Origin of the sequence: Secundilactobacillus paracollinoides (assembly GCF_001702155.1) — a bacterium.
GTDB classification, from domain to species: domain Bacteria; phylum Bacillota; class Bacilli; order Lactobacillales; family Lactobacillaceae; genus Secundilactobacillus; species Secundilactobacillus paracollinoides.
In genome coordinates, this window is sequence record NZ_CP014912.1 from 1,499,458 (window position 1) to 1,557,128 (window position 57,671).

Annotated in this window: 48 protein-coding genes, 1 CRISPR repeat array and 1 riboswitch (2 of these 50 only partly in view); of the genes, 26 read left to right on the forward strand and 22 right to left on the reverse strand. The window is 47.6% G+C overall.

Annotated elements, in window-relative coordinates; all coding sequences use genetic code 11:
* The 3 genes from csn2 to AYR61_RS06285 form a co-directional block, all read left to right on the forward strand.
* Nucleotides 1-385 carry the 3' portion of a type II-A CRISPR-associated protein Csn2 gene (gene csn2, locus AYR61_RS06275; RefSeq protein WP_065902183.1) on the forward strand. The gene continues 281 nt to the left of window position 1, outside the view, so the window shows 385 of its 666 coding nt (coding positions 282-666); its start codon lies beyond the left edge, outside the window; it ends in the stop codon at nucleotides 383-385.
* Nucleotides 386-412: 27 nt separating this feature from the next.
* Nucleotides 413-1,372: direct repeats of the CRISPR family, unit length 36 nt; unit sequence GTTTTAGATGAATATCAAATCAATGAGGTTCAAAGC.
* Between the two features lie 342 nt (nucleotides 1,373-1,714).
* The gene (locus tag AYR61_RS06280) at nucleotides 1,715-1,966 is read left to right on the forward strand and encodes a helix-turn-helix domain-containing protein (RefSeq protein WP_065902185.1); all 252 of its coding nucleotides are present in this window, start codon (nucleotides 1,715-1,717) and stop codon (nucleotides 1,964-1,966) included.
* A gap of 154 nt (nucleotides 1,967-2,120) precedes the next feature.
* The gene (locus AYR61_RS06285) at nucleotides 2,121-2,843 is read left to right on the forward strand and encodes a helix-turn-helix domain-containing protein (RefSeq protein WP_056987200.1); all 723 of its coding nucleotides are present in this window, start codon (nucleotides 2,121-2,123) and stop codon (nucleotides 2,841-2,843) included.
* A gap of 106 nt (nucleotides 2,844-2,949) precedes the next feature.
* Here AYR61_RS06285 and AYR61_RS06290 read toward each other — a convergent pair whose 3' ends face one another.
* Nucleotides 2,950-3,675, reverse strand: coding sequence for a transaldolase (locus tag AYR61_RS06290; protein ID WP_173585422.1), 726 nt, complete (start codon nucleotides 3,673-3,675; stop codon nucleotides 2,950-2,952).
* On the reverse strand, nucleotides 3,675-5,696 hold the full coding sequence (gene tkt, locus AYR61_RS06295) for a transketolase (protein ID WP_065902187.1): 2,022 nt from the start codon (nucleotides 5,694-5,696) through the stop codon (nucleotides 3,675-3,677). Before tkt ends, AYR61_RS06290 begins: the two co-directional genes overlap by 1 nt.
* Nucleotides 5,697-6,790: 1,094 nt before the next feature.
* Between tkt and AYR61_RS06300 the strand changes: the two genes are divergently transcribed.
* The 6 genes from AYR61_RS06300 to AYR61_RS06325 all read left to right on the forward strand — a co-directional run bounded on the left by AYR61_RS06300 (nucleotide 6,791) and on the right by AYR61_RS06325 (nucleotide 13,112).
* Complete coding sequence (locus tag AYR61_RS06300; RefSeq protein ID WP_056987202.1) at nucleotides 6,791-7,498, forward strand: MIP/aquaporin family protein; 708 nt, start codon at nucleotides 6,791-6,793, stop codon at nucleotides 7,496-7,498.
* Nucleotides 7,499-7,581: 83 nt separating this feature from the next.
* The gene (locus AYR61_RS06305) at nucleotides 7,582-8,349 is read left to right on the forward strand and encodes a glucose 1-dehydrogenase (protein ID WP_065902188.1); all 768 of its coding nucleotides are present in this window, start codon (nucleotides 7,582-7,584) and stop codon (nucleotides 8,347-8,349) included.
* A 61-nt stretch (nucleotides 8,350-8,410) separates the two neighbouring features.
* Nucleotides 8,411-8,506: riboswitch (TPP riboswitch) on the forward strand.
* Between the two features lie 81 nt (nucleotides 8,507-8,587).
* Nucleotides 8,588-9,247 (forward strand): thiaminase II, encoded by a 660-nt coding sequence (tenA, locus tag AYR61_RS06310; RefSeq protein WP_054711023.1) that lies wholly within the window; start codon nucleotides 8,588-8,590, stop codon nucleotides 9,245-9,247.
* Between the two features lie 555 nt (nucleotides 9,248-9,802).
* Complete coding sequence (locus AYR61_RS06315) at nucleotides 9,803-10,291, forward strand: GNAT family N-acetyltransferase (RefSeq protein WP_054711026.1); 489 nt, start codon at nucleotides 9,803-9,805, stop codon at nucleotides 10,289-10,291.
* Nucleotides 10,292-10,765: 474 nt separating this feature from the next.
* Nucleotides 10,766-11,896, forward strand: coding sequence for a vitamin B12 independent methionine synthase (locus AYR61_RS06320; RefSeq protein ID WP_056987203.1), 1,131 nt, complete (start codon nucleotides 10,766-10,768; stop codon nucleotides 11,894-11,896).
* A gap of 394 nt (nucleotides 11,897-12,290) precedes the next feature.
* Entirely contained in the window at nucleotides 12,291-13,112 is an 822-nt protein-coding gene (locus AYR61_RS06325) for an HAD-IIB family hydrolase (protein ID WP_162258244.1), read from the forward strand.
* A 51-nt stretch (nucleotides 13,113-13,163) separates the two neighbouring features.
* On the opposite strand, the gene AYR61_RS06330 is transcribed toward AYR61_RS06325, so the two are convergent.
* The 3 genes from AYR61_RS06330 to ltrA (AYR61_RS06340) all read right to left on the reverse strand — a co-directional run bounded on the left by AYR61_RS06330 (nucleotide 13,164) and on the right by ltrA (AYR61_RS06340) (nucleotide 17,996).
* A complete protein-coding gene (locus AYR61_RS06330) occupies nucleotides 13,164-14,783 on the reverse strand; it encodes a malolactic enzyme (RefSeq protein WP_065902190.1) in 1,620 nt (539 codons plus the stop codon).
* Between the two features lie 351 nt (nucleotides 14,784-15,134).
* Entirely contained in the window at nucleotides 15,135-16,439 is a 1,305-nt protein-coding gene (locus tag AYR61_RS06335; RefSeq protein ID WP_065902191.1) for an IS1380 family transposase, read from the reverse strand.
* Nucleotides 16,440-16,613: 174 nt separating this feature from the next.
* Entirely contained in the window at nucleotides 16,614-17,996 is a 1,383-nt protein-coding gene (gene ltrA / locus AYR61_RS06340) for a group II intron reverse transcriptase/maturase (RefSeq protein ID WP_065902193.1), read from the reverse strand.
* A gap of 470 nt (nucleotides 17,997-18,466) precedes the next feature.
* Here ltrA (AYR61_RS06340) and AYR61_RS06345 point away from each other — a divergent pair, with 470 nt between their 5' ends.
* Nucleotides 18,467-19,375 carry a LysR family transcriptional regulator gene (locus tag AYR61_RS06345; protein WP_225356522.1) on the forward strand — a complete coding sequence of 303 codons (909 nt, stop codon included), beginning with the start codon at nucleotides 18,467-18,469 and terminating at the stop codon, nucleotides 19,373-19,375.
* Between the two features lie 378 nt (nucleotides 19,376-19,753).
* On the opposite strand, the gene AYR61_RS06350 is transcribed toward AYR61_RS06345, so the two are convergent.
* Nucleotides 19,754-20,170 (reverse strand): OsmC family protein, encoded by a 417-nt coding sequence (locus tag AYR61_RS06350; protein ID WP_054711034.1) that lies wholly within the window; start codon nucleotides 20,168-20,170, stop codon nucleotides 19,754-19,756.
* Nucleotides 20,171-20,278: 108 nt separating this feature from the next.
* Between AYR61_RS06350 and AYR61_RS06355 the strand changes: the two genes are divergently transcribed.
* Nucleotides 20,279-21,127, forward strand: coding sequence for an aldo/keto reductase (locus AYR61_RS06355; RefSeq protein WP_065902195.1), 849 nt, complete (start codon nucleotides 20,279-20,281; stop codon nucleotides 21,125-21,127).
* 477 nt (nucleotides 21,128-21,604) lie between these two features.
* Here AYR61_RS06355 and AYR61_RS06360 read toward each other — a convergent pair whose 3' ends face one another.
* On the reverse strand, nucleotides 21,605-22,195 hold the full coding sequence (locus tag AYR61_RS06360; protein ID WP_191982292.1) for a LysM peptidoglycan-binding domain-containing protein: 591 nt from the start codon (nucleotides 22,193-22,195) through the stop codon (nucleotides 21,605-21,607).
* 471 nt (nucleotides 22,196-22,666) lie between these two features.
* Nucleotides 22,667-23,050 carry a hypothetical protein gene (locus AYR61_RS06365; RefSeq protein WP_065902198.1) on the reverse strand — a complete coding sequence of 128 codons (384 nt, stop codon included), beginning with the start codon at nucleotides 23,048-23,050 and terminating at the stop codon, nucleotides 22,667-22,669.
* A 341-nt stretch (nucleotides 23,051-23,391) separates the two neighbouring features.
* Here AYR61_RS06365 and AYR61_RS06370 point away from each other — a divergent pair, with 341 nt between their 5' ends.
* Together AYR61_RS06370 and AYR61_RS06375 are read left to right on the forward strand one after the other, a co-directional pair.
* Nucleotides 23,392-24,075, forward strand: coding sequence for a VIT1/CCC1 transporter family protein (locus AYR61_RS06370; RefSeq protein ID WP_225353240.1), 684 nt, complete (start codon nucleotides 23,392-23,394; stop codon nucleotides 24,073-24,075).
* Between the two features lie 16 nt (nucleotides 24,076-24,091).
* On the forward strand, nucleotides 24,092-24,811 hold the full coding sequence (locus AYR61_RS06375; protein ID WP_065902200.1) for a VIT1/CCC1 transporter family protein: 720 nt from the start codon (nucleotides 24,092-24,094) through the stop codon (nucleotides 24,809-24,811).
* Between the two features lie 33 nt (nucleotides 24,812-24,844).
* Here AYR61_RS06375 and AYR61_RS06380 read toward each other — a convergent pair whose 3' ends face one another.
* Complete coding sequence (locus AYR61_RS06380) at nucleotides 24,845-25,525, reverse strand: EAL domain-containing protein (RefSeq protein ID WP_056987206.1); 681 nt, start codon at nucleotides 25,523-25,525, stop codon at nucleotides 24,845-24,847.
* Nucleotides 25,526-25,663: 138 nt separating this feature from the next.
* Here AYR61_RS06380 and AYR61_RS06385 point away from each other — a divergent pair, with 138 nt between their 5' ends.
* Nucleotides 25,664-27,058 carry an FAD-dependent oxidoreductase gene (locus AYR61_RS06385; RefSeq protein WP_056987207.1) on the forward strand — a complete coding sequence of 465 codons (1,395 nt, stop codon included), beginning with the start codon at nucleotides 25,664-25,666 and terminating at the stop codon, nucleotides 27,056-27,058.
* Nucleotides 27,059-27,540: 482 nt separating this feature from the next.
* Here AYR61_RS06385 and AYR61_RS06390 read toward each other — a convergent pair whose 3' ends face one another.
* Entirely contained in the window at nucleotides 27,541-28,899 is a 1,359-nt protein-coding gene (locus AYR61_RS06390; protein ID WP_056987208.1) for an amino acid permease, read from the reverse strand.
* Between the two features lie 198 nt (nucleotides 28,900-29,097).
* On the opposite strand from AYR61_RS06390, the gene AYR61_RS06395 reads away from it, so the two are divergent.
* From AYR61_RS06395 to AYR61_RS06405, 3 genes are all read left to right on the forward strand, one after another.
* A complete protein-coding gene (locus tag AYR61_RS06395; RefSeq protein ID WP_056987209.1) occupies nucleotides 29,098-30,036 on the forward strand; it encodes a magnesium transporter CorA family protein in 939 nt (312 codons plus the stop codon).
* Between the two features lie 459 nt (nucleotides 30,037-30,495).
* Entirely contained in the window at nucleotides 30,496-30,984 is a 489-nt protein-coding gene (locus AYR61_RS06400; RefSeq protein ID WP_054711044.1) for a GNAT family N-acetyltransferase, read from the forward strand.
* 411 nt (nucleotides 30,985-31,395) lie between these two features.
* Nucleotides 31,396-32,394, forward strand: coding sequence for a ketopantoate reductase family protein (locus AYR61_RS06405; RefSeq protein ID WP_054711046.1), 999 nt, complete (start codon nucleotides 31,396-31,398; stop codon nucleotides 32,392-32,394).
* Nucleotides 32,395-32,627: 233 nt separating this feature from the next.
* Here AYR61_RS06405 and AYR61_RS06410 read toward each other — a convergent pair whose 3' ends face one another.
* Nucleotides 32,628-33,467: a prephenate dehydratase gene (locus AYR61_RS06410; RefSeq protein WP_056987210.1), complete on the reverse strand. Its 840-nt coding sequence runs from the start codon at nucleotides 33,465-33,467 to the stop codon at nucleotides 32,628-32,630.
* Nucleotides 33,468-33,651: 184 nt separating this feature from the next.
* On the opposite strand from AYR61_RS06410, the gene AYR61_RS06415 reads away from it, so the two are divergent.
* Entirely contained in the window at nucleotides 33,652-34,020 is a 369-nt protein-coding gene (locus AYR61_RS06415; protein WP_054711048.1) for an iron-sulfur cluster biosynthesis family protein, read from the forward strand.
* 764 nt (nucleotides 34,021-34,784) lie between these two features.
* Here AYR61_RS06415 and AYR61_RS06420 read toward each other — a convergent pair.
* The 3 genes from AYR61_RS06420 to AYR61_RS06430 all read right to left on the reverse strand — a co-directional run bounded on the left by AYR61_RS06420 (nucleotide 34,785) and on the right by AYR61_RS06430 (nucleotide 38,235).
* Entirely contained in the window at nucleotides 34,785-35,522 is a 738-nt protein-coding gene (locus AYR61_RS06420) for an amino acid ABC transporter ATP-binding protein (RefSeq protein WP_065902202.1), read from the reverse strand.
* A complete protein-coding gene (locus AYR61_RS06425; RefSeq protein ID WP_083220038.1) occupies nucleotides 35,519-36,946 on the reverse strand; it encodes an amino acid ABC transporter substrate-binding protein/permease in 1,428 nt (475 codons plus the stop codon). Before AYR61_RS06425 ends, AYR61_RS06420 begins: the two co-directional genes overlap by 4 nt.
* Before the next feature lie 473 nt (nucleotides 36,947-37,419).
* Nucleotides 37,420-38,235, reverse strand: coding sequence for a 2-keto-4-pentenoate hydratase (locus AYR61_RS06430; RefSeq protein ID WP_065902207.1), 816 nt, complete (start codon nucleotides 38,233-38,235; stop codon nucleotides 37,420-37,422).
* A gap of 1,056 nt (nucleotides 38,236-39,291) precedes the next feature.
* On the opposite strand from AYR61_RS06430, the gene AYR61_RS06435 reads away from it, so the two are divergent.
* The 3 genes from AYR61_RS06435 (at nucleotide 39,292) to ltrA (AYR61_RS06445) (ending at nucleotide 43,645) form a co-directional block, all read left to right on the forward strand.
* Nucleotides 39,292-40,800: a C39 family peptidase gene (locus AYR61_RS06435; RefSeq protein ID WP_065902209.1), complete on the forward strand. Its 1,509-nt coding sequence runs from the start codon at nucleotides 39,292-39,294 to the stop codon at nucleotides 40,798-40,800.
* Complete coding sequence (locus AYR61_RS06440; RefSeq protein ID WP_056987212.1) at nucleotides 40,790-41,785, forward strand: N-acetylmuramoyl-L-alanine amidase; 996 nt, start codon at nucleotides 40,790-40,792, stop codon at nucleotides 41,783-41,785. The genes AYR61_RS06435 and AYR61_RS06440 overlap by 11 nt, the downstream gene beginning before the upstream one ends.
* Nucleotides 41,786-42,262: 477 nt before the next feature.
* On the forward strand, nucleotides 42,263-43,645 hold the full coding sequence (gene ltrA / locus AYR61_RS06445; RefSeq protein ID WP_065902211.1) for a group II intron reverse transcriptase/maturase: 1,383 nt from the start codon (nucleotides 42,263-42,265) through the stop codon (nucleotides 43,643-43,645).
* A gap of 87 nt (nucleotides 43,646-43,732) precedes the next feature.
* Here the strand turns inward: ltrA (AYR61_RS06445) and AYR61_RS06450 are convergent, their stop codons facing one another.
* Complete coding sequence (locus tag AYR61_RS06450; RefSeq protein WP_054709614.1) at nucleotides 43,733-44,212, reverse strand: C39 family peptidase; 480 nt, start codon at nucleotides 44,210-44,212, stop codon at nucleotides 43,733-43,735.
* A gap of 223 nt (nucleotides 44,213-44,435) precedes the next feature.
* On the opposite strand from AYR61_RS06450, the gene AYR61_RS06455 reads away from it, so the two are divergent.
* On the forward strand, nucleotides 44,436-46,058 hold the full coding sequence (locus AYR61_RS06455; protein ID WP_056987532.1) for a peptide ABC transporter substrate-binding protein: 1,623 nt from the start codon (nucleotides 44,436-44,438) through the stop codon (nucleotides 46,056-46,058).
* Between the two features lie 515 nt (nucleotides 46,059-46,573).
* On the opposite strand, the gene AYR61_RS06460 is transcribed toward AYR61_RS06455, so the two are convergent.
* Entirely contained in the window at nucleotides 46,574-48,286 is a 1,713-nt protein-coding gene (locus tag AYR61_RS06460) for an MFS transporter (protein ID WP_065902213.1), read from the reverse strand.
* 102 nt (nucleotides 48,287-48,388) lie between these two features.
* Here AYR61_RS06460 and AYR61_RS06465 point away from each other — a divergent pair, with 102 nt between their 5' ends.
* On the forward strand, nucleotides 48,389-48,940 hold the full coding sequence (locus AYR61_RS06465) for a TetR/AcrR family transcriptional regulator (protein WP_065902215.1): 552 nt from the start codon (nucleotides 48,389-48,391) through the stop codon (nucleotides 48,938-48,940).
* 210 nt (nucleotides 48,941-49,150) lie between these two features.
* On the opposite strand, the gene AYR61_RS06470 is transcribed toward AYR61_RS06465, so the two are convergent.
* The 4 genes from AYR61_RS06470 to AYR61_RS06485 all read right to left on the reverse strand — a co-directional run bounded on the left by AYR61_RS06470 (nucleotide 49,151) and on the right by AYR61_RS06485 (nucleotide 53,582).
* Nucleotides 49,151-50,107 (reverse strand): alpha/beta hydrolase, encoded by a 957-nt coding sequence (locus AYR61_RS06470; RefSeq protein WP_083215509.1) that lies wholly within the window; start codon nucleotides 50,105-50,107, stop codon nucleotides 49,151-49,153.
* A gap of 186 nt (nucleotides 50,108-50,293) precedes the next feature.
* Nucleotides 50,294-51,496, reverse strand: coding sequence for an acetate/propionate family kinase (locus AYR61_RS06475; protein ID WP_065902216.1), 1,203 nt, complete (start codon nucleotides 51,494-51,496; stop codon nucleotides 50,294-50,296).
* A 399-nt stretch (nucleotides 51,497-51,895) separates the two neighbouring features.
* Entirely contained in the window at nucleotides 51,896-52,303 is a 408-nt protein-coding gene (locus AYR61_RS06480) for a hypothetical protein (protein WP_054709634.1), read from the reverse strand.
* Between the two features lie 634 nt (nucleotides 52,304-52,937).
* Nucleotides 52,938-53,582, reverse strand: a complete 645-nt coding sequence (locus AYR61_RS06485; RefSeq protein WP_054711210.1) for a histidine phosphatase family protein — start codon at nucleotides 53,580-53,582, stop codon at nucleotides 52,938-52,940.
* A gap of 132 nt (nucleotides 53,583-53,714) precedes the next feature.
* Here AYR61_RS06485 and AYR61_RS06490 point away from each other — a divergent pair, with 132 nt between their 5' ends.
* Together AYR61_RS06490 and AYR61_RS06495 are read left to right on the forward strand one after the other, a co-directional pair.
* Entirely contained in the window at nucleotides 53,715-54,500 is a 786-nt protein-coding gene (locus tag AYR61_RS06490) for a carbon-nitrogen family hydrolase (protein ID WP_054711212.1), read from the forward strand.
* 154 nt (nucleotides 54,501-54,654) lie between these two features.
* Nucleotides 54,655-55,131 (forward strand): S-ribosylhomocysteine lyase, encoded by a 477-nt coding sequence (locus AYR61_RS06495; protein ID WP_054711214.1) that lies wholly within the window; start codon nucleotides 54,655-54,657, stop codon nucleotides 55,129-55,131.
* 92 nt (nucleotides 55,132-55,223) lie between these two features.
* Here the strand turns inward: AYR61_RS06495 and AYR61_RS06500 are convergent, their stop codons facing one another.
* Both AYR61_RS06500 and AYR61_RS06505 read right to left on the reverse strand, forming a co-directional pair.
* Nucleotides 55,224-55,766: a PadR family transcriptional regulator gene (locus tag AYR61_RS06500; RefSeq protein ID WP_056987534.1), complete on the reverse strand. Its 543-nt coding sequence runs from the start codon at nucleotides 55,764-55,766 to the stop codon at nucleotides 55,224-55,226.
* Nucleotides 55,767-55,825: 59 nt separating this feature from the next.
* Entirely contained in the window at nucleotides 55,826-56,362 is a 537-nt protein-coding gene (locus tag AYR61_RS06505) for a phenolic acid decarboxylase (RefSeq protein WP_056987535.1), read from the reverse strand.
* A 599-nt stretch (nucleotides 56,363-56,961) separates the two neighbouring features.
* Here AYR61_RS06505 and ltrA (AYR61_RS06510) point away from each other — a divergent pair.
* A protein-coding gene (gene ltrA / locus AYR61_RS06510; protein WP_065902218.1) for a group II intron reverse transcriptase/maturase crosses the window boundary here: on the forward strand, nucleotides 56,962-57,671 show its 5' portion. The gene runs 673 nt beyond the window's last position; the window shows 710 of its 1,383 coding nt (coding positions 1-710); it begins with the start codon at nucleotides 56,962-56,964; the stop codon falls past the right edge of the window.

Consider the following 57,671-nt stretch of genomic DNA (forward strand, 5'->3'; position numbering starts at 1 on the left):
AATCGACATGGTTCAGGGATTAAACTCGCAGTTACTAAACGATCTTTTTGTGTTTGATTTACCTTTAATGGTTGAGATACCGTCAATTACAGATATAATTAAACTATTAGGTTTGAGGCTTGATTCTGAGGTGATTAAGTCGCCGTTTGAAAAGACAGAGACATTGATTAAGGTACTAGTGGAGTTGGGTATTGATCGTACCCCGATTATTTTAAATGCTAGCCACTATTTAACTAAGAAAGATATTAATCAATTTTGTCAGGTAATATCCTATACTGACTTGAGTTGCATATTCATTGAATTCTCAGAAAACCAACGAAAGAGTTTGTTTGAGAATGCTGACTATTACTATATAGACCCGGATTTTATGCTATGGCATAAATAAAAGATTAATAATTTATGTGTAAATAATGTTTTAGATGAATATCAAATCAATGAGGTTCAAAGCAAGTCGGCGAGTTGTTGATCCACTTAGCTGGTTTTAGATGAATATCAAATCAATGAGGTTCAAAGCACTAAAATGCGGCACAAAATGCCCCACAACGTTTTAGATGAATATCAAATCAATGAGGTTCAAAGCTTCTGCTTCCCCATTCCTTTCAACGAATCAGTTTTAGATGAATATCAAATCAATGAGGTTCAAAGCCAGTTGCTGATGATTCAGCAGCCGAATTAAGTTTTAGATGAATATCAAATCAATGAGGTTCAAAGCAATTTTACAATCGCATGCAGGAACTTGGCTGTTTTAGATGAATATCAAATCAATGAGGTTCAAAGCCACATCATTATTAAATTTATCGCCGTTAATGTTTTAGATGAATATCAAATCAATGAGGTTCAAAGCATCTCGGGGTACAGTTGGATTATCTCGACCGTTTTAGATGAATATCAAATCAATGAGGTTCAAAGCACAGTGGTGCGGTTATCGGCAAGCATAACGGTTTTAGATGAATATCAAATCAATGAGGTTCAAAGCCGTCCACATTGACATAAGCTGCGGTGTCCTGTTTTAGATGAATATCAAATCAATGAGGTTCAAAGCCGCTTGATACCCTGCTCCGTCTCCTGCTCGGTTTTAGATGAATATCAAATCAATGAGGTTCAAAGCGGTGCCCGCCGGCTCTTCTTGCAAGTGCTAGTTTTAGATGAATATCAAATCAATGAGGTTCAAAGCCAGCGCCAGTTGAACCTTGTGGTTGAGTTTGTTTTAGATGAATATCAAATCAATGAGGTTCAAAGCACAAACACCGTGAAGTGAGTACCGTTCTTTGTTTTAGATGAATATCAAATCAATGAGGTTCAAAGCATTATTTTATTCACAAGGTCAAACACGAACGTTTTAGATGAATATCAAATCAATGAGGTTCAAAGTGAGCTAGATTTGAGATATAGCCGGAGCTGGGTTTTAGAAGGGTTTAACCAAACTATTCACTTTGGTACTAGAGTTATTGGTCCAATTTCAATACCTATTAATAGGAGTGTTGAATCAATTATTAGGTCTTAATCTACCACTTGCATTTTTCTACTTTTTCGATAAAGTGAATTATAAGTAGTGCATCTGCAACTAGATTTTAGATGAATATCAAACTACTTATTTAAAACACGGCCGCTGTTTGATCAACAACGGCCGTGTTATTTGTGTATAATGTCAAAAAACATTTGCTAGGGTAATTCTTCTTTTTGGGATAAACTTATCTCGAAAGGAGATGATAATATGCAACTAGATGAACTGATAAAAATTAATAGAATGAAAAAAAGGTTAACACAAAAGCAACTAGCATCGATAATGATATTTTCGCGCCAAACTATTTCTCGCTGGGAAAATAGAGACGTAAACTTTAAGATTGCAACAATATTAGCATTGAGTGGTGCTCTGTCCGTAGACTCGTGGACATTTGACGTGTCAGAAAAAGAAAGTGTTTATATTGAAATTCATCGAATGAATCATACTGATTCGGATAAATAACTTTAAATGAAGCTTTCGTAGGAACCTAGAAAATGTGTAGTATTTTGTTGACCTTTGCTTCAGTACAAACATGTCACAGCCCCTGTAACACCCCAGTTGCTTGGCAAACAATCCGACATCCTGTACCGTAGTTACTGCAGAGGAGGAAGAAATCATGCAATTAGGGGAACAGCTAAAAACACAACGCGAGAAGCTCCAAATGACGCAACAAGACTTGGCAGAAAGACTCCACGTTACCCGCCAAACAGTTTCACGCTGGGAAAACAACGCAACGTATCCTAATTTGGATACGCTGGTCGACATCAGCGACGTCCTAAACATTTCATTGGACGACCTACTAAAGGGCGACGACGCCAAAGTAGTCACCGAGATCAGCCACGACGTCAAAACAAAGAACCGCTACAAAAAATTCACCATCACCATCGGCGCCATCTTCGGACTGATCATCATCGGCCTCGGCATCCTAAGCTACGGTCGTGGTACCCAAAACGACACGATTGACCGCATTAATCCGTTCCTTTCCACAACTAGAGGGTTCGCAGTATTACCGCAAAAAACGCCCACCAAGATGGAAAAGGTCACCGAGACTAACACTAAGGGACACAACGTTAAGCGCCGCACAGCCGTCCCACAGCCCGTCACAGCCCACGTTGTCGAGAACGGCTTCGGCGGTGGCGAGTGGCTCACCTTTTCCGTTGGCGAGATTCCCTCAAAGGGGATGAACTTTGCCTACGTTCAGCATAAGGGCAGCTTCGTCAGTCAAGCTACCTTAATCCATCGCAACGATGTCCCGAAACTGATCCGCGCCCAACTCGGCGACTACCACGCCTACGACAAAAGATACGACTGGCCCAAATCCTCCTGGAGTCCATTTTAAAACCAACGCAAAAACGGCAGGTCCCTCAAAAGGATCCTGCCGTTTGTCGTAGTTATCTCATCAAAGGTATCGCAATCACTCGAATCCAGCTATAAACCCAAGCAATCTACCCTAAAATATGCAACCCAGTGGCCTTAATATCAGCCTCAAAGCCCTTAACCGTGTTCATAGTCACATCATCGCCAGTTTGGCCGAAGTGTGAAACGAGTTTGGCGATGATTGCCGGCGGAACCGTAATGATGTCCACGCCTGCTTCTTGGGCCTGATAGATGTTGTTGATCTCCCGGGTACTTGCCCACAAGAGTTCAACTTCGTCGCGTTTGGCGGTCAGGGCCACGCTTTCTTCAACGAACGGCCGTGGATCGGCACCGGTGTCCGCAACCCGGCCGACGAAGATCGACACGATACTTGGGGTGCCCGGTTCAATGGCAGCCAGACTTTCGGCCACTTGGTCAGTAGTAGCGATGGCGGTCACGTTGACCTGCACGCCAGCCGCTGTCAGGTTATGGATCAACTCAGCAGTGGACTGACCGTCCGTGGTACGAATCGGCACCTTCACGTAGACGTTTTTGCCCAAGTCGTGTAACAAATGGGCTTCCTTTTCCATGGTTGGAAAATCGTTGCTGAAGACTTCAAATGAGATCGGCTCATCTGGGAAGGTCGCCACCGTCTTCTTTGCGAATTCCAGGTAGTTGGTGACGCCGGCCTTCTTTAACAAGCTTGGGTTCGTGGTGAACCCGGTCACGAAGTCGTTTTTATTGATGGCCTGCATGTCGCTTAAATCAGCGCCATCGGAGTAAATTTTAATTTTGAATGTTGGTGTAGCCACGATTATTGCCCCTCTCTAACGGACTGTTTTTCGGAAATGAGACTCAGGAACGCTGTGGCAGTATTTTCGGGTGTGATACCGAAGCTGTCGATGATGGTTTGAGGATTACCGGACTCGCCAAAGCGGTTGTTGATGCCCAAGGCAATCCCGTTCAAGCCAATGTAGTGTTCCCAACCCATGGTGGTGCCTAACTCGATCGATACCCGTTTTGTCACGGCTGACGGCAGGACAGATTCCTTGTATTCAGCTGACTGGGCGTCGAAGAGTTCAAAGGATGGCATGGAGACCACTGAAACGTCATGGCCTTGTTCACGCAGTTGCGTTTGGGCAGCTACTGCGACGTGGACTTCCGAACCAGTGGCAATCAAGATCCCTTCTGGCACATCACCCTTTGATGGGGAGAGCACGTAACCACCATGTTTTACGCCTTCGTCGGCTAACGTTTCTGTCAGTGGCAATGTTGGCAGGTCTTGCCGTGACAGCACCAAAATGGTTGGGGTATTGGAAGCTGCCAGAGCAACCCGCCATGCCGCTGTTGTTTCATTGGTGTCAGCAGGACGGATGACGTTCACGTTTGGCATTGCCCGGAAACTCATCAGATGTTCGATGGGTTCGTGGGTCGGGCCGTCTTCACCAACGGCAACGGAGTCGTGGGTGAAAATGTAGGTGGCTGGAATCTGTTGAATTGCAGCCAACCGGATGGCTGCGCGCATGTAGTCCGAGAAGACAAAGAACGTGCTGGCAAACGCGTGGATCCCGCCGTGCAGGATCATCCCATTGACAGCCGTCGCTTCACCGAATTCCCGCACGCCAAACCAGATGTTCTGGCCAGCTGGCGCGTTGGCCTCGCAAGCAGTTGCTGTTTTAATGTTCGTTTTGTTTGAAGCGAAGAGGTCAGCTGAACCACCCCAAAAGCTTGGCAGCTGCTGAGAAATGGCGCCGATGATGCGCTGGCTGGTGTTCCGCCCGGATTCCTTTTCGCCGACGTGGCTTACTGGGAGATCCAGGTCGAAGTGAACGGGTTTGAAGCCGTTTAAGAACCGCTCAGCCAGTTCTGGGAACTGCCGGGTGTATTCGTCAAACAGGTTTGTCCAATCAGCTTCAGCGTCGATCCCGCGGTTCTTCACGTTAGACTTGAAGTTATCGGTTACGTCTTCAGGCACTTCAAATGGGGCGTAGTGCCACCCGAGCGCTTCTCGGGTAGCAGCCATGTTGGCTTCACCCAACGGCTTACCGTGCACAGTGTTAGTACCTGCAACCGGTGACCCAAACCCGATGATTGTTTTAACATCGATCAGCGTTGGCTGGTTCGGGTTGGCCTTCGCCGTTTCAATCGCAGCGTTAATTTCCGCCATATTATTGCCGTCAGCCACGTGGAGAACCTGCCAGTCGTAGGCTTCGAAACGTTCGGAGACGTTTTCGGTAAACGCCATACTGGTGGGGCCATCGAGTGAAATATTGTTGTCATCGTAAAGCACGATCAATTTTCCGAGTTTCAAATGGCCCGCCAAACTTGCGGATTCATGTGAGACGCCTTCCATGAGGTCGCCGTCGCCAGAAATGACGTAAGTGTAGTGGTCCATAATATTGAAACCGGGTTGGTTGTACTGGGCAGCCAAATGGTTTTCCGCCATCGCCATCCCAACCGCCATCCCGAGGCTTTGACCAAGGGGACCGGTGGTTGCTTCAACCCCGTCAACGATCCCGTATTCGGGGTGACCAGGGGTTTTTGATTGGAACTGGCGGAACTGCTTCAGGTCTTCAATAGAAAGATTGAAGCCAGAAAGGTGCAGCAGGCTGTAAAGCAATGCAGAACCATGGCCGGCTGAAAGCACAAACCGGTCGCGGTTGACCCACTTTTGGTCAGTGGGGTTAATGTTTAAATGTTTTGTCCATAATGTGTAGGCCATTGGGGCAACGCCTAATGGGAGCCCCGGGTGACCTGAATTGGCCTTTTCAATCATATCAACGCTCAAAAAACGTAAGGCGTTGATTGATCTTTGGTCTAGGCTAGTATTTTGCATGTAATCACGCTCCTATGTCCAGAAAATATACGGTATTATTGACAGACTGTCAACTCAACTGACTGAAATGGTATACCTGAAAATTTTGACATTTTCAAGTGTTCTGATCCAGTTAAACGAGTTATGAAAACAACGCATGAAAGGGAATAAAGCGCTGTCTTCAAAATGTGGTCTGGTATTCTTCTGAAAGGCATAGGTCATGCGACAAAAGTCTGAAACAAATTTCATTTCTGATTTATTTTTAAACCATCAATGACGGGAAAGTTCATTGATATTTTCAAGTAAAAATTGAATGAAAGCTGGCAACACGCGGACAGTGGGAATACTGTCCTGGGAATGCAACGCGTTACTTTCAGTCGCTTTCATAGTTCTTACATGGAATTAAAACAATTTAATGAAATTATTTGTAAAGTTTAATTGTACTATACTCGATTCGGTCCCAAAAAGCGAGGAAGTTAGCTGAATTAATTAGAATATTTTCTTATTTTCTCATTATTGAGCTTGGTAGTTATCAGTGTTAAATGAGCTGATTTGCTTGCTGAATTCGTTGCATTGCGTCATTTGGCACTCCACTTACATAGCGCGCATAGTCTCAATTGCCTAAGTATCGCATTATAATCACCCTCAGTTCGCAGAGAATCCGCCTTTGACTGCCAACAACTTACTGATAGCAATACTTCTAACAGAGTGTTACTTAACATAGAGAGTCCTATTATTAGTAATTACTTTGCACTGAAGGGAGTCTCGACTAACACTGTGAGACTCAATAAGTATCCTAAGGTAAGCAGTATTTCTAACCACTACGTTTTACAATTGGTATAGCTCGACAATCAAGCCGTACCTTTGCAGAATGATTTGCAAATTCAAGCAATAATGTCATTTGAAAATAACCGATAATGTCAGTAAAAGAATATACAAATGGCGATTAAGGAGTCTGAATTTCATAAACACCAGTCATAAATCTTCAAATAAGACCCAACAATAGCATTTTTATATCTCAAACTAGCAGTTTGTTGTCCTGGAACCGTTTTTATTATGATAGAATAGGCTCAGTTAATACCGAGTTAATCATAACTGAAAGATGGGTGTTGTTGATGAACGGGTTTATTGGTGAATTTTTTGGCACGATGGTCTTGATTTTGTTGGGCGCTGGGACCGGTGCCAGTATGAACTTGAACAAAACGTATGCGAAGGGGTCGAATTGGCTGTATGCCAGTCTTTCCTGGGGGATTGCGGTGACCATGGGTGTTTACGTAGCTGGCATGCTGGGCTCTCAGGGGCATCTCAATCCCGCAGTCACGATTCCCTATGCCATTTTTGGGTTGTTTCCCTGGCACGATGTGTTGCCGTATTTACTTGGCCAATTTCTCGGGGCCTTCGTGGGTGCCACGCTGGTCATGATTCAATTCTATCCACACTTTAAAGCCAGTTCAGACGAAGCCGCGGGGAACTCTGTGGGCATTTTTGCGACTCGGCCGGCCATCAAGTCACCGGTGTTTAACCTGTTGTCTGAAATCATTGCCACCTTTGCGTTTGTCTTTATTTTGCTGAACCTTGGTAACTTCACGCAGGGGCTTAAACCGCTGATTGTTGGGCTATTGATCATGGTTGTTGGTACCGGTCTTGGGACCACAACTGGCTTTGCGCTGAACCCCGCCCGTGATTGGGCACCACGGTTTGCGTATACCATTTGGCCCGTGCCACATAAGGGGAATGCCGAATGGGGCTACGCTTGGGTACCGATGTGCGGACCGCTGATCGGTGGTCTGATTGCGACCGGTCTAGAGACGCTGTTGAAGTGACATCATTGTGTGCATTTGACGTTGTATAATGGTCGTGACTTAAATCCAGCTGGCGTACGCGTCAGCAGTTAGGAAGCGATAGGATGTTTGATCAAAATAGTTTCTCACTCGCCGGCAAGGTGGCCCTTATCACAGGTGGCGCCCACGGGCTGGGGCAGTTCTACTCAATTGCGCTATCTGAATACGGCGCGGATATTTTTGTGGTCAGTGCCTCACAGCGTGGTTGGGACGAGACCAAGGAAAAGGTCGAGGCAAACGGCCAACAGGTGGCGTTTCTGCAACAGGATATTACCGATCCAGATGCGGCGGATGCCATTGTGCAGGCAGTGATTGAAAAATTTGGCCACCTCGACATTCTCGTTAATAATGCGGGGATCCAACTGCGCAACGACGTGCTCGAGTTCAAGGATGAGGATTGGCGCAAGGTTATTGATGTCAATCTCAATGGGTTATACTACCTGTCCCATGCGGCTGCCAAGGTAATGTCTGACCAGCAACACGGGAAAATCATCAACATTGGATCGATGCAGTCGTACCGCGCGGGCAAACGGATATTCCCATACGCCGCCAGTAAGCACGCTGTGATGGGGCTGACTAAAGCCTATGCGGATGCGCTCGCACCGTACCATATTCAAGTGAATGGTCTAGCACCGGGCTATATCAGCACCGACATGACCAAACCACTCCAGGAGGATCCCGTTCGCGGGCCGGAGATTGCTGCCCACATTCCATCAGGGGACTGGGGAAAACCTGAACAGCTCATGGGGCCGATGGTCTTTCTTGCCAGCGCCGCCTCCGACTATGTCACCGGCGTGATGCTGCCAGTTGATGGCGGTTACCTCCTGCGCTAGGTTGCATTAATGAATCGCTTTCATTTTACGAAACTGTGCTATACTAAAACTTGTAATTCAATAATCTAACTAGGGGCGCAATTTGCTGAGACGGTTTTTACCGAACCCTTTGAACCTGTGAGCCAACACTCGCGAAGGAAAGTTAACGGATAATCAATGATGATTAAACGACCGACCAGCCTGTTGTCTCCTGGTCGGTATTTTGTTGCCCGCTTTTTTAAAACGAGGAGGACCCACATTGACCACCTTTACAACGCAAATCCACACAGCTGCTGAACCATGCTGGCAAAAGAGCTTTGACCACCCATTTGTGCACGAGATTGGCGACGGTTCACTGCCTAACGACGTGTTCCGTTACTATTTGATTCAGGACCGCTATTATCTCAACGAATTTGGCAAGCTCCATGAAAAAATTGCTGAAAAATTAACGGACAAAGAAGACGTCGACTTTCTAATGGCTGGCGCTCAGGGTCTCAAGGACGGCGAAATCGCTGTCCGAGAAGGCTTCTTTGACCGGTTGGGCATCACGCCGGATGAGATCGCCCACACACCGATGGCTCCAACCGCTTATAACTACGTGAACCATATGTACTCAGAATTAGACCGAGGAACACCGGGCCGTGCCATTGCGGGATTGTTGCCATGCTACTGGCTGTACAACGAAATTGGCCAACGCTTGATAGCGGCCGGCTCACCCGTTGAGCTGTACGAACGTTGGATCGAAACGTATGACAGCGACGACTATACCGATAGTGTGAACACGATGATCCAGTTGACCAACAAGACGGCTGACAATGCGGATGACACGGAGCGCGCGCAGATGCAGGATTCGTTTGTGCGGAGTAGTGCCTATGAATTGGCGTTTTGGCAGATGGCGATGGATAAACAGGCGTGGTGAGCGTGGAGAAAAACGGTTTGAGGGCGGCGCCTAAGCGACTCTGACAGAAATGCCCGAACCTGGCATTTTTGTCAGAGTCGCTTAGGCAGTAGCCCTCAGTTTTTCGGAACGCGTTATGGCACGGCTGCCAAGAAAGAGAAAATGAGCGTGGAACAAGGCGGTTAAGGGGCGGAGTGTAACGAACTCGGGCAGAAAAGTCTGGGCCTGACTTTTTTGCCCGAGTTCGTTACACAGTAGCCCCTTGCCTTGTGGAACGCGTTACGGCACGGCTGCCAAGAAAGAGAAAATGAGCGTGGAACGAACCGGTTAAAGACTGGAGCAGAAGCGGACTCTGTTATAAAATCCCGGGCTTGGATTTTGTAACAGAGTCCGCTTCTGTGCAAGTCTTTGGTTTGTGGAACGCGTTACGGCACTGCTGCCAAGAAAGCCCTAAACACAAGTAAACTAATGACATGTACACCACTAGCAAAAAACTAAAAAGCTAAATCCCACCTTGTAACCCATCACCAACCCATCTATAATCGCCTTTAAACCATAGCAAAGTGAGACGATCCAATGAAAATTCAAAACATAACGGCCAACAACGACGCCGAAATGGCAGCGATTCTCCGCACTGACCTTGAAGATCTTAACCTGAACTTACCCGGAACAGCCTACTTTGACCCGTTCGTTGACCATTTGAGTGCTTGGTACGACAAAACGCCCAATGCGACTTACTACGTTGCTATCAGCGATGACCAGCACGTGATGGGCGGTTGCGGCGTGGGACCGATCGCGCCTGAAGATGGTATCGCAGAGTTGCAAAAGCTGTATGTATCGCCCGATTACCGGCGCCAGGGTGTGGCAAAGTCACTCATTCCAGAGTGTTTTGCGTACGCTAAAGCACACTATGACTATCTGTATCTCGAAACGTTTCACCAGATGATTGCCGCGAATACCCTTTATCAATCATTAGGGTTTGACCAGTTGACGAAGCCATTACCGCAGTCAGAACATGGCGCTTGCGATACTTGGTATTTGATGGCTTTAGGAGAGCACAAATAAGAATTCACTTTGGTATTCATTTTCTGGAGTGGTTCCAGAAAGATGGTTATCGTTCGTTCACCACACAATGTTAGCGCAGTGAAGCGATGTAACAGGATTATTTGAATCTGAAATCTAGTTTTGATCGTCACTCTTGACAAAATTAAAATTATCGCCTATATTTGTCATTAAATTTTAATTCGCTAATAACTTTGAAGAGAAGAGACCAAGTTGCGCAGTCACAGAGAACTCCGGTAGGTGAAAGGGAGGGCCTGCAACGCTTGCGAGAATGAGCTCTGAGTAGTTGATCACCGGTTCAAGCTGGTGGCTCGGTGGCAGCCGTTAAAATGTCGGTAAGCAATTACCGGTAAGGTGTTTATACTCATAAACACGAACTTGGGTGGTACCGCGACCTTCTCGCCCCTTGTCATTTCGATGGCAAGGGGTCTTTTTATTGGCAAATTTATCGAAAACAATTTCTGGAGGAAAACAAACATGACTGAATCGACTTTAACTAAATTTCCATACCGTTTTGACGTAGTGGGCAGCTTATTGCGCCCAGCTGACTTAAAGCAAGCACATAAGGATCTAGCAGAAGGTAAAATTACCGCTGCTGACCTGCAAAAAATCCAACGCGACGAAACCAAACGCGTGGTTGAAGAACAAGCCAACCTTGGTTTGAAGGCCGTTACTGACGGTGAATTCAACCGTTCATGGTGGCACTTGGACTTTCTTTGGAGCCTGACCGGCGTTGACAAGTACGATTACCACCAGAGCTACAAGTTCAAGGGCGACACCACCCGGACAGACAACGTTGAGCTGACTGGCAAAGTGGCCGTTAACCTGGACCACCCATTCTTCGAAAGTTTTAAGTATTTACAATCAATCGTACCAGAAGGCGTCCTGGTCAAGCAGACCATTCCATCACCAACAATGTTATTCCGTGACAACCGGAGTGATAACTGGTCTAAGTTCTACGACAGTTGGGACGAATATTTGACTGATTTGTCAAACGCCTACCGCGACACGATCCTGCACTTCTACGAATTAGGCGACCGATACATCCAATTAGACGACACCACCTGGGCCTTCCTGATCAGCAAGTTGAACGAAACCGCTGACCAGCCTGAAGAACATGCCAAGTACGTGAAATTAGCTGAAGACAGCGTGAAGGTAATCAACGGTGCCATCCGGGACTTGCCAGACGATTTAACTGTTACCACCCACATTTGTCGTGGTAACTTCAAGTCAACCTACCTGTTCTCAGGCAGTTACGATGATGTGGCCGATTACTTAGGCCAATTGAACTACGACGGCCTATTCTTGGAATACGATAGCGAACGTGCCGGCAGCTTTGCCCCACTTGCGCGCATCTGGAACAACGACCCTAACAAGCGATTAGTATTGGGCTTAATCACTTCTAAGTTCCCAGAATTAGAAGATAAGGATGCCGTCATTTCCCGGATCCAAGAAGCCGCTAAGTCAGTCCCATTAGACAACCTTGCGTTATCAACCCAGTGTGGGTTTGCCTCTACTGAAGAGGGGAACGAACTCACTGAAACCCAACAGTGGGCTAAGTTGAACTTGGTTAAGGAAATTGCTGAGACCGTTTGGCCAGAAGATTAATTAAAATGCGCCATTGACTTTTCGTTTGTTGAACACAGTCAAGAGATAATTAGCGTGCATTAAAAAGAGCAGTGCTTGAAGTCAGTATCTAGGCTTTAAGGCACTGCTCTTTTTAATATGAAGCATTGCTAGCAGTAGGACTATTGGCGGTCGAGGGCGGATTCTCTAGAAACTCGGGTTAACAGTATTGCGATATGTAACAAGCGATAAATCAAGCTCAAAGATAGTGGAACGCAGCAATTTGGTACGGAATAATGGTGTCGATGTCACTTAATGGAGTGCCAAATTGCGGAGCGCAACGGACTTAGACCCAGAATAAATCACGCCACCATGTGAAATCTTCCAGCCAATCTGCTATCATATAATGATACAAAAAGAACAGTGAGGTATGGCGATGATCAAACTAGTAGCAGTGGATATGGATGGGACTTTTTTGCGGGATGACCGCACGTATGATAAGGCGCGGTTTCTCGACCTTTTTAAACGGATGCAGCAAAACCACATTCACTTCGTGGCTGCTAGCGGCTCGCAATACCAGCGGTTGCGCCATGAATTCACCGAAGTGGCCGACAACATGGATTTCATTTCCCAAAACGGCGCCATTGTGCATCAGGGCGACCAGTTGAAGGAAATTATGCCACTATCTGATCAGCAAGTGCACGGCGTGATTGCGACCATCAGCCACCTTTTCGCAGAACAGGATGTGAGTCAGGAAGTTGTTTCTGGCCTAAATGGCACCTACGTCAACGCTGATATGGATCCGGAAGCACTCAAAATCGTGAAATACTACTACCGGCCAGTGATCAGCGTTCATAGTTTGGCTCAGTTGGTCGGGCAAAAGGTCAATGACCAGTTCACGAAAATTGCCGTTAACTTCACTGAAGGCGTGGACTTTCAACACGCTCGCACGGTTTTAAAGGCACAACTGCCAGACTTTCTCAGTAGTGAGAACTCGGGCTTTAACACTGAATTGATCGGCCTCAAGGAAGCCACTAAACGCTCAGGGATCCAGGCGTTGCAGACCCTCTACAACATTGCGGATGATGAAGTCATGACCTTTGGTGATAACGAAAATGATTTGAGTATGCTAACCATGACACCGCACAGTTATGCGATGAAGAATGCCGCCGCTGGTATTCAACAGCAGGCTGGGAATGTGACCCAATTTGATAATAACCATGACGGCGTATTAGCAGCGATGGCTGAAGCCTTATAAAACAAAAAAATCACCCGACAACGGTTCGTTGCTTGGGTGATTTTTTAGTGATTAATAGGTTGGCGTCCACCGGGTATCGGCAACCGTCTTTTTCACATCGTTAATTGGCACTTTAGTCAGATGCTGGTCAACGGCACTTTGCGCCACCGCTTCAGCAACTGTCGTCGAGAACTGCGCCAATTTCGTAACTGGCGGTAACACCGCAGCACCGGGCTTACTGGCGTCGACTAACCCACCGAGAGAGTGGGCGGCAGCGGAGATCATTTCCGCGTTCAATGTGGTTGCATTGGCGGCAATCACACCAAGCCCTAGGCCGGGGTAGACCAGCGCGTTGTTCGCCTGGCCAGTTTGGTAAGTGACGCCGTTCAGCGTGACATCAGGTGTCGGAATCCCGGTCGCAACCAGGGCACGGCCGTCGGTCCAATTCAGCAAGTCCTCAGCCTTCGCTTCAGCCAGCTTCGTTGGATTTGAGAGCGGCATGATAATTGGCCGGTCGGTGTGGGCTGCCATGTCCTTAACGATGGCCTCAGTGAACGTGCCGGGCTGGGTCGACGTACCGACCAGAATCGTTGGGTGAATGGCGGCAAAGGCGCTGGCAAGGTCAGTCAACGCTTCCGGATGAGCAAATTCACTGCGGTTTCGAGCAAACGGTTTTTGCTCTGGCGTCAACGTGGGGTCGTCATCGAACAACAGTCCCTGCTTGTCTACGAGGTAGAAGTGGGCCTTGGCTTCGTCCGGGGTCAGACCGGCCTGCAGGTACTCACCGTACACGCGTTTTGCGATGCCGGCACCCGCGCTTCCCGCGCCAAAGCACAGGTAGGTTTGGTCGGTGAGTCGCTGTTTAGAAATAGCAAGGGCGCCTAAAACGGCAGCCAGCACGATGATGCCAGTCCCCTGAATATCGTCATTAAAAATCGTGTAGCGATCCTGGTACTTCTTAAGAATTTTAGCGGCGTGGCTGCGGCCAAAGTCCTCAAAGTGCAGGTACATATTTGGAAATTCGGTTTCCGCAGCGGTGACAAATTGGTCCACAAAGTCATCATATTGGTCGCCAGTGATCCGCGCGTGGTGGTTGCCGAGATATAGCGGGTCGGCGAGCAATTTCTGATTGTTGGTACCAGCGTCTAGCATCACTGGAAGCACCTGTTTTGGATCAATGCCGGCAGCGGCAGTGTAGACCATCAGTTTCCCAACAGCGATTGCCACGCCGTTTGTGCCCCAGTCGCCAATACCAAGGATCCCTTCAGCATCCGTCACAACGATCAACCGGATATCCCGCCCAGCAGCGGCATTTTTCAGGCTGGCAGCGATGTTTTCCGGATGATCGATGGAGAGAAAAGCGGCTTCTTGCGGCGCGTTATAAAGATGACTGTACTGTTCGATCGTGTCGGCAATCGTCGGGTCGTAAACGATGGGCATGAATTCGGCGACGTGTTTGCTAAAGAGGTTATAAAACAGGATACGGTTTTCATTAAAGACGGTCATGAGATATTGCCGTTTGAGTTGATTCGTTGGCTTTGACTGGTACTGGGCGTAAGCTTGCGTAGTTTGCTGGTCCAGGGTTTCGACATACGGTGGGAGCAGCCCTTCCAGACCAAGGTCGTGACGTTCCTGCATTGTAAATGCGATGCCTTTATTTTGAAATGGATCATTTAAGATGGATGCTGTCATGTGAATTGCCTTCTTCGTTTAAGTTGATGCCCGTAGCATACGCCTTGTGAAATTTCATAGTCAAGCTGGACAGCTATAATAAGAAATGATTATAATAGGGCTTAAATGACTGAAATAAAGGGTGGCATTAGACAAGATGAATACACAAGACCTAACCTGAATTATTCATAGTTCATAAAAATCCCGTCAGTTTTCGTATTTTTTCGAAAACTGACGGGTATGTCTTTATCTTTTGCTGAAATACGATGTTTATCAGTTCTAGCTAGTGAGATCTTTCAACTAACTCAGAATTGCTTTGAACTTTTGGATACACTTGTCCCTTGGTTGTACAGATTTTTTTAATTTTGCCGGTTATTCAATAGCCTGGATACGCTGTAGAGCCTGGTAGAACAGCCGATGGTAAACATGATACGAGCTCAGCCGCAACTGAATGCGTCGGCCAGTATGCACAACACGTGCCGCAACTTTGAATAAACGGATCCGCAATGTGCTAACGCACAAGCCGGAATCATGTTTTGTCAGTGCTAGCTGCTTTAAAAAGTTGACAATATTGTAAGCCAGTACACTAACCATCATCCGGGCAGCATTGGCATTAAACGTTGAACTATCAGTCTTATCGAAAAAGAAACCTGTTTTAGCTTCTTTGATGTAATTTTCCATTTGGCCGCGTTTGTGATACAGTTCGAAGGCAGTTTCAGCCGTTAAATTAGTCAGATTAGTGACGATAAATTCATGTGAAAAGATCAGTTCACCAGCTACTCGAGTTGATTTAATATAAATCTGCCGTGGCTTAGGCCACGATGCTGATTGATAGATTTCAGAGTAGTAATGAGTCTCTTCCTCTTGCCACTGGGTTTGATCACTGATCTTGACGAACTTTTCAGCTAGATTCTGTAATTTTCGATTGCATTTGAGTCGAATAATGTAAAACACATCGTTGGCTTCACAGACATCGTAAACTTCTGGCGTGGCGAAGCCACTATCACCACGAACCAGAATGTCAGTCGTGGGCAGCTGAGTTTGATAATGCTTTAATAGTGGTGTTAAAAAAGCTTTTACATCTTTGCTGGTGTAGGCATTTCCAGGACGCAAGACAGCTTTCAATAAGTTACCATCTTGATCAGTTGCCAGTAATGGATGATATCCTTCAGTACCATAATGTGCGTTGTAGTTAGTGGCTTCCTGTTTGCCATAAGTGTCTGAGTGAGTCGAATCGATATCAATAATCGTGGCTGTCTGGTTGGTTAATAGTCGAACACGGTCGATCAAAGCCTCATTTAAAGTCTGTAATGTGCTAACACTATCTTTATCAAAGCGTTGCCAAAAACGTGATATTGTTGCTTGTGAAGCCAAAGACGGTTTATCCAATAATAATTTAAAAAGCGGTTCTTTTTCTAAAGAAGTTGCCGCAGAATCTGCGCTATAACCAGCAATAATCTGAAGAATTAACTGTTTTAAGATACTAGAATTACTGTGTTGACAATATCGTCGCTGGTCATTGAACCTCAATAGTTTGTCGGCCAAGATGGTGAACTGGAATTTTGCCATCAGCTCTACACACAATGTTAGCCCGCCATCGGAAGATAATTGACCACCCGTATGCGATACTAAAATGTTTTTGTTGAAATTTAATGCCATTTCCTGTAAAGTTTTCAATATAGAGTCCTCTTCTCTCATGTGGTTTTGTTTAGCAATTTAACTATACCAGAGCTGGGGCTCTTTTTGTGTACTTAAAAGGTGAAAATAATCGAGTAGGAGGTAATTGATTAATTCAATTACCGACCTCTCACACCACCGTACGTACGGTTCCGTATACGGCGGTTCAATAATTTAAGCACTTTGTATTGACTGGAGTGTCTTGCTCATATTGATGAGTCCAAGGCGTTCCAGTCTTTTGTTTGTCAGAGTATAGGTCAATGTCTTGCTATGCGCAGTTCGCCAATAACCCTTACGGGTATTGGCCATTGTATAAGCACTGGTGCCAGAAAGCCCCAGTTTTACAAGATGATTGACCTTTGTTTTGAGCTTCTTCCACTGTTTCCAAATATACTGGCGAATCCTTGCTCGCAACCATTCGTCTAAGTGACGGATAAAATTGGTCATTTTCCCGACCGAATAGTACTGTAACCACCCACGCATCTTTTGATGAATCTCGTTAAACACCAGGTTTAACGAAACGCCCCGATTGCGCTTGGTCATTTTCCTGAGTGCAGACTTGATGCGTTGCTTGGCCTGCCAAGCAGGTCGCGCATACGCACCTCCTCGACCAACCCCCAAGGAAAATCCCAGGAACTTGGCCCGCAGAGGCGAACTTACTGATGTCTTGTCCTCATTGACGGTGACCTTTAGGTCGCCTTCAAGAAAGCGAGTAACATTAGTCAGAACCCGTTTTCCAGCACGTTTGCTTCGGACATAAATATTACAATCGTCCGCATAGCGGACAAACTTATGACCTCTGGAAGTTAACAGCTTATCCAGTTCGTTGAGATAAATGTTAGCCAAAAGTGGCGATAAGGGGCCACCTTGAGGGGTGCCTTTATCACTTCGTTCAAATAGACCACCATTCATGACACCGCTGGTTAGGAAGCGACGAATGAGATGCAGTATCCATGGATCCGTAATATACTGCTCAATAAATTTAATAAGCAGATCGTGGTTGACCGTATCGAAGTATGCTTTTAAATCGAGATCCACGACATAGTGATAGCCCTGATTGTAGAACTGAACCACTCTATCAATGGCATCTTTAGCACTTCGATTCGGTCGGAACCCAAAACTATTATCTGAGAAGACACGCTCAAATGTTGGCACCATGACTTGCGCCATGGCTTGTTGAACAAGTCGGTCAATCACAGTTGGTATTCCGAGCTTGCGTTTACCACCATTAGGTTTTGGAATTTCAACCCGCTTAACGGGACGAGGCCGATAGGTCTCGTTTTGTAAAGCTTGCAGTAATTCCTGTTTATGTTTCCTCAAGTAGGGCAACAGTTCGTCAACGGTCATTCCGTCTAGTCCTGCTGCACCTTTGTTTCTGCAGACGCGAAGATAAGCCTCGTTCAGGTTATTTCGGTCTAAGACTAACTCTTGAAACTTAGTGCCGTTCATCATCGTATTTTCACCAGAGTCAGTGCTACGCACCCCGACTTGTTCTTGGGCTTCCAGTCCTACTGTCCGCCGGCGGTCAGCTTTTTCTGTATTCTGCGGTTGTTGCACTGTCTCCACCTCCAATATCAATGATGACCTATTATTGTTCAGCCCTTCGTGGCAGATACCACTACTATGGCCTCGGCTGACTCCTGTATCGTTCTGCACCACATCACTGCGATGTTTGTTCCTGTGGCGCTTAGCGCGCCTCTTGTCGGGAACGTACGATACAGGCCTCCCCGGGTAAGAACGCCCACTTTCGTACCATGTCATTGCCAGCTTTACTGCGATGGCCTCGAGTAGTATTGGACTTTGGTTTGTTTGGCAACCTCGTCCGACCAACACAGCCTTATGGCTGATTCTTGTACATCAATGCGGTACTTTGTCGCCGACTTCCTTCAGATTCCACCTCACGATGGACACCCTTGTCATTGACTTGCGGTTCCGACTACTACGGCCCGCAACGGACTTTCACCGTCTAGTTGGCGCCCATGCCGGGCGCACCAAAATACCCATCAAACGCGTGATGCATGTGTTTGATGGGTATTTTGCATATCTTTGTGAATAAATCAGGCCTAAAATACTTTGTTAAATTAACGGAAATAAAAAACTTTTCTCAGGTCGCCGCGCAGTTTAATGTCAGCCAGCCGACGATCACGTTTGCGTTGCAGCGGCTGGAGAAAGAATTGGGCACGACTCTCATCAGTCGGCACCGCGCACGGGGAACACTCACTGTGACGACCACTGGCGCGCAACTTTTGATTCATGCTCGGGCCATGATCGACCACGAGGCGTTGTTGCAAAAAGAAATTGAAGCAGAAAAAGCCGGCCAATTGCGTCTCGGATTGCCACCGATCATTGAAACCCAGTATTTCACAGGCATCGCTAAAGCGCTGAAGGCGCAGGGACTGCTCAGTAAAATTCAAACCTTTGAAGCGGGGTCATCGACAGCGTTGCAAGCACTGAAACGCGGTGACATTGATCTGACGCTGATGGGCTCGATTGCGCCACTGGCCGAGCAACATATTGTGACGCAGGTCTTCAACCAGACACCGTTCGCAATCTATATGGCGGCAGATGATCCGTTGGCTGACCCGAAAGGTATCACGTTTAAACAGGTGAAAGATCGCGATTTTATCATGTTCAAGGACGGTTTCATCCACAACCAGGCGTTCAATCAGCTGGCAAGACGCGCCCGGATTAGGCCCAAGGTCGTGTTTCGGTCAAATGAGATCCAGGGTTTGATGAACTTAATTGCGGGCGGCATCGGCATGGGGTTTATGATGACGGCGGTTGCGCCTGCACGTCAGGATGTGGTGCCGGTACCGTTATTGGATGCTGACATGCCAACGTTTATCTCAAGTTTAGCGTACCGGGATTCACATGTGTTTAGTCCGTTGCAGCGGGAGATCTTGGGTGTGATTGAAGGGTGTTTGTTGGGGAAATAAAAACAACTGGGCGGTTGGTTTATCCACCATTAAGATAGGTGGAAACTGAACGCTCAGTTGTTTTTTATATTGTCTATTAAATTGATTGTTGCCTGCTAATTTGGCGAGCGGTTGGTGGCGACGTGCTTTTTGGCCTCATAGCCGAAACGTGTTCCGCAGGGCTGAAGGGTACTGCGTGAGCAACTCTGGGCAAGAAAGTCAGGCCCAAACTTTTCTGACCCAACTGGGTTTGACGACGTGTTTTTTGGCCTCATAGCTGAAACGTGTTCCGCAGGGCTGAGGGCTACTGCGTAAGCAACTCTGGTCAAAAAAGTCAGACCCAGACTTTTCTGACCAGAGTTGCTTACGCTCCGCCCTCAAAACGCCCTGCTCCACACTCTATATGAATGAAATATCCATCGGAATCGACCCCACCAACGACTCATGTACCGTGCACTTTCGCACGACTTCCTTCAAGAAAAACGCGTGGTCGGATTCTGACAGATTCGTCTCCGCCGCAATCTTAATATCAATGTGGGTGACGCGGGAACTGCCATCCTGATAGGATGTCGTTTCCCCCGACACATCGACCTGGAACTTTTTGATGGTGAGGTTCTTTTCCTTATTATCTAAATCGCGGGCGGTAACGCTCATGCAGCTGCCCACCGCAGCCAACAAGTATTGCACTGGGTTGGGCGCAGCGTCCGTGCCCTTTGCAACGGCTGGTTCATCCGCCAAGAATGTGTGGCCACCTGTGCGGTTCATGACCTGCGTCCCCAGCGGCCGCAAATTTGAATGTACGATATATTTTCCCATAATGTCCTCCTCGTGGATTTCGATGTTCTAATTGTAAGGTGTTTTGCCAGTAAATGCTATAATTATAGTTGCAAGGGGAAACGGTTACATGATTAAAGGAGGTAAACTATGGCTGTACTGACAGATGTTTACGAACTTAATAATGGCATCACCATCCCAAAAATCGGTTTTGGGACCTGGCAGATCCCAGATGGCAAGATTGCTTATGAATCAACTTTAACGGCTTTAAAAGAGGGCTATCGGCACATTGACACCGCAATGGCTTATGGAAACGAGGCAAGTGTTGGCCGGGCGATTCGCGATTTCGGCATTGCCCGTGAAAATGTCTTTGTGACGTCCAAGCTCCCACCAGCAATCAAGGGTCACGATGAGGCGTTAACAGCCTTTAACGAGACGCTATCCGCGCTTAATATTGGGTACGTCGATCTCTATTTGATCCACGCACCGTGGCCCAGCAATGAGATCGGTCAAAACTTTGATACCGAAAATATTGCGACATGGGAAGCCCTAGAAGAAATTTATAAGAGCGGCAAGGCTCGGGCAATCGGCGTCTCTAATTTCACCGTTCACGACCTGAAGAACTTGCTGAAACATACGGATGTGGTACCAGCAGTCAACCAAATTCAGTACTACGTGGGCTTCACGGAACCCAAGATCACAACCTTTACAAAGGCACACAACATCCTGATCGAAGCCTATTCCCCGCTGGCAACGGGTGATGTGCTTCATAGTACGGAACTGACGCAACTGGCAAACAACTATAACGTGACGGTGCCACAGTTGGCGTTGCGCTACTGCATCCAAACGGGTGTGCTGCCACTGCCAAAGGCAACGAGCCAGGCCCATATTGCTGAAAATAAAGCGTTAGATTTTCTGATTTCCACCATTGATATGGAACGACTAAACGTATGCCAGGATACGGCACCGAGTCATTTTCATAACGCTACTCAAGGGTAGCCATATAGCTATAACAGCCTGCAATGCCGAATGGCGCCACTACGCTACAACCTAGGAAAACCAATATAGTGAAATTAAGCGCTTATGGGGGTGTCTCGAAAACTGCTAGTTGGTGTGCACGTTATGCGAAGCATTGCTGGCAAGAACATTGCGCGCAGTCGAGGGCGGATTCTCTAGGAACTTGGTTCAACTAAATGTTGATGTTTAACGGTCGTTCATAGTTGGCTCAATATCAGTGTAATGGAGCAATTTGGCACGGAGCTGTGGTGTCGACATCAGTTAGCGACCGTACTATGGTCGGTTACTGATGTGCGAGACGATGGAGATCCATTCGAGAGCTGCGCAGCAGAAATCGAATTAGCTTCATCGCGAGCCACCACACGGAGTGCCAAATTGCGGAATGCAACTGACTTACCAGTAAAACCAAAAAAACGACCTCCAAATTGGAAGGTCGTTTTTCATTTGCGTCAAATAAATTTAGTCCACAACACGAACTTGGATGTTTTGACGGCCAAATTGCATTGCTTGGGCGTTGGTCATGGAAATGTCCAACTGGTTGGGATTGCTGTAAGCAAAGGTCCCGGTATCGTTGATGACACGTTGTTCAGTGTGGCCGTCTTGGTACTTGATCTCAAGTTGAGTGCCCTTAGGGAAGCGGCTGAGGGCTGCGGCAACGCCGGTACCAGTAGGAATCGAAGTGCCTTGGCCGCCAGCAGCAACTTCTGGGTCGTAAGCAGTGGCAACCATGCTCATCCAACCGGATTGCGAGTTGCTGTCACTAGACTTGGTGGTAGTTGTTGTTTTGCTGCTGCTATCCTCTGATAAAGGCTTAACTTTGGAAGCGGCTGCGTCTGCTTTGGTATCGTTGCTGATCTTTAACGTTTGCTTAGGAAGGATCACCGCGTTAACGGATGAAAGATCATTTGCCTTAACGATACTCTGGGGAGTGGTGTCATATCTTTGAGCGATGGCCCAAAGGCTGTCACCGGACTTTACGGTGTACGTCGTGTCTGCTTTAGCGGTGGTCGATACAAGACCTAAACCGATAAAGGCGCCGAATACGAGCAAGCTACGAGTAAAAGAAGTGTGTTTTAACATAAAAATAGTGTGCCAACCTTTCGTTGTTATACTAGTAATGTAAGGAAACTATTTATATAGTCATAAGAAAAGTGTTATTTCTTCTGGCTACAAGAATTACTATACCATGCAAAAGAGTGGTTTTATTGACAGGTGGGCTACAGTAAATCCCGAGTTTGTCATATAACTGTTACTTTGTTATATTGCTGTCATATTTCGAAATATGTAAGCGCAACATGACAAATATGTTGCGTAAAAATGAGTGAGGCCTTAAAAAATGAGAACTTATCGTGTGAAAAATAGACGTGCGTACGGAAAGGTTGCCATTTTAACCGGCAAATGGGTGCTTATTGCTGAATAACGTTGCAATGTGGGTATTGCGCAGTCAGGGACACGAGAAGGACATAAAAATATCGTCTCCCGCCGAGAAAGGCCGAAGACGACTGATTAAGTGCTGGAAAGTTAGAGGAGTGCCATAGCGGCTGTATCGTCCACTGGCAATCCTTGATAGAGGAACGCCTTTTCCTCAAACAGACGCAAGAGATGCCGGTCATTGACTGACCAGTCATGGACTTGTTGGGGAGAAACGGGTAGTGAGATCGTGGTGTGATCCGTATTGATGTTCATTAGATAAAATAGGCCGTGCGTTGGAAACGATAGGTTATCCATGATCAACGCCTGATAGGCGGTAATCAGCGCGGTTTCCTGTTTTGTTTGGCCAAGCGGGGTTAACAGACTATACTGTTCATGATAAGTTGCGATCTCGGTATCCGTGAGCGGTCGAGTGATCAGTATTTGTTTGGTGGTTTGATATAACGTTCTTAGGACGTCTAATTCATCGTTCATCGTGAACGCCTCCTATATCTTGTTTGCCTTGATTAAACCAAGGACGACCCCTTTTGTCCAGTGATTAGGAGGCGTCAGCGGGGGCTCGTTTTTAGATAAGGGGTGCCGAAAAGGAGAGGGAATCGCTTTCACCACGCGGGTTGACCTACGTAAAATTGTTAATTTAAAAAAATTCCAAAATTGAATAACCAACAAAAAACCACTGAGCGTAAGCCTTTCAGTGGTTTTTAGTCAGAAGTTAAGTTGACCTAACTTTATTTTTGTTTTACTTTTACTGTCGAATAGACTACAATTTACTCTGCAGTTAAGAATAATTCTAATCTAAAAGGTGGGTGAACAACTTGAACAAGAAAAGAACATTAGCGCAACGAATCAACGTCATGCGAGCAGCTGTGATGGGCGCCAATGATGGGATCCTATCCGTTGCCGGGATCGTTATCGGGGTTGCCGGTGCAACAACTAATTCCTTTGCCATCTTCATTTCGGGTATTTCAGGTATGTTGGCCGGTACGGTATCTATGGCGATGGGCGAATATGTGTCCGTGAACACGACAAAAGATACGCAGCGGCGAGCAATTATGCGTCAAAAGGAAGCTTTATCTGATTCCTATAATAACGAATTTAACTTCGTGAAGCAAAAATATGTTGACGACGGCATTGCGCCGGAACTGGCTGAGCAGGCAACGAAGGAAATGATGACGAAGGATCCGCTATTGACCACGGTCCGTGAGCGGTATGGTTTCGATGTTGGGGAATTTACCAGTCCCTACGCAGCGGCCATCGCGTCCATGATCTCGTTTCCCATCGGGTCGATCCTGCCCATGCTGGCAATCACACTGCTGCCAGTCAGTGCCCGAATCTGGGGCACCGCGGTCGCCGTTGTTATCGCGCTGGCGTTGACGGGGTACAGTGCCGCAACGCTGAGCAATGCGAACCGCGGTCACGGTGTGATGCGAAACGTTATTTCCGGTGTCATCACCATGATCGTCACGTTTGCGATCGGAACGTTGATCGGTAGTCATTAAGAAGGGGGAGATCAGGATGGTGAACTCTGTCATCAACGAACTTAAAGCAAGAAAGCCTAAAAAGTCTTCCCAAACGATGGAAGAACGTGCGAACACGCTGCGTGCTGGGGTGCTGGGCTCAAACGATGGGATCTTGACCGTTGTCGGGGTACTATTCAGTGTCGCGGTTGCCACAACGAACCAGTTTACGATCTTTATTGCCGGCCTGTCAGATCTGCTGGCCTGTGCGTTTTCGATGGCTTCCGGCGAATATGCGTCAGTCAGCACCCAAAAGGATACCGAAGAGGCGGTCGTTCGCACTGAAGAACGCCTGTTGAAGACCAATTATGCTGACGAGGTCGAAGCGGTCGTTAACCACTATACGAACCTGGGTGTGTCCCGCGATACGGCGGAAAAGATCGCCAATAATTTAATGGCAAAAAAGCCGCTTGAAACGGTAGTGAGTGTTAAGTACGATTTGAAACTCAATCACTATATGAACCCATGGTCAGCAGCCTTCTCATCGTTGTTCTCCGCGTCAGCTGGGGGAATCTTTCCATTGGCAGCCATGACGTTGTCGCCGGTTGCCTACCAGTGGCCCATTACGATTCTGGCCGTCTGTGCTTCAGTTGCCCTAACTGGGTTTCTGAGTGCCAAGCTGGGTGATGGGTTAACTAAAACTGCAATTATCCGGAATGTCATTGTCGGCATTCTGACCATGATCATTCACTATTCAGTGGGGATCCTGCTGAAATAACGAACGGCATAATAAAAAGGACTGAGCGCACACTCAGTCTTTTTTGTCGCCCTTTAATTCAAAGAGATGCGGTTGGCCGTAGTAGTAGCCCTGCCGATACGCCACGTCCATGTCGTTTAACATGTGATTATCATTATCATCTTCGATACCCTCAACGATGAGGCGCAGTTTTTCCTTCTTCGCAATTTGCTGCCAGAAAGACAGGTCCTCGTGAATTTTATCGGTCATGTGTGCCCGGCGGTAGTTTTGCATCGCAAACTTCACTTCACTGGCGAGTGACAGCAAAGAACTGATGTGGTCGAACGTGTTGATGCCAGTGCCGACGTCATCCAAGCTAAATTGAATCCCGTGGGTGGCAAAATGGCGGATCTGGCGTTTTAACTGTGCGATGGTCACGTTCTTATCGGCGGCCTCTTCAGTGACTTCAACGATTAAATTGACAGGGAAGATGGCTTTTTGCGCCGCAATCAGTGCCGCTGACATTTCCGGGTCAATAAACTGCGTCCGGTTCAGATTAAACGACACGGATTTTATTTTTAACGATAATTCCTTTGCCGTCTGTGCCATGACTGGGACTTGATCTTCAATTGGAATCGATGCGAAATCCTTTGGCAGCTGCCACCGGCCATCCGCGTATTTCCGAATAAGCATCTCATAGCCAATCAGCGAGTTCGTAAACGCATTTAGTTGTGGTTGGATAAAGTACCGGTACACCTGTGGTCCCTCCAGACTCCTCGTAATATTAAGATAATTATATCATATTGATAGGACAAAAGTTTTCAAAGAGTAAGGTTTTTAGACAAAAACGATAGTATAATGTGGATAGTTATGGAATGTAATGGAGGGCAACTAATGAAGGTCATTATCGTCGGCGCGACGCACGCTGGGACCATTGCGGCAACTGAAATTTTGAAAATTCACCCGGAAACGGATGTCACAATTTACGAACGGAACAATAATTTCTCGTTTCTGTCGTGCGGAATCTCCCTGTACCTTGACGGCCAGGTCAACCGGCTGGAGGATATGTTCTACTCCTCACCTGAAGAGCTGCGCGACCTTGGCGCAAAAGTGGAAGACAACCACGATGTTCTGCAGATCGATGCGGTCAACCACGAAGTTCAGGTGGCCAACATGGTCACGGGAAAGGTCTTTACGGATACATACGACAAACTGGTGATGGCGACTGGGTCCACACCAGTGGTGCCGCCAATTTTTGGCATCGATAACGCTAAGGTACTGCTTTGCAAAAATTACCAGCAGGCTCAAGAAATTTATCAAGCCTCTGAAAAATACCATCGAATCGCCATTGTTGGCGCCGGGTATTCTGGCACTGAATTTGCGGAAGCCTTAGCGAAAACGGGGCATGAAGTACAGATGTTTCAAAGCGGCGGTCAGATTCTTGATAACTATGTGGGTAAACAGATGTCTGACAGTATCGTGGACATGCTGGCACAACACGGTGTTGAGATTTTCCTGAACCATCGTGTCACCGGGTTCAACGGCGATAGTGAGGGTAATCTAGAACTGGAAACGGCTGGCGGAAACTACCAAGTGGATGCCGCCATTGTCACCTCAGGGTTTGTGGCGAACAGCGACCTGTTACACGGTCAAGTGGAAGTCGAAAAACACGGTTTCTTGTTGGTCAACGGGCACATGCAAACCACCAATCCAGATATTTACGCGGCGGGCGATTGCTCGATGGTCCGGTTCAACCCAACTGGTGGGCCAGCCTATACCCCGTTAGCGTCGAGTGCGGTTCGCCAAGCCGTCTTGGTCGCTCACAACATTTTCCACGAAAACTACCCATATATGGGTACTCAGGCAACGTCCGCCATCAAACTGTTCGGTTATTCGATAGCGACGACCGGTTTGACCCTGGAACACGCGTTGAAGCGTAAAATAAACGCGGCGCAGGTGGTCTATGAAGGAACGTGGCGACCGGAGTATATGCCAACAACGGATGCGCTGACGATTATGCTGATCTATAACCGGGATACGAGAAGGGTCCTGGGCGCACAAATGATCAGTAAGCACGAAATTGCGCAGTCAGCGGATGCCATTTCGATTGCCATCCAAAATAACAATACGATCGATGATTTATCATTGGTTGACATGCTGTTCCAACCAAACTTCGATAACCCGTTCAACTACTTGAACATCGTGGCGCAATTGGCCGTGGATAAGGAACGAGAAGCGGGAAATGATTCGCCGAGGTTTACGGCGTTGGGGAATCAGAATGGGTTGTAGAGTGTAGAGTGTGGAGCAAGGCGGTTTAGGGGCGGTGTGTAACGGACTCTGGTCTAAAAGTCCGGGTCTGACTTTTAGACCAGAGTCCGTTACACGTTAGCCCCGTGCCTTGCGGAACACGTTTCGGCTATGAGGGCAGAAAGCACGTCGCCACAAACCAAAAAGACAAATGCAGGCAAAGTAGGGTTGAAAAACAGTCTCAATTAGCAGGCTTTAATAAATATGGTAAGTTGTGTTTCCATTTAAGACGATAAAAATCACCCAACTACGAGAATGTAGTGGGTGATTTTTTTGTTTTTTGTGCGTTTAAGTTACTGAATATTTCTTGCGACGTGGGGCGATTTTACATTGCCGAAACGTGTTCCAGGAGGCAAGGAGTTGCACCTAAGCGACTTCCGGTTCAAAATCCAAACCCGGGATTTTAAACCGAAAGTCACTTAGGCTCCACTCCTTAACCGCCTCCTTCCACACTCTTCCACTCTCTAATCCGTTTTCACCTTCCCATGAAACTTCAGGAAGTAAATCAGCGTCATAATCACAAGGAAGATCACGCCGACCCAGATTGAAATTCTTGTTTCTGGGTTGATGAACATGAAGACGAGTGTCAACAAGAGGAAGAACAAGGTGATGTAATTTGAATATGGTGAGAACGGCATCTTGAACGGATGGTCTTTCATCTGGTCCTTGTGCTGTTTTCTAAACTCAATTTGACTGATCAAAATGACAAACCACGGAATCATCCCTGGCAGGACACTTGAACTGTAGACCATGATGAAAATGTTGCTGGCACCCTTATAGAAGAGCGGAAGCACGAAGTTCAGCACGACCCCAAGGAAGATCCCAAAGGAAATGGCAATGACTGAGTAGAATGGCACACCGTGGCGGTTTAACTTCAGGAACCGTTTTGGTAACTGACCGTTGTTGGCCAGCGTGTAAGACATCCGGCTGGCACTGTAGATCCCAGAGTTGGACCCTGACAGGGCAGCGGTAATGACCACGAAGTTGATGATGGAGGCCGCGGCAGTGATACCGATTTTAGCAAACGTTTCAACGAATGGGGAGCCGACATTATCCAGCTCGTTCCACGGATAGATGCTCAAGATAACAAAGATGGCACCGATGTAGAAAATTAGAATCCGGAATACCGTTGAACGGATGGCTTTAACCAACGTTTCGCGTGGGTTTTCAGCTTCCCCAGCGGTAACCCCGATCAGTTCGATACCTTGGTAGGACGCCAACACAATGGCGAGGGCGAAGATGAAGCCCTTGAAACCGCCAGTGAAGAACCCGTGCGTCCACATATTGCTGATTCCGATTGGGTGGAAGTGGTTCCCAATACCAAAGATGATGAGGCCGAGGCCGATGATGATCATCAGAATAATGGTCACGACCTTAATGAGGGCAAACCAGAATTCAAGTTCCCCAAACATCTTAACGGAGATCAGGTTGGCGAGACACAGGAAGGTGATGGCCACCAGACCGGGGATCCAGTCGGGTAAATGCGGCCACCAGTAATCGAAGTAACCGCCAATGGCAATCATTTCACTCATCCCAACGATAACGAATTGGAAGATGTTGCTCCAAGCGGTTAAAAAACCAGCTAATGGGTGAATATACTCCGTGGCAAATTTGGAAAAAGAACCGGTATCCGGATCAACGTAGAGCATTTCGCCCAACGCACGCATGATCATGTAGAGGAAAAGACCGGCAATGGCGTAGGCAATCAAAACTGATGGCCCAGTCCATTTAATGGTTGAAGTGGAACCCATGAACAGCCCCACACCGATGGTCCCGCCCAGCGCAATCATTTGCATCTGACGGGCACTTAACTTACGTTTCATAATTTCTAATCCCTTTCACATAAAGTGCTAGTTAACACTGAGGTGTCGACCATGGAAAAATATAAGTGCATGACCGTGTTATAATATGATAACGATAATAGACTATACTGAGCCAAACCCCATTTTATTAACTTAGTATGAGAATAATGCTACACGAAAAACGCGCTGAGCGCAAATTTTTAAAAAGGATGGCCGCAAATGATCAAGACATTTCCACTCTGGAACGACCTCACGTGGGTCGCTGTGAATGAGCCTGATGAGGCTGATTTAAGGGCGTTAAATCAAACTTATAAGGTAACACCGCGTTATATTTCTTACATTAAAGACCGCCGTGAGCGCGCCCGGTTCAATTACGACGCGGACCGGCAAACTGGGTTGCTGATTTTTCGCGCCATTAACCGGCATGACGGCGATGACAGCATTATTGGTGAAGAGGAGACCATCCCCGTGGCCTTTTTGTTTAAGGATAAGATGGTCATGACAGTTGTGCAAAAGGAAACGAAATACGTGGCTAATTTAATGACTGAAATTGTTAAAATCCACCGTGAACATCAACACGAGGGCACTTGTTTGACGCTTATTCTTGAATTATTATTCAGACTCAACGATGGCTACGCTGACCGAATTGATAAATTAGATGAAATTCAGTCGAACTTGGAAAATTATCATCGGCGACCAACGAACGACCAAATTTCTCAGCTGACAAATTTAGATAAAACATTGGTCTATTTGAAAACAGCTGCGCACAATAATGTGTTAGCCATTCGCCAGATTCAGGTGATGTCGGATGCGGATGATGATCCGTTACAATTAGATAAGCATGAGACGCAACACTTAAACGATCTGTTGGTTGAAGTTGAGCAAAGTCAATCGCTAGCTGATATTGCGGCTGAGGTGGTTGAAAAACTGTCAACCAGTTACAGTAATATTTTGGATAACAGCCTGAACAACACCATGCGACTGCTGACGGTCTGGACACTAGCCCTGGCATTCCCACCCATTATTTCTGGCTTTTGGGGGATGAACATGGGCCTGCCACTGACTAAAGTGTCTTGGGGCTGGGAATTCTCCATTGTGCTATCAGTGGTGCCGATTATTGGCCTGCTGTGGTATCTTCGAAAGCATCATGATCTGTAGACTTCTACGTTTAGAGATAGTTCGTTACATTCTGCAATTTGGCACGGTGCTGTGGTGTCGACATCAGTTAGCGACCGTACTTTGGTCGGTTACTGATGTGCGAGACGATGAAGATCCATTCGAGAGACACGCAGTGGAAATCGAATTAGCTTCATCGCGAGCCACTTCAGCGCCGTGCCAAATTACGCCATTCCACTGATGTTGAGCTACCTTTTTACCACTGGTTAAGCATCATAATGGCGTTAAGCCAGGCTTGCGGAGAATCCGCCCTCGACTGCTAGTAAGGCCATTGATAGCAACGCTTCCCACAATATGAGAGTTATCGCCAATGCTTGATTAGCAGATACCATGACATCACTTATCAAGACTTACCACTTATAATGACTTTTTCAATTATCGCAACGACGCGACATTCAGCACATTATTAAACCAAATCATCATAAGAGAGGAAATCACCAAATGAAAATCGAACCAGTAACACCAACTGACTTAGATCAAATTGTCGCTATCGAACGTGCGGGTTTTACGCCTGAAGAGGCGGGGACGCCAGCTGCGTTTAAAACACGAATCGCGAACTTAGCGGATACCTTCCTCGTTGCGCGAGATGAGGCGAATACCGTGCAAGGATTCATTGTTGGCCCAGCTGCTGACAGTCCGTACGTTTTGGACGCCATGTACGAAACTTCAACGCCAAACCCGGCAACTGGTGGCAACCAACTTGTGTTATCGCTGGCCGTGGCACCCACTGCGCAGCATCAACATCTTGGCAGTCAGCTGCTGGCTGCCCTCGAAGCTGTCGCGCGCAAAGCCCAGCGTGAAACGATTTCGCTCACTTGCTTAGACCGGCTAGTCCCATTTTACGAACAAAATGGGTTTCACAATGATGGGGTGGCTGATTCAGACCACGCTGGTGAAATTTGGACTAACATGGTTAAACCGCTTCGTTAAGCTATTTTACGAGGAAATTCTAATCTAATTTTAAAAAAGTTTCGCAAAAAGGGTTGACGAAAATCGGATTTAGGATTAAATTAAAGCCACATTAACAAATGATGAGAAAAATAAATGCTATGAAGCAGAGAGTACGTTTAACCGCGACGTCAGTGAATCCCGTTAAGTGAGAAGGGACCGCCAAGTTAAACCGAAAGTAACCGCTGAGCAGTGGATGCGAAGATTGAGTGTCCATGGGTCGTACCCCTTACAGTACTAGCGTATCGCCCTGGGGCCGTACGCGAAAAGGTGACGTCTGTGAAGATGTCGCGAACAAAGGTGGTACAGCGCAGAAGCGCCCTTAGTTAGCAGAAATGCTGATTAAGGGCGCTTTTTCTCATCAAAAAAATAAAAAATGGAGTGTGATCTTTTATGAAATTTGCAATGATCGGTGCCGGTGCAATGGGTTTACGTTACGGAATTTTGTTACAGGAGGCTGGCAATGACGTTACCTTTATCGATACCTGGCAACCACATATTGACAAGATTCGCGAACAGGGCGGCGTTTACGTTTCCCGCGACCATGAAGATCGCCATTTGACCGAAATTAAATTAGAGACGCCTGAGACCTACGATGATGATCCTGATATGTACATCTTCTTTACGAAGCAGATGCAGTTGGCCGATTTCTTGAAGCGGTGTGCGCACTTCTTCAAACCAAACCAGTACGCGTTTACCTGCATGAATGGGATGGGGCACATTGAAAAGTTGCAGCAGTACTTTGCTGACGACAAGATCATTGCCGGAACCGCATTGATTGCCACCGTTTTGAACGGCCCTGGCGACGTTGATTTCATGGGCAAGCGCGGTGCAGGTAAGATGAACATGGCGAACCTGACTGAAAAGCCTGATGAAATGACACACCGGTTATTTGATGAACTGGATAAAGCGCAAATGCACCCAACGTTGACGACCAACTTCAAGGGGACACTGATGACCAAAGTTATTTTCAACTCTGTTATCAACACGCTTTGTACCTTATTTGAAATCCAAATGGGTGAGTTTGGGAACTTCGACAAAGCGTATGACCTCGGCCGTCAACTGATCGACGAAGCCTACGATATTTGCGAGCGTGCCGGCATTACGCTGGTATCGACCCGTGATGAGGAAATGGCCGCATTGGACCACAATACCCGGATCGACATGCCATTACATTACCCATCGATGTATCAGGATATGATCCATGACCGCCCAACGGAAGTTGATTACATCAACGGGTACATTGCTGAACTCGGTCGCGAGCATCATTACGAAGCGCACACCCACATTTTCTTAACCAACCTGGTTCACTTGTCTGAATACCACCGGGCCAACGAAAAGAAGGCGCGAGACGACGCTGCCGAGAAGACCGCTGCTGCTTTGAAAGCATAAGCTGTTAGGTCCGGGTGAATGACCGCTATGGGATGCCGAAGCTAGGGTGTCACGATGCTGCCGCTAACTGTCTGCCATTCAGTTAGTTTCGGTGATTGCCTCCCGGTTTCGGGTGTTAGCCAGCCTTTAGCGCGTGTCCCATCCGATAAACGCGTTACCAGTTAATTGAATACCTCCTTTAGAACCACAATAGGACGGCCTCGCAATCACGTGGCCGTCCTATTTGATTTTGATTATAACGCGTAAAACCCTAACGGATGCACTGTGTACGCTGCTGCCATTTGACCAATTGTCTCAAATAAAAGGGCCTTTTGGGCAAACGTCCCGGAGACTTCGATGTAGAACGAATAAATACCAATCTTTTGCCGCGTTGGCAATGACATGATGGTGACCAAGTTCAGGCCAGCATCCGCCAAGTGGGTCAAAATTTCCCGCAGGACGCCTGGTTGTTCGGTTGGCGGTGTCACGAACATCGGAAATTTGAAGGCTGTCGTCGGCGCTTCAGTGCCATCAGGTGCGGTGAGGGAAGCCGGTTCCTTCTTAAAAATGATAAAGCGGGTGGCGTTATCATCCTGGTCGGCCACGTTATCCTGCAAAAGTGGAAAATCCAGGGCTGCCATTTGGGATTGCGGCACAATGGCTGCGTCACCAGTATCACCAGCTTGGAGTTTTTCCAGCGAGGTCATGTTGGAGGAAGTCGTGATAATTTCCGCCTGGGGCAGGTTAGCCAACAAGTTCTGACATTGCCCCTCCGTTTTAAATTGGACGAAAATGCGTTTGATTTTCGCCATGTCGTCGACCCTGGCTGCGAGACCGAAGTTGACGGGGACGGTGACTTCGCCGAGTTCAGTGACATCAGCGGATTGTAGGCGTTGCAGGGTTGCCAACACGAAGCCATCTAACTGGTTTTCTAGTGGTAACAGACCTAGTCCATCCGGCGCGACCGAATTGTAGACCAGGTCAAAGGTCGGGTGGTAGTCAGGCGCAATGTTAAGTTCGGGATGGCGCGCACTAAAAACTTGTGAGGCTGCGTCCGTGAAGGTGCCAGCGGGACCCAGGACAGATAATTTCATGAGGATACTTCTTTCTATAGTAGGGTGTGCAAAATAAGTGAATTTGTCATGTAACCGATAACAACCTCGTCGTTTCAATTAAGGTTCACTATCCCTATTACACCACAGCTCAGAAGCCAGAGCAACTTAATTTACACTTGGGCATAAACGTGGCAAAATGTATGAATCAAAGGGGGAATCGCTGATGACAAACTTAGAAATGACACAGGGTGTCCAAACCCGATTGAAGAACCGGCTGACATCGGATGACCGGTTAATTCTTGATTTTGACGATGGGGTTGGACCATACTCCAAGGTGGGTGTCTGCTCACTGGAAGTCAGTTTCCGTTTTCTCATCGTCAACAAGGACGCTGTGGATCCAGTCTATGATGAGACCCTCGACAGTCCGGTTGGCCAAGTCCACATCAAGGGCTATGCAGATAGCTATTTAAATGAAGCCCCAAAGCTTGCGTTGAGCCACTTTGGCTTGATTCAGTTATCGTCAGCGGTTGGCGTTTTAGACACCAACGTTGCGATTATTGACCATCCCGAAGCCTTGATTGAAACGAAGTAATTTAAAACGACCCTGATTGGCGGTTGCCAGTCTTGGTCGTTTTTTTATGTTTCTTTATGGTTGGAAACAAGGGTCGTAAGTTCAATACTTTGTGGGTTAGTCCGCTGCATTCCGCAATTCGGCAGGCCGTCGTAGTGGCTCGCGACTGAGCTAACTCGATTTCTGCTGCGCAGCTCTCGAGTGGATCTCAGTCGCCTCGCACATCAGTAACCGACCAAAGTACGGTCGCCAACTGATGTCGACACCATGACAACCTGCCGAATTGGGCCATTACACTGACGTTGAGCTCACTTGTTACCGATAAATAAGCATCAAAATGGCGTTAAATCAGGTTTGCAAAGAATCCGCCCTTGACTGCTAATGCGGACATTGACAGCAATGCTTCTCATGGTGTGCCAGTTAAGGTTAACAATTGATTGACAGGTATCAGGACATCACTTATGAAGTATTACCATCCATAGTGACAATTGTAGGGATTGTAGGGTTGAAAAAGAGTCTCTATTAGCTGGACTTAAAAAGTATAGTAAATTGCGATTCCCATTTAAGACAATAAAAATCACCCAACTACGAGAATGTAGAGGGTGATTTTTTGGGAGATTAGTTTACTGAATATTTCTTGCAACGTGGGGTAATCACACATTGCCGAAACGTGTTCCAGGAGGCAAGGAGTTGCACCTAAGTGACTTCCGGTTCAAAATCCAAACCCGGGATTTTATAACATCGTCCGCTTCTGCTCCAGTCTTTAACCGGTTTGTTCCACTCTCTTATACATTCAACACCTTATTCAAGAAATCCTGCAACCGCGGATTCTTCGGGTGGTCAAACACCTCTTCTGGCGTCCCTTGTTCCTGAATATTCCCGTCATCCACAAAGACGACCCGGTCGGCCACTTCCTTTGCAAAGCCCATTTCGTGGGTCACGACGATCATGGTCATGCCCTGCTTTGCCAGCGTCTTCATAACGGCCAACACATCACCGACCATTTCGGGGTCCAGGGCTGAGGTTGGTTCGTCAAACAGCATGATGTCTGGGTTCATCGCGAGTGCCCGGGCAATGGCCACTCGTTGTTGCTGGCCACCGGAGAGGGATTGCACGCGAGCGTCGAATTTCTCCTCCAGACCAACCGTTGCCAACAGGTGCTTGGCTTGTTTTTCGGCACCGGCCTTATCCGATTTCTTCAGTTCCGTTGGCGCCAACATGATGTTTTCGCCAACCGTTAAATTATTAAACAGGTTAAAGTGTTGGAACACCATGCCGATGTTTTCACGCACCTTATTGATATCCGTTTTTGAGTCCGCAATGTCGTAGCCGTCGATGACGATTGAGCCAGACGTTGGGGCTTCCAACTTGTTTAACGTCCGTAACAGGGTACTTTTCCCGGAACCAGAAGGGCCGATAATGACGACCACTTCGTTGTTTTCCACTTCCAGGTTGATGCCCTTCAGCACTTCATTATCACCGTATGTTTTAACGAGATCCGTTACTTTTAATCGTGTGCTCATAGCTTACTCCTTTTCTGAACCCAATTAGACAGCCATGTCAGGAGGGTAATGATGACCAGGTAAATGATGGCGATGATCGTCCAAACTTTGAAGCCTTCAAGATTTCGAGCGATGATGATCTTCCCGGTCTGCGTCAGTTCAAGAATGCCAATGATGGAGAGAATCGAGGTATCCTTCAGTGTAATGATGAATTGGTTGATAAACGATGGAATCATGATTCGAATGCCTTGTGGCAAAATGACTTTGCGCATGGCGCGACCAAACGGCAATCCGAGGCTACGGGCTGCTTCCATTTGACCGGAGTCGACGGCGTTAATGCCACCCTTAACGAAGGCTGCAATGTAGGCCCCTTCGTTAAACATCAGCGTGATGATCCCAGCAACGAATGCTGGAATCTTCTGGCCAGTCAAACTTGGAATACCGGTATAGATGAACAGCGCCAGAACCAACAGCGGCAACCCACGGAAAATGTAAATTAAGGTGGTTGATAGGCCGTTTAGGAACTTATTTGGGAAAACACCCATGAGGCCGACGAGGACCCCGAAAATCGTGGCAAATATAATAGAAACAACGGTTAACCACAGCGTTTCCTTGAACCCTGTCCAGAGAGCTGATTTATTTTGTTTGATCAACCCGATGAAACTGCGGTCGGAGGTGCTGTCGCTATCCTTGGAGGCGTCCTTGCCTAAGTATTTCTCAGTGATCTTCTTATATTGACCATTGGCTTTTAGATCGGCGAGACCTTTATTGAAGGACTTCAACAATTTTTGGTTGTGCCCCTTTTCGACGGCAAACCCATAAGAACCGTTTTCAGCAGGTTTCGTGACGATTTTAAGTTGAGTGCCTTGCTTGATCCCGTAACGCATGACGGGCGAGTCTTCGAAACAGGCAATTGAGTTACCAGTGGTCACATCTTCATACATATTATTAGAGTCGTCAAACGTGACGACTTTAAAGCCGTACTTATTTTTGATGCTGTTAGCGTAGTCGGCGCCGGAAGTCCCGGTCTTAACAGCAACCTTCTTGCCGCGTAACTGACTGAGCTTGGTAACCTTACTGTTCTTAGCAACGGCCATGACAACGCCAGAAGTAAAGTAGGGTTTGGAGAAGTCAAACGTAGCTTCCCGTTCCTTAGTGATACTCATCCCGGCAATGACCCCGTCCAGCTGGCCAGACTGCACAGCCTGAACGGCGGTGTTGAAGCCCACCGGTTTGATCTGAACTTTGAACCCTTGATCCTTGGCAATGGCACGCATCAGGTCCATGTCGATCCCGACGTATTTGTTTTGCTTGTTCGCAAATTCAAACGGGGGAAAGGTGACGTCGGTCCCAATGGTGTAGGTCGTCTCGGCCTTGGCAGGCGTTGGCGAAAGATTAAATGTCAAAAGACACGCGAAAAAAAACAGAAAGGGCAGCAACAACACCCCAAAATGTGCGTTTCATGAATAGTTTGCCTCCTTAATCATGTTATGTAACGTAACATTGTGACTTTTCTTAGTTTAACAGAAAGTTTTAATAAAGTATAGAGCGCGGAGGAAGGGCGGTTAAGGAGCGGAGCCTAAGGGGACTTTGACATAAAGGCCCGGGCTTGGCCTTTGTGTCGAAGTCCCCTTAGGTGCAGCTCCTTGCCCTTCGGGAGCGCGTTTAGGCTATGTAGGAGTAGAAGACAGCTGCCTTCAAAACCCTATAAGCTAGTAAACCAAAGCCTTGGAGTAAAAAGCGGCTAAGAAATTATCTTCTGATATGCAACATGAACAAAAGAAGATTCTAACCCGCCAATCAAAAAACAGCCCCGCGACTAATCGCTCAGAGCTGTTTTCCATAGTATGTGTGAACTACTCAAATTTCTTTAAAGGAGGGTTTTCATTAATGACGAAACAAAGCTCAACTCAATAAACTAACGGTTAACATGCAACATCACGTTGCCAAGCCCCTTATCAAAGGTGGCTTTCCATTCGCCCTTAGTCAATGATTCTGGCAACAGGAACGTCCCACTGGAAACACGTTGACCAGCTTTGAGCGGCATTCCCTGTGACTCCAATTTCTCCACTAACCACTTCAAGGACTTCAACGGGTTACCGAGAACTTCTGAGGAAGCGCCGTCCTTCAATTTCTTCCCATCATGGAAGAGTTCACAATGGACGTTTGCGAGATCATCAACTGATTCAAATAACGCATTAGTATCTACCTCAGTGCCATAAGCGACGTAGCCACCAACAGCGGCGTCCGCCATCACGAGGTACTTAGAGAGGCTTGGGAACCAGTCGGCAAAACGTGAATCGGGGACTTCAACGGCTGGGGCAACCTTTGTTTTACGCATGAGGTCTTCTAATGAATCGTTGGCTGATAAGTCTTCTTTTGCCGTGAAGAGCATTTCTACTTCGGCTAAGGGATCCATGACTTGGTCGGCATCAACAGTGACGGGCGATTGTACGAAGTGGCTGGCAACCTGAGCGCCGTATAGTGGGCTGTCGGAGTCAAACATGTCTTGCGTTTGTTTGCTGGTTAAGGATACTTTGTAGCCGCCGACCGTCTCGTTTTTTAATGCAGTCAGTTGTCGTTGAACGCGGTAGGCGCTATCCTCATCGGTGAGTTGACCGTCGAAGTCAGCCATGGTTAATGACTTGTGGGTCGTGTAGGCATCGAATAATTGGTTGGCGACGGTTGCTTCAGTTTCTGATAATTGTTGTTTGTTTAATACTTGTTCACTCATGGGCGAGACCTCCGTATGGTATGTGTCTAAAATTTAGTGTGCTAACAATGTTCTATGTGCTGCTATGTGTGACTCGCCGGTGTCCCGAAAACGATTCAGGATTGATATGTTGTGGCGAGTTTTATGAGAAATGACACTTCATTAACGATATGTGTTGGTGCGCTATGTGATTGTTGAAAACGATATGTGTTGTGACGGATACTATGTGTTAACGCTGGTACTATGTGTGTGTTGCTCATAATCTGAATGTCGCTTTTGTCGTCTGAGACCATAATGCCATCTTCCATTTTTCCTCACCACCTTAAGTTATGTAAATTGAATTTGAATGACGAAAAAGCGCCCTTAAATGCAAACGAGTTGCAAGTAAGGACGCTTTCACGTGGTACCACCTTAATTTATAATTTCAGGACTGAAATTACCTCTCACGTACGGCATTGCTGCGATACGCTTGGCACGATAATGGGTGCACCCAACGTGTTCTACTTCCGATTCAACGGGTTCGGCACGCAGCTCGGAGATGATCATCGGTTGCGTTCGTAGACTGCTTTTCACCACCCAGCAGCTCTCTAACTACGAAACGGAATTGATGTTTCTCGTCAACGCCTTTCATTCAAATTTAATGATTGGCATTAATTTACACCCTGTTTTGGAAGGTGTCAACAGCTAAATGGCAAAAAGATTAGAAAATATGAGAAATGATTAATCTCAAGTGCTAGTGCGGTGGGCGTTTGGCCTTCAGTCAAATTTTTTCTTAAATCGAGATAGTTACTGGTCATTCACCTAGTGATGGTGTATTCTGTTAACTCTTAGTAAGCGACCTGTTACAAAACAGTCATCTACCTAGGCCATCGTTGTTGGATTACAGGCTTATTATCCGCTTCCAACAGCGATGCGACGACCGTTGTCGCTTATCAGGGTCGTGCGCCTCATGCGCATCCATGGTATACTTTTACCAACAAATCACGAAAAATGTCTATTATCACGCCCATGATTGTATCTAAACGAGTGGGCCGCGGAATCTTTGAACGGATCCACCGGAAGAGAGGGAATCCCCCGATGAAACTATCACGATTTATCTTGGGCACAGCGCTTGGTTTAGCGGCCGGTGCAGTTGCCTTTTACTATAAGAAGAATACCGACGTTCTGGCACCAGAACGCTTGAGCAACACCCGAATTTTTGACGATTTTTCAGCCGTTGATCTGCAACGGTTTGGCAAACAGCTGTCCTATGCGGCTGCCGATAACAGTGCCCTCGTGCTCGAACAGCACGATGATGCCTATGTGGCAGAAGGCATCCTGTTAACCCCGGCGTTTAAACTGACCAGTTTTAAAACGCTTGTCGTTTCCTGGAACGCGCTGACCCCACGGGGTACCAGTGTGGACGTCTCTGCGCAGGTCTTAGTGGATGGCGAATGGTCGAAGTGGCATTCTTGGGGGCATTGGTCAGCCAGCCAACCGAGTGCGAGCGCTGTGGAAGACACGACCGACCCGTTAGCAAGTCTTGACACGGATACACTCACAACGTCGGGGACGGCAACCGAAGTCCGGCTGCGCGTTAAACTGCATTCTGACGATGCCACCCAGACGCCGGTGTTGAAATTGCTGGCAGCCAGTGTGAAGCCGTTGAACCGCGATTTAACGGCGGATGACCACCCAATCGAACTGGATAAGGTCATCTCGGCACCTGCGTACTCGCAAGAGATCCGTGACCCTAAATTGGCGCCGGGGATCTGCAGTCCAACAACAGTTTCGATGGCTGTTAACCGGCAAAATGCAGATATTTTACCCGAAGAAGCCGCCTTACGGAACTATGATGAGACCTACGATGGGTTTGGCAACTGGTCGTTTAGCACGGCGTTAGCTGGGAGTCTCGGGTACCACGCCTATACCGCGTTTACCACGATGAATGGTCTGCGACACCTGATTGCTGATGGCTATCCAGTCGGTGTCAGCGTGCAGTACACGAATGATCCGAACCAAACGGATCTGCCATACGTCAAAGGGACGCCGGGCAGCACTTACGGTCATTTGTTGCTGGTCACTGGGTTTACGAAAATTGACGGTGTGGACTACGTTGCTGTCAATGATTCGTATGCGGATGACGACGCGACAGCTAAACGGTTCTACCGCCTAGACCAATTCTCCAAAGCTTGGGCGTCACGCGTGGCGTACATCATTGAAGAAAACTATCCGGGATATGAGCGCTTGATGCAGCCGTCACGGATCACGGTGACGCTGTTACCAGACGATGACCTGCAGCACTATACCGTTTGCGAAAACGATAATCTGCGGCCGCTAACACCGACCCAGTACGAAAAAACGTCTCATTTTGACGAAGAGACGATGACCGTTGCCTACTGCTTCAACGATGACGGCAACAAGGCCAGTCTTGCCAACCAGCATATCTACTATGCGGATGTTGACGACCAGGGCCGGATCATTTTGGATGTGAAGGCGCTGAAGCTCAAACATCCCGCAGCCACTGAACTGACGGTCTACGTTGCACGATTGGCAGCACCAACGCTGACGGCAACGATTAATTTGGATGAGATCTATGCAGACTAACGAGGTTTCGGCTGCAGTATCGAACTATACGCAAGCAAACCGGCCCGACGATGTGCCGGTGACCCATATCGTGATCCATTCAACGGAGCTGTCGTACCTGGACACGGTGCGACGGTTTCAGGAAGACCACGAGGTGAGCGCCCACGACGTGATTCGCGGAGCGGATGGCTTGGTGACGCGGATGGTGGCACCAGAAAATGTCGCCTGGCACGCGGGTAATTGGGAGCTGAATTGCCGCTCAGTGGGCATTGAGCAGGAAGCCTACGTTGGTGAGCCAGAGTCGTTTACCGAAACGATGTTGCGCAGTCTGGCCACCGTGGTTGCCCAGCTCAGCCAAACGTTTCATGTGCCGCTGGACCGCGACCACCTGTTAGGTCACGATAATCTGTGTGCGGCAACACCTGATGGTCAGTTGGCGATGCACCAAGACCCTGGCCGTTATTTTGACTGGCAGGGATTAATGAAGGGATTATGGGCCCCGGTTATCTCACTTGGAACGCCGCAAATCGGCGAACCCGTGGTCGTGTGTGTGAACGTGGCTGACCTATACCAATCGCCCGATACTGGTGCCGAATTGCTAACTAGTGAGTCGTTACCTGCGTGGACGCATCAGTTGTCTTATGGGCAACGGTACGTCTGTGCTGAGCGGTCGGGTGAGTGGGTCGCGATTTGGTATAACGGTGTGAAAGGCTGGTGTCATGATCCGGAGCACACGATTCTGCAGGGGTGTCAGGGTGAGGTCATTGCCCCGAACAGCCCGCACACACCCATTTTTGGCATGACCAGTGCAGCTGCCAAGCCGATTGCAACGTTGGCTGCTGAGGAGCAGTACGTTGCTGGCCCGCTTGTGTCACAGCTTGAAAGTCGTGACACTAATGGCCAATTTCAGGCATCGTTCACTGGGCAACGGTACTACCAGTTCTATTACAATCACCGAATTGCTTTTGTCCCAATTGATACTATGCATTTGGTCAAAAAAGAGTAAAATAAATAAGTCTTGGCTGACAAAGCCGGGACTTATTTTTTGGTGCGCCCGGCATGGGCGCCAACTAGACGGTGAAAGTCCGTTGCGGGCCGTAGTAGTCGGAACCGCAAGTCAATGACAAGGGTGTCCATCGTGAGGTGGAATCTGAAGGAAGTCGGCGACAAAGTACCGCATTGATGTACAAGAATCAGCCATAAGGCTGTGTTGGTCGGACGAGGTTGCCAAACAAACCAAAGTCCAATACTACTCGAGGCCATCGCAGTAAAGCTGGCAATGACATGGTACGAAAGTGGGCGTTCTTACCCGGGGAGGCCTGTATCGTACGTTCCCGACAAGAGGCGCGCTAAGCGCCACAGGAACAAACATCGCAGTGATGTGGTGCAGAACGATACAGGAGTCAGCCGAGGCCATAGTAGTGGTATCTGCCACGAAGGGCTGAACAATAATAGGTCATCATTGATATTGGAGGTGGAGACAGTGCAACAACCGCAGAATACAGAAAAAGCTGACCGCCGGCGGACAGTAGGACTGGAAGCCCAAGAACAAGTCGGGGTGCGTAGCACTGACTCTGGTGAAAATACGATGATGAACGGCACTAAGTTTCAAGAGTTAGTCTTAGACCGAAATAACCTGAACGAGGCTTATCTTCGCGTCTGCAGAAACAAAGGTGCAGCAGGACTAGACGGAATGACCGTTGACGAACTGTTGCCCTACTTGAGGAAACATAAACAGGAATTACTGCAAGCTTTACAAAACGAGACCTATCGGCCTCGTCCCGTTAAGCGGGTTGAAATTCCAAAACCTAATGGTGGTAAACGCAAGCTCGGAATACCAACTGTGATTGACCGACTTGTTCAACAAGCCATGGCGCAAGTCATGGTGCCAACATTTGAGCGTGTCTTCTCAGATAATAGTTTTGGGTTCCGACCGAATCGAAGTGCTAAAGATGCCATTGATAGAGTGGTTCAGTTCTACAATCAGGGCTATCACTATGTCGTGGATCTCGATTTAAAAGCATACTTCGATACGGTCAACCACGATCTGCTTATTAAATTTATTGAGCAGTATATTACGGATCCATGGATACTGCATCTCATTCGTCGCTTCCTAACCAGCGGTGTCATGAATGGTGGTCTATTTGAACGAAGTGATAAAGGCACCCCTCAAGGTGGCCCCTTATCGCCACTTTTGGCTAACATTTATCTCAACGAACTGGATAAGCTGTTAACTTCCAGAGGTCATAAGTTTGTCCGCTATGCGGACGATTGTAATATTTATGTCCGAAGCAAACGTGCTGGAGAACGGGTTCTGACTAATGTTACTCGCTTTCTTGAAGGCGACCTAAAGGTCACCGTCAATGAGGACAAGACATCAGTAAGTTCGCCTCTGCGGGCCAAGTTCCTGGGATTTTCCTTGGGGGTTGGTCGAGGAGGTGTGTATGCGCGACCTGCTTGGCAGGCCAAGCAACGCATCAAGTCTGCACTCAGGAAAATGACCAAGCGCAATCGGGGCGTTTCGTTAAACCTGGTGTTTAACGAGATTCATCAAAAGATGCGTGGGTGGTTACAGTACTATTCGGTCGGGAAAATGACCAATTTTATCCGTCACTTAGACGAATGGTTGCGAGCAAGGATTCGCCAGTATATTTGGAAACAGTGGAAGAAGCTCAAAACAAAGGTCAATCATCTTGTAAAACTGGGGCTTTCTGGCACCAGTGCTTATACAATGGCCAATACCCGTAAGGGTTATTGGCGAACTGCGCATAGCAAGACATTGACCTATACTCTGACAAACAAAAGACTGGAACGCCTTGGACTCATCAATATGAGCAAGACACTCCAGTCAATACAAAGTGCTTAAATTATTGAACCGCCGTATACGGAACCGTACGTACGGTGGTGTGAGAGGTCGGTAATTGAATTAATCAATTACCTCCTACTCGATTGCTTAAAGCCCCAACGCCATTGCCTTGTTTGCCCGAATTTCAGCAAATTGTGCGTTATCAAGCATCGTGACAGTATTTGTCCAACAGTCATTCACAGTGACAGTGGCAGCATCGTACCCCACCAGAACGAGGGCGTGGGTGTGGAAACCGTCAAACTCACCGACCCAGATCACCACGGGCTTGTTTGCATCCAGCTGTTGATGGAGCTCAGCTAGGGTCGCACCGGTCAGGTTGGTTGCGTGGCCAGCATATTTTGTGACGAGGGCCAGCAACGCCGGTGGGTAAATACTGTTGCCATTATCTGTAAATGGGTCGCCCACAAAGCCTAAATTGCAATCTTCCTTAGCGTACGGCATCTCATGAGCTAATTGGACCTTCGACACGTCAGCACCAGCATATTGCAGCATCATGGTCACTGCAGTAATTTCACAGCCGGTTGGCAGTTCGGGGCGTTGCGGAATCAGGGGAACGTTCAGGTGCATGTGCTCACCGCCTTCTTAGTAATTTGCCACAATTATAGCATAGATACGCCCTGTCACAATGGTGTATAAATACTCAAAAGAAATCACTTACACTGCGTAAGTACAACGATTGATCCCGTTTATATTAAATAAGAATTAGAATACCGGGTCGTTATTCTTAAAAATATGTTAAACTATTGTTAATGTGTGTTTAATAATTGTGTGTTGTGAGGAGGATTTTATTATGAGTTTGAGACAAAAGTGGGCCGCACTGGCTGGTGTGGCCGGCCTTGCGCTTGTGCTGGGGGCTTGTTCATCGAATAGTTCATCCAGCAAGAAGACGTTTACCATGCCAACGGATAGTGAGTTATCAACCATTGACCTGTCTAAGTCAACTGCTTTAGGGACATTTGATACGTTGAACAACACCAATGAAGGGCTGTACCGGCTGGGAAAGAATAGTAAGCCGGAAACTGGTCTTGCGACGAAGATGACGCAGTCGAAGGATGGCAAACGCTACATCATCGACATGCGGCACAACACTAAGTGGAGCAACGGCGACACCGTTACTGCTCAAGATTTTGTGTACTCGTGGAAGCGGACGGTGAACCCCAAGACGGCGTCTCAGTATAGCTACCTGTTTAGCGGTATCAAGAATGCGGATGCTATTGCTGATGGCAAAAAATCAGCGAATACGCTTGGCATCAAAGCGTTGGGCAAGTATAAACTTCAGATCGATCTCGAACAGCAAATTCCTTACTTTAAGCTGTTACTCGGGTTCCCTGTTTTCTACCCGCAAAACGAAAAGGTGGTTAACAAGTACGGCAGTGCCTACGGGACACGCAGCGATAAGATGGTCTACAACGGCCCGTATAAGCTGACCAAGTGGAACGGGACAAGCACGACCTGGACACTCAAGAAGAACAACGATTACTGGGATAAGAAGGCCGTCAAGATGTCTTCTATTAAGTACCAAGTGGTCAAGGATAACCAAACAGCGCTCAACCAATACAACTCAAAGAAACTCATTGGCGCCCCATTAACTGGGAACCAAGCTAAAAATCTGAAGAACAACAAAGACTTAATTTCACGGCCACAGTCAAGCAGTTATTATTTGGCCATGAACCAAAAGATGAAACTCTTTAAGAACTTGAAGATCCGGGAAGCCATTTCCATGGCCATCAACCGGAAACAAATTACCAACAAAGTGTTAGGTGACGGCTCGTTTGTCAACGGCAGTTTTGTTTCAAAGGGCCTGGCAACAAACCCTAAGACCGGCAAGGACTTCACGTCAGATATTACCACGCCGGAATCAATGACCTACAACCCAACCAAGGCTAAGCAGCTCTGGAAGGAAGGGTTAAAGGAAACGGGGATTACCAACCCGCACTTTACCATTCTGTCAGCTGATAGTGATGCGGGTAAGAAAGTTACCGAGTACCTGCAAAGCGGGCTGGAAGAAACGTTGCCAGGATTAAAGGTCAGTGTGTCAAACATCCCACAACGGTCAGAATTGGCTAAGCAGGCCAACCACGACTACGAAGTGACGTTTGCTAACTGGTTCGCCGACTTTGCGGACCCAATTACCTTCCTGAACATTATGACAAAGAACAACCCAAGCAACATCTCAGGCTGGTCAAACAGCGAGTATGACAGTTTGATCAACGCGTCATCAACCACGGATGCCAACAATGCCTCCAAGCGTTGGGACGATATGGTCAAAGCTCAAAATATCATGATGAAGGACCAAGGCATTACGCCGCTGTATCAGTCAGCTGCACCTTGGTTGTTGAGTTCATCGGTTAAGGATATGGTTTATAATTCTGCTGGTGCTAGTTATAACTTTAAAACGACTTATTTGAAGTAGAGAGTAGGGTCCGGTGATAAAGTCCGTTGCATTCCGCAATTTGGCACTCCGCGTAGTGGCTCGCGATGAAGCTAATTCGATTTCTGCTGCGCAGCTCTCGAATGGATCTCCATCGACTCGCACATCAGTAACCGACCAAAGTACGGTCGCTAACTGATGTCGACACCACGACTCCGTGCCAAATTGCTGCATTCCACTAACGTTGAGGTGACTTTGTACAACTAGTTAAACATCAGAATGGCGTTAATACTAGTTTGTGGAGAATCCGCCCTCGACTGCTAGTCAGATTATTAACAGGTATGCTTCTGACCATGCTCTAGTCACAGGTATCGATTGGTTAATAGGTTTCATGACACCATTTATGAAGCCTAACCATCTATGATGAACTATTACAAGTATCATAGCGTAGTGGAACCGTTCGGCATGTTCACACTATTGTCATCATAGACAAGTAGTAGAACTTGTTTTCTAATGGGCTAAAAAAGACGACCAATCCCAATCGATTGGTCGTCTTTTTAATTTCTATCAGCCAAAACACGGCGATAATCTTTTCGTCGGTAAAACAAAAGTGACGTCAAACTAGCAAGCACCAAGAACGGCAGTGCCAGTTTATAAGGCGACATAAACGCGGCAACAATGTGTTGCTTGGTCGTATGTTTAATGTGTGTTGAAGCCTTGCTGATCACCGCGTTGTCTTTCGTAACCTTGGTTTGAACAGCATGCGTTACCTTGAACCGAATAGCCTGCTTCACTGAAGTTGGCAATTGCGCACCACCAGCCTTTTTCACAGCCGTTTGGTAATTTTCTTCAATCAAACGAGCCTCGGTTGCCTTGGAAATACCAGCAGCGTGGTGATCACTCGGATTTTCGGATTTGATCTGGGCAGTAGCGTTGGTCACCATCGCGTGTTTTGCAGTTTGTGGTAGCGCCAGGGTTTGGACGTAGGTTTCCGTATCGTTGATGGCGGTCGTCTTTGCCGTTTTCAGGTTGGCAGTCAATGCAGACACGAAAATAGCGACTGCGAGGACGGTCCCGATTTGGCGAAACAGTCCCAGCACACTTTGCGAAGCGGTCAGCATATCGCCAGTGAAATCAGCAGCGCCCAGAACTACGATGGGACCTGCGACCAGACCAAAGCCAGCGCCGATAAACAGTAGCGCAATGACGACCTGCGCGTACTGGTTTGGATTCATCACAAAGATGGTGGCATAGCCGAGGATCATTAGAATAAAGCCGGTTGCAACCATCACCCGCGGTCCGATTTTATCGATGATGTTGCCGCTGATCGGTGCCAGAAGAAAGATCATGACAGAGGCTGGCGTAATCATGAGCGCAGCGGCGAGTTCCGTTTTACCCTGAACCTTCGTGCAGAAGGTCGGGAAAATGACCATGACGGCGACCAGGAAGATCCCGGTGATGACAATGGCGAACACGGCGCCCGCAAATTGGCGGTGGGCAAAGAGGGTGAGTGGAATCATTGGATCCTTGACGAACCGTTCAGCAACGATGAAGGCAACCAATGAAACGAGACTGATTGCAAATAGGCTGAGAATGGGCAGGCTTGACCAACCCCAGTCAGACCCTTGGACCAGCGCCAGGGTGAGTGAAAACAGCAGGATCATTGAAAGCACCATTCCAAGGCCATCAATTTTGGCCGTTGTCCGCGACTCGTTTTTCAATTGTAATAACCATAGTGACAGGCCAATGGCTAAAATAACCAGTGGGACGTTGATGAAGAAGACCCAGCGCCACCCAAGAAATTGGGTGATGATCCCGCCCAGTGTTGGTCCGAGCGCAGCGGCAAGTCCCTGAGTCAGCCCAAGTGTGGCAACGACGGGGGTCCGGTGCGCCAAATCGACCGTGGTGATGCCGATGGTCATGCTGGCTGGAAAGACAATGGCGGCGCCAAGACTTTGCAGCGCCCGGCCACTGATAAGCAGCGCCATGCTGGTGGCACTACCGGATACGAGTGACCCAATGAGGAAGAGCGCCAACCCCGCAATGTAGACCTTGTGGCGGCCTAACTGGTCGGATAAGCGTCCCAGCGGAATCGTAAACACTGCGAAGGTAATGGTGTAAACGTTTAGTGCCCAGGACAGAGAAGCTAAACTCACGTGGAGCCCGGATTGGATGGCGGGGAGGGCAATGTTCATGATGGTGGTATCCAGCATGCATAAGAAGATGCCGATGGCCATCGTCATGACGGTTAATCGTGTTTTAAGTGTCATATTATCGTCTCCTTGAACGGAATTTCTTAACGCTTGTCTACGATACCAGCGTGTATAATAAGACTGAATACTTCGGTTACAAAAGGAGGGATTTTGTTAACGATGTCACCTAAAGAGCGACGTGATCAGGCGCTGGTTGCTATATTCCATGCGCTGATCGACCTCATGCAACATCAGGAAATGACAACGATTTCGGTTACTAAACTGTGCCAGAAAGCCGGCGTTTCCCGGACTTATTACTACAAGCATTTCACGACGTATGCAGAAATCATTGACCAGTATGAGATGTTGAGCATCGTCAATTACATGCGGGGTCTGCCTAATAGTACCAAGCTGGAAATGCCAACGATGATGACCCACTATTTTGAACTAGTAGCCAACCATCATGAGGAACAGCTGGTGCTCCTTGAAACTGGGAACGAGCAGCCATTGATCCGTGGGTTCGAAACTGCTTTTCAGTATCTCGTTCAGGCTGATAAAATCTATCAGGGACCTGGGTCAAACACAACGCAGCGATACTGGGGCGGCTTTTTGGCTGGTGCCGTGATCAACACGTCGCTGCGGTGGGTGCAAAACGAGATGACTGAGACACCGGCTTATATGGGGCAGTTGATTGCGGATTTCTTGAAAATAGAGAGCGGAGGAAAACGGTAGGAAGCGGAGTGTAAGCCAACTCTGGCAGAAATGCATGAACTTGGCATTTTAGCCAGAGTTGGCTTACATGCAGCTTTCTGTTTTCCGAAGCTTTCAGTCATGTGACGTACAGCTTTACACACAAAAAAAGGGCACCGCAATCAAAATAATGTTTTGATTGTGGTGCCCTTTTTTGCGAATACAGTCACTTTAGTGGTTTTCCTTCACGCTCTATTTGTTCCAAAGAAACTTATACAGTTCCTGTCGAACTTCAGCGTTATCATTATGCAACCCATAGTGCGAAGCATCGTAGCCGGTAATCATCTTCTCACGGAAGCTGGTGACGCGGCTGCCAATGAGGTAGGCCAGCGACTCACTGGAAATGTTGGTCACAGTGCCGTCTGAATTCGTGCCGTTTTTCAGGTTACCATACATGTTCAGGACGTGAGCGGATGATGGAAATTCATTTCGTTTGTTGAGCAGAAGTTGGTATTCCGGATGGATGATCTTTGGTTTACCTGTTGCCGTCAGCCGGTTAAGGTTCGGCGTATCATCCCACAACTTCAAGATTCGGTCAGACACACGGCCGATCCAGCGGGTTTTCCGCTCAGTGATGATGCCGTCAAACGGCCCTGCTAGTGTGACGAGTTTATCCAATTTTGGCTGGTTGGCCTCATGGCTGTAGTACTTCTCATAGTAAACAGCGGCGTAAGCGCCCATTGAGTGGCCGACGATGTTGTATTCGGTCACATCGTACTTAGTTTTCAGCGTGGTCAGCACGTTCTTGATCCATTTTGCGTCCTGAAGTTCACCGGCAACGTTGTTATCGAAACGGACGAGGATAATCGGGTTAGGCTTGTTTTTTAATGAGCCGCGCGTGGTCACCTGGCCGTCCGCCTTCACGTGAACGACAAGTCCCCACTGGGCATACCCTTTTTGCACGGCCTGTTTGACCATTGGCATTTCGGACTCAAACGTGCCACCGACACCATGAATCATCAGTGTTGGCACGTTGACTTTTGCGGAAACAGTGTTCGCACTTTGATGTTTAGTTTGTTGTGTTTTGTGTGTTACGGATGGTTGTGAGTTTGGTTTGGCTGAGTTAGTTGCCATTTTAAACCCGAAGCCGAGTAAAATCCCTGCTGCTAAGATGATACCCAGGGATAATTTTAGTAGACGCTTCGACATAGTTGTATCTCCTCACCATAAAAGTTCAATCTAATACTTCAGTATGCCAATCTTTGGGGTATTTTTCAAGGAAAGGGGGTCATCCTTAAGATTTTTATTGGTGTTTTTTCAGATAAGTAAAATAATGCAACAAAAAGAGACCAAAATGAGTTTTTGGTCTCTTGTGCGTTTAAACGGTGATGGTGATTAATACTTACTGTGTGGGGTGGTCAATCGGGCAACGTCCCGGACGATTTCCAGCTCTTCATTAGTTGGCACAACCAGGACCTTCACCTTGGCATCGTCAGGACTAATAATCGTTTCTCTGCCGCGCACTTGATTCTTTTCGTGGTCGATATTGACCCCGAAGACGCCAAGTTGATCCGCAATGCGTTCGCGCATGCCGATCCCGTTTTCACCAGATCCGGCGGTGAAGACGAGGGCATCCAGCCCGTTTAATTCTGCGACATAGCTGCCGACGTAACGGATGACCCGGTTAGCAAACATGTCGAGTGCTAATTTGGCCTTCGGGTTCTTGTCCTCAGCGTCCTCCAAATCACGTTGGTCAGGCGAGAGTTCGGAAACATCCAGTAAACCAGATTTCTTGTTCAGGATATCTGTCATGTCGCCGATACTGATGCCTAATTTCTCAGTTAAGAAGGTGACGAGCGATGCATCAATATCGCCTGACCGTGTGCCCATCATGACCCCAGCTAGCGGCGTGAAGCCCATTGAGGTGTCAATGACTTTGCCGTGGTCAAAGGCGGTGACGGATGAGCCGGAACCAAGGTGCAGAGTGATCAACTTGAGATCTGCCAATGGTTTGCCTAAAATTTCAGCCGTTCGTTCGGCAACGTAGCGGTGGCTAGTACCGTGGGCGCCATATTTGCGGGCACCGAAGTCTTTGTAATATTGATATGGAATTGGGTACATGTAGTTGACCTTTGGCATATCGGTGTACAGTGAGGTATCAAAAACGGCGACCTGATGCGCATCAGGCAGTAACGTTTGGAAAATTTCAATGTATTGCGCCTGAATGGGGTTGTGTAGCGGGGCGTATTCGGATAGATCCTTGATTTGTTGGAGTGATTCGTCAGTGATCACCGCTGAATCGGAGAAGATCTCACCGCCGGCAACGACCCGGTGGCCGATACCTGTGATCTCGTGTAAATGCTTCACGATGCCAGAGTCTTTCAAGTGAGACAGCACCATGGCGGCGGCCAGACGATAGGTGATGTTGTCTTCGACCTTCTTGTATTTTTCAGCACCAGGACGTTTAACAGTGAAAATGGAGCCTGGCAGATTCAAGCGGTCCACAAGGCCGGATGCGATAACGGTCTCGTCGGGCATTGAAAACAGCTTCCACTTTAATGTTGAACTTCCTGCGTTGATTGCTAATGTTTTTGTCATGGTTAACTCCCACCTTAATTTTGTCGTATGGTTCAAGTCTAACGAAGAATGTAACCGTTTTCAATATTTTTCATCGAAAGTTTTAAACTTTTTAGAGCGTGAAGGAAAACGGGAGGAAGCGAAGTGTAAGCCCATCCGGCCATAAAGGCCTGAACTTGGCCTTTATGGCCGGATGGGCTTACATGCAGCTTTCTGTTTTCCGAAACGCGTTTCGGCTTGAGGGCAGGGAACCACGCAGAAAGGCCCACACTTGGCATTTTCGTTAGAGATGGCTTACACGTATCGTTCGCTTTCCGAAGCGCGATTAGACGTGGCAGACTAGGAAGACAGACATAAACTGAAGATGCGCTTATGAAAATAAAAAGCCAATTGCCTAAAAGACAACTGGCTGTTAGCTATTTAAATAAAATGTGGTTCGTTTGAGGACGAGATACCACCGGTAAACGTGACGGTATTGTTACCATCATAGGCCCGAACGGAGTATTTTCCAGGTTTCACTTTAACGGCAGTGGCGACGTGACCGTTTTTTACGTGATAGGTTTTATATAATTTGCCATAGCGAAAAATCTTATAGGTAAACGTCTTGGTGCTGGTCACCTGATTATTGTCATAGGCAGTTAGGACCACGTGAAGTTTGGTCGTGGGTCGGACGGTTACCCGACGCGTCGACTGTGACGTGGTGCCTTTCTGAATGGCAGATGTCAGGCGAACAGCCGCAAAGACGGCATGAGCTTGGCCAACGGTCCAGAGACAGGCGGCGGTCAGAACGCTCATAATGATCCCAATGATTTTCGCTTTCTTTGTCATAAAATCCTCCTCGTAATGATTAGTGATTAGGATATACGAACGGGATTAATGGGCAGTAACGGTGAAGTTACAGTTTTGTGAAGAAAAGTTACGAAAGATTACAGAGCGTGAAGGAAAACGGGAGGAAGCGGAGTGTAAGCCAACTCTGACTAAAATGCCGAGCCTGGCATTTTAGTCAGAGTTGGCTTACATGCAGCTTTCTGTTTTCCGAAACGCGTTTCGACTCGAGGACAGAGAACCACAAGAAATGCCCGAACCTGGCATTTTTGCCAGAGTTGGCTTACGTGCAGCTTTCTGTTTTCCGAAACGCGTTTGGGCGTGGTGACCTAGAAAACATTTGTATTGCAAGTACAGCGAAAAAAACTGGAATAGAAAAATCTACCACCTAACATTAAGAACGCAATGTTAAGTGGTAGATTTGATGGTAGTTTTAATTTTTCTACATACTGTTTTTATAGAGTGGTTTGAATGCTTCAGAGTGGGCCTTGGCGACGTGGGTCTCCGCCACATAGCGGAAACGTGTTCAGCAAGGCTGAGGGCTACTGCGTAAGCAACTCTGGTCAAAAAAGTCAGACCCGGACTTTTCTGACCAGAGTTGCTTACGCTCCGCCCTCAAACCGCCTTGCTTCACACTCTACTCATTATAACTCTCAAACACCACCTGCTCCTCATCAATGGTCAGCTGACTGACCCCACCATTGATCGGGTAATTATCCGTTGTGTCCACGCCCAGATAATCAGCCATTGTGCGGATCAAGGTGCCGTGCGACACTACCAGGACATTCTCGCCTGGTTCGCAGTGGTCGCGGAGTTGTTGGAAGCCTGCCTTCAAGCGGTCGATGACTTGGTCATAGGTTTCCGCCACGTGTGAGGGGTCAGCCTCGTTCATTGCCTTGCGGACTTCTTCTTGACCGCCGATGTCCATGAGGTCCTTTTGTGAGGACTTGCCGTAAGGTGCGGCAATGCCAGCCCAGATGTCGTCGGAGTTCAAGCCTTCAAAGAAACCGAAGTTGACCTCTCGAAATTCGGGCAAGTTGGCGGCCTCTTTAAGCGTGGATTGTAGTTGATTCGTGATTAAATTTCGTGTGTTAACGGCTCGACCCAGGTCGGATGAAAAGGCTCGGTCAAAAGCGATGTCGTTGAGTTTGTCAGCGGCCTGCTGGGCTTGCTGAATGCCCTCTTCAGTGAGGTCGGAGTCGATCCAGCCCTGCATCCGGTTGTAACTATTCAGCAGCGTACTGCCGTGACGCACTAAGTAAACGGTAAATGTGTTATCCATTTAAATGCCTCTTTTCTTAATAGGTTAAGGTTACCTATAGTTTGAATGAAATCGGTCTCAAAATCAAACCTTTGTCTGTAAAAAAACGGGTGAAAGTCCTATACTGGTCATAATAATGGAGGAGGTGTTTGTTTGAAACTAACATTTTCATTAGCTCAGATTGATATTGCTTTTGGGCAACCAGCAAAGAATTTTGCGAAAATTGAACAGTTTGTGAAACAAGCAGCCGACCAGGAAGCCGACATGGTCGTTTTTCCTGAAATGTGGAATACCGGCTACGACTTGATTCGATTGAATGACATTGCTGATCCAAACGGAGATCAAACAAAACATGTCTTAGCTGCTTTAGCACGTAAGTATAACATAATGATTCATGGTGGGTCGGTTTCCACCAAACGTGATGGAAAATTTTATAATTCCACATACATTTTTGACCAAGAAGGGCACCAAATCGCGGACTATGATAAGGTGCACTTGTTTGGGTTGATGGCTGAAGATGAGTATTTAGCAGCGGGCGACCATAAGGACCGCTTTGAAATTAAAGGGATCGCGGCAACCAGTGTCATTTGTTACGACATCCGGTTTCCAGAATGGTTGCGGACGCAGAGTTTAACGGATAGTCGCATTATTTTTGTGCCGGCTGAGTGGCCAACACCGCGACTGGAACAGTGGCGCAAACTGTTGGCGGCACGCGCAATCGAAAACCAGTCATTTGTCATCGGCGTGAACCGTGTGGGCAGTGACCCAGACAATCGATTTGGCGGCAGTTCGGTCGTTTACGATCCGTTAGGCAAGGAAGTGCTGCGGCTAAATGACCGTGAGCAGCTGGCCACGATCACGATTGAAACGGGGCAAACGGACAAGGTTCGCGGCAGTATGCCCGTTTTTGCGGACCGGCGACCTGATTTGTACGAGTAGTGCTAGTACTGGAATGTTACGGTTTAGTTTAGCGACGAGACCTAAAGTCAGCCTTAAGGGTCAACCATAACGAAATGGGACGTCTCGTGATATAATAGACTGTATTGATAACAGCTTATTGCGTTGTGACATTGAATGAGGAGGAATCTGCTACATGGCAAAAGTAGAAAGTTTTGAATTAGATCATACCAAGGTTAAGGCACCCTATGTTCGTTTGATTAAGGTGGAAAAGGGTCCTAGCGGCGATGAGATCTCAAACTTTGATCTGCGGTTAGTGCAACCTAACCAAAACGCCATTCCAACGGCGGGATTGCACACCATTGAACATTTGCTTGCCGGCCTGTTACGGGACCGGATGGACGGGGTCATTGACTGCTCACCGTTTGGCTGCCGGACCGGGTTCCATTTGATTACCTGGGGCACGCCCTCAACCACCGAAGTCGCTAAGGCATTGAAGAGTTCATTGGAACAAATTGCCAACGACATCAAGTGGGAAGACGTCCCAGGCACCACGATCGAATCATGCGGGAACTACAAGGATCACTCATTGTTCTCAGCTAAGGAATGGTCAAAACTGATCGTTAGCCAAGGCATCAGTGACGATCCATTTGTCCGCAACGTGGTGGACTAATATAGACACATACGAACAACTCTTGTGACACGAAATAACCTGTCATCGCCCATGTGGGTGATGGCAGGTTCTTTTTGCTGTTGTGCCTGATATTAAAGCGTTTCAAGGAGGTGCTGCAGCCACAACACGTAGTTGGATTCACGTTCGATCCCGCGGGAAAGTGTCAGAAAATGGCCATAGTGCGAATCAATGTCCGTTTGAGACTGGAACACAGTTTCCTTTCGGCTCTTGAGGTAGGTTACGCGGTTTTGACTGAGCGTGAGTTGTTGCGCTAATAGTGGCTTGAGGAGGGGAGAATCGCTGGTTTTGATGAAGAAGAGTTTGAGCGCAAACAGGTCGGTATCTTTTTGCGTCAGCGGCTCACGCAGCCAGTCTAACAGGACGTCGTGACCGGTTGAAGTCAGCGCATAGTAGGTCTGATTGCGGTTGGCGTCAGGTTGCGTGTCTGGCGTGACCGTTGTAATCCAGCCGTCGTCTGTCATGCGCTGTAATTCAGGGTAGATCTGGGAATGAGAAGCCGTCCAGAAGTCACTGATCTCGTGCTTGAATTCTTGTACCATCTGATAACCAGAGAGGTGTTGCTTATCGTTAATAAGTCCCAGCAGGACATAGGGTAGTGTTCGTTTTTTTGGCATCGTAATCGCTCCAATTTCTCGTTACGTTTATTATGCCATTTTTTCGTAGGTCTTTGAAGCTACTTATTGAGCCGCTTGTAGTTGGCGTCGAAGTAACGTCCTTCACGGATGTCGTCGGTAATCCCGTCATAGGGTGCTTCAGCAATCACATCGTCGTTGTTTTGACCTGCATCGCCCATGTAGGTAATGGTGGCAAATTCAGGCACGACCAGCTTTGGATAGGTTGCGTACTTTTCACGTGATTCTTCCATGAGGTCAATGTGGTCATTCTGGAACGTGACGGTGATCTCTGGGTGTTCTTGAACCCACTTTGGGAAGAAGATGGTGCCGTTCAGTTTCTTTTCGTTTGGGACGAAATCGAGGGCAACGTCGGTCCTAGTTGGCTCTGTCCAAGCAACTTTGTAGATGCCTTCAGTCAGCATCACAATGTTGGCTTCCTGGTCCTTGACCCAGCGGCCGGCAACCATGCCACCATGAATTCGATAATCTACCGTGTGGTCATTCTTTGCGTACCATTCGTATTCCCAGCCGTTATCGTAGGTGTAGATGAAGTGCGTGCCTAGGAAATCTTCTAGTGTTTTGAATGTTTTTGTCATGTTTTTTTGCTTCCTTTTTTGAGCTTTAATGTATGTGTCGTTATCGACACTTATTAGTATATGACGATAACGACATGTAGTCAAGAGTGGAATTTAATCTAATTATTTCAAAATTTGTTTTCAGTGAAATAACGATTCGTTAATCCCGTTATATCAGTATTTTGGTGCGCCCGGCATGGGCGCCAACTAGACGGTGAAAGTCCGTTGCGGGCCGTAGTAGTCGGAACCGCAAGTCAATGACAAGGGTGTCCATCGTGAGGTGGAATCTGAAGGAAGTCGGCGACAAAGTACCGCATTGATGTACAAGAATCAGCTATAAGGCTGTGTTGGTCGGACGAGGTTGCCAAACAAACCAAAGTCCAATACTACTCGAGGCCATCGCAGTAAAGCTGGCAATGACATGGTACGAAAGTGGGCGTTCTTACCCGGGGAGGCCTGTATCGTACGTTCCCGACAAGAGGCGCGCTAAGCGCCACAGGAACAAACATCGCAGTGATGTGGTGCAGAACGATACAGGAGTCAGCCGAGGCCATAGTAGTGGTATCTGCCACGAAGGGCTGAACAATAATAGGTCATCATTGATATTGGAGGTGGAGACAGTGCAACAACCGCAGAATACAGAAAAAGCTGACCGCCGGCGGACAGTAGGACTGGAAGCCCAAGAACAAGTCGGGGTGCGTAGCACTGACTCTGGTGAAAATACGATGATGAACGGCACTAAGTTTCAAGAGTTAGTCTTAGACCGAAATAACCTGAACGAGGCTTATCTTCGCGTCTGCAGAAACAAAGGTGCAGCAGGACTAGACGGAATGACCGTTGACGAACTGTTGCCCTACTTGAGGAAACATAAACAGGAATTACTGCAAGCTTTACAAAACGAGACCTATCGGCCTCGTCCCGTTAAGCGGGTTGAAATTCCAAAACCTAATGGTGGTAAACGCAAGCTCGGAATACCAACTGTGATTGACCGACTTGTTCAACAAGCCATGGCGCAAGTCATGGTGCCAACATTTGAGCGTGTCTTCTCAGATAATAGTTTTGGGTTCCGACCGAATCGAAGTGCTAAAGATGCCATTGATAGAGTGGTTCAGTTCTACAATCAGGGCTATCACTATGTCGTGGATCTCGATTTAAAAGCATACTTCGATACGGTCAACCACGATCTGCTTATTAAATTTATTGAGCAGTATATTACGGATCCATGGATACTGCATCTCATTCGTCGCTTCCTAACCAGCGGTGTCATGAATGGTGGTCTATTTGAACGAAGTGATAAAGGCACCCCTCAAGGTGGCCCCTTATCGCCACT

Excerpts from the sequence above, each read along its gene's own strand:
- AYR61_RS06280 (WP_065902185.1), top strand. The coding sequence starts at position 1,715 with ATGCAACTAGATGAACTGATAAAAATTAATAGAATGAAAAAAAGGTTA.
- AYR61_RS06285 (WP_056987200.1), top strand. The coding sequence starts at position 2,121 with ATGCAATTAGGGGAACAGCTAAAAACACAACGCGAGAAGCTCCAAATG.
- tkt (WP_065902187.1), bottom strand. The coding sequence starts at position 5,696 with ATGCAAAATACTAGCCTAGACCAAAGATCAATCAACGCCTTACGTTTT.
- AYR61_RS06300 (WP_056987202.1), top strand. The coding sequence starts at position 6,791 with ATGAACGGGTTTATTGGTGAATTTTTTGGCACGATGGTCTTGATTTTG.
- AYR61_RS06305 (WP_065902188.1), top strand. The coding sequence starts at position 7,582 with ATGTTTGATCAAAATAGTTTCTCACTCGCCGGCAAGGTGGCCCTTATC.
- AYR61_RS06315 (WP_054711026.1), top strand. The coding sequence starts at position 9,803 with ATGAAAATTCAAAACATAACGGCCAACAACGACGCCGAAATGGCAGCG.
- AYR61_RS06320 (WP_056987203.1), top strand. The coding sequence starts at position 10,766 with ATGACTGAATCGACTTTAACTAAATTTCCATACCGTTTTGACGTAGTG.
- AYR61_RS06325 (WP_162258244.1), top strand. The coding sequence starts at position 12,291 with ATGATCAAACTAGTAGCAGTGGATATGGATGGGACTTTTTTGCGGGAT.
- AYR61_RS06330 (WP_065902190.1), bottom strand. The coding sequence starts at position 14,783 with ATGACAGCATCCATCTTAAATGATCCATTTCAAAATAAAGGCATCGCA.
- AYR61_RS06345 (WP_225356522.1), top strand. The coding sequence starts at position 18,467 with ATGGGTATTTTGCATATCTTTGTGAATAAATCAGGCCTAAAATACTTT.
- AYR61_RS06350 (WP_054711034.1), bottom strand. The coding sequence starts at position 20,170 with ATGGGAAAATATATCGTACATTCAAATTTGCGGCCGCTGGGGACGCAG.
- AYR61_RS06355 (WP_065902195.1), top strand. The coding sequence starts at position 20,279 with ATGGCTGTACTGACAGATGTTTACGAACTTAATAATGGCATCACCATC.
- AYR61_RS06365 (WP_065902198.1), bottom strand. The coding sequence starts at position 23,050 with ATGAACGATGAATTAGACGTCCTAAGAACGTTATATCAAACCACCAAA.
- AYR61_RS06375 (WP_065902200.1), top strand. The coding sequence starts at position 24,092 with ATGGTGAACTCTGTCATCAACGAACTTAAAGCAAGAAAGCCTAAAAAG.
- AYR61_RS06385 (WP_056987207.1), top strand. The coding sequence starts at position 25,664 with ATGAAGGTCATTATCGTCGGCGCGACGCACGCTGGGACCATTGCGGCA.
- AYR61_RS06390 (WP_056987208.1), bottom strand. The coding sequence starts at position 28,899 with ATGAAACGTAAGTTAAGTGCCCGTCAGATGCAAATGATTGCGCTGGGC.
- AYR61_RS06395 (WP_056987209.1), top strand. The coding sequence starts at position 29,098 with ATGATCAAGACATTTCCACTCTGGAACGACCTCACGTGGGTCGCTGTG.
- AYR61_RS06400 (WP_054711044.1), top strand. The coding sequence starts at position 30,496 with ATGAAAATCGAACCAGTAACACCAACTGACTTAGATCAAATTGTCGCT.
- AYR61_RS06405 (WP_054711046.1), top strand. The coding sequence starts at position 31,396 with ATGAAATTTGCAATGATCGGTGCCGGTGCAATGGGTTTACGTTACGGA.
- AYR61_RS06410 (WP_056987210.1), bottom strand. The coding sequence starts at position 33,467 with ATGAAATTATCTGTCCTGGGTCCCGCTGGCACCTTCACGGACGCAGCC.
- AYR61_RS06415 (WP_054711048.1), top strand. The coding sequence starts at position 33,652 with ATGACAAACTTAGAAATGACACAGGGTGTCCAAACCCGATTGAAGAAC.
- AYR61_RS06420 (WP_065902202.1), bottom strand. The coding sequence starts at position 35,522 with ATGAGCACACGATTAAAAGTAACGGATCTCGTTAAAACATACGGTGAT.
- AYR61_RS06430 (WP_065902207.1), bottom strand. The coding sequence starts at position 38,235 with ATGAGTGAACAAGTATTAAACAAACAACAATTATCAGAAACTGAAGCA.
- AYR61_RS06435 (WP_065902209.1), top strand. The coding sequence starts at position 39,292 with ATGAAACTATCACGATTTATCTTGGGCACAGCGCTTGGTTTAGCGGCC.
- AYR61_RS06440 (WP_056987212.1), top strand. The coding sequence starts at position 40,790 with ATGCAGACTAACGAGGTTTCGGCTGCAGTATCGAACTATACGCAAGCA.
- AYR61_RS06450 (WP_054709614.1), bottom strand. The coding sequence starts at position 44,212 with ATGCACCTGAACGTTCCCCTGATTCCGCAACGCCCCGAACTGCCAACC.
- AYR61_RS06455 (WP_056987532.1), top strand. The coding sequence starts at position 44,436 with ATGAGTTTGAGACAAAAGTGGGCCGCACTGGCTGGTGTGGCCGGCCTT.
- AYR61_RS06460 (WP_065902213.1), bottom strand. The coding sequence starts at position 48,286 with ATGACACTTAAAACACGATTAACCGTCATGACGATGGCCATCGGCATC.
- AYR61_RS06465 (WP_065902215.1), top strand. The coding sequence starts at position 48,389 with ATGTCACCTAAAGAGCGACGTGATCAGGCGCTGGTTGCTATATTCCAT.
- AYR61_RS06470 (WP_083215509.1), bottom strand. The coding sequence starts at position 50,107 with ATGTCGAAGCGTCTACTAAAATTATCCCTGGGTATCATCTTAGCAGCA.
- AYR61_RS06475 (WP_065902216.1), bottom strand. The coding sequence starts at position 51,496 with ATGACAAAAACATTAGCAATCAACGCAGGAAGTTCAACATTAAAGTGG.
- AYR61_RS06480 (WP_054709634.1), bottom strand. The coding sequence starts at position 52,303 with ATGACAAAGAAAGCGAAAATCATTGGGATCATTATGAGCGTTCTGACC.
- AYR61_RS06485 (WP_054711210.1), bottom strand. The coding sequence starts at position 53,582 with ATGGATAACACATTTACCGTTTACTTAGTGCGTCACGGCAGTACGCTG.
- AYR61_RS06495 (WP_054711214.1), top strand. The coding sequence starts at position 54,655 with ATGGCAAAAGTAGAAAGTTTTGAATTAGATCATACCAAGGTTAAGGCA.
- AYR61_RS06500 (WP_056987534.1), bottom strand. The coding sequence starts at position 55,766 with ATGCCAAAAAAACGAACACTACCCTATGTCCTGCTGGGACTTATTAAC.
- AYR61_RS06505 (WP_056987535.1), bottom strand. The coding sequence starts at position 56,362 with ATGACAAAAACATTCAAAACACTAGAAGATTTCCTAGGCACGCACTTC.